The sequence below is a fragment of the Bradyrhizobium sp. genome (genome assembly GCF_035652035.1).
In the GTDB taxonomy this organism is placed as follows: Bacteria; Pseudomonadota; Alphaproteobacteria; order Rhizobiales; family Xanthobacteraceae; genus Bradyrhizobium.
In genome coordinates this window covers 1-52582 of record NZ_DASREO010000023.1, presented here as the reverse complement: position 1 = coordinate 52582, position 52582 = coordinate 1, and the positions used below count along the sequence as shown (strand labels likewise).

Sequence of the window (52582 nt, the reverse complement as noted above, 5' to 3'; positions counted from 1 at the left end):
CCCATATCAATTGATTATCAACCGCCTAGACCTCCAACGAAAGAACGGCACTTAGGCGATCGCATATAAATTCGGTGTAGGGATTTATCTGCTAGTGTAAAAATGCCGTAAGGCGCTGATCGACTCCTTGGCGCAACGGGGCCCTCTCTCGCCTTTTCTGAGCTCTTTATACCGTCCTTACGCGCTGGTGTAAAAACTCAGCACCACTCTGACATGCGACGGACTACATCCATCTCAGCATTCCGAGCTGAAATGGAGCCACTACGCATGCTCGACAATCACCAATCATTTGAATCCAGACCGCTATCGAAGCCGACTGCGGACGGCTCGCGCGCGTCGCTTGACGTTATGCAGTGTCCAATTTTCGCGATATCCAACGGAGGCCAGCCGTGCCCGCCGCCGCAATGATCTGGCTCGCTGGCCTCTGCGCCGCCGGCCTCACGGTCTACCTGTTCTATGCCCTCGTGAAGCCAGAGCGCTTCTGAGGGCAAAAAATCGCGACAACAAACACTCGGTGGCAATTATGGGCGACCTCGTATTCGTGGCGGTGACGCTCGTCTTCTTCGTGATCACAGCAGGGTTCATTGTGGCCCTGGACCGAATTTGAGGACGCTCACATGACACAAGACATCACTCAATTCGTTCTCATCCTTGCGATCATGACCGGGCTGGTCGTGGTGCTCGGGAAATATATGACACATATATTTACCAGCCCCACGCACAGCTTCATTGAGCGCAGCACCTATCGCATTCTTGGCGTCGATCCTTCGGAGGCGATGTCGTGGAAGCGCTACGGTATGGTCTTGTTGCTTAGCAACGCCGCCATGATGCTGGTCGGCTATATTGTCCTACGTCTACAGCAATATCTGCCGGGCGATCCGTTACAGCGGGCATCACAAACTCCCGATCTGGCATTCAATACAGCCGCCTCGTTCATCACGAATACAAACTGGCAGTCCTACTCGGGTGAAACAAGCCTTTCCAACTTCTCCCAGATGGCTGTCATAACCTTCTTGATGATGGTGAGTGCCGCTACGGGGCTAGGCGCGGTTGGAGGATTTATGAGGGGCCTAAGTCGCAAGAACGCGGCGGACATCGGCAATTTCTGGGTCGACTTCACCCGCGCTATTTATCGACTTCTCCTGCCGGTCTGCTTCATCTTGGCGCTTGTCCATGTCTGGCAAGGCGTGCCGCAGACGCTGAGCGCCGATGCCGTCGTGACAACGCTCGAAGGCGCCAAGCAGCAGCTCATCATGGGGCCCGTGGCCAGCCTCGAATCCATCAAGCATATCGGAACCAATGGCGGCGGCTTCTTCGGCATGAATGCTGCTCATCCCTTCGAGAATCCGACGCCGCTCACCAACACGCTGCATATCCTCAGTATGCTTCTGATCTCGTCGGCGCTTACCTACACCTTTGGATCAATCAGCCTTCGCCGGCGCCAAGGTTGGGCATTTTTCGCCGCTTTCCTGGTTATGTTCATTGGCTTCCTCACCTTGGTCTATGGCTCAGAGCATAACGGCAATCCGCTGCTCTCCCCAATGGGCGTCGATCAGACCCAGACTGCCTTTCAGGCCGGTGGCAACATGGAAGGTAAGGAGCTTCGTTTCGGCATCGCTCAGACCAGCATGTTCGTGACGACGACAACAGCGGCAACGACGGGCTCGGTCGATGCGATGCACTCGTCGCTCACGCCGCTGGGTGGTCTCGTTCCGCTCGCGGAAATGATGTTGAACAACGTATTCGGTGGCAAGGGTGTCGGCTTCATCAACATCGTCACCTACGCAATCCTGACGGTCTTCCTCGTCGGCATGATGATCGGGCGTACACCAGAGTTTCTTGGCAAGAAGGTCGAGGCGCGTGAGATGAAATACGTGATGATCGCCGTGCTGACGCATCCGTTCAGTATCTTGGGCTTCACCGCGCTCGCTTGTCTGATGCCAGCGACTCTAAACAGCCTGGCGAACATGGGTCCGCACGGATTCAGCGAAGTGCTCTACGCCTATACGTCGGGCACGGCCAACAACGGCTCGGCGTTTGCCGGCCTCAACGCCAACACGCCGTTCTTCAACACCACGATCGGCCTCGCCATGTTGATCGGCCGGTACTTCACTCTCCTGCCGATGCTCGCCGTCGCTGGCGTGATGGCGGCCAAGAAAGCCGTTCCTGAAGGACCCGGAACGCTGTCGACGGCGACTCCTCTGTTCACCGGATTGCTGGTGTTCGTGGTTCTGGTCGTCGGCGGCCTGACGTTCCTGCCTGCGCTCGCACTCGGCCCGATCGTCGAACATCTGTTGATGCTTGCCGGCGCGACATTCTGAGGAAGCGACTCTCATGCGCAACGAACAAACGATCATGCACGCGCCCGTCCCGGCATCGCAGCCTGCGTTCAAGGGCATCACGCGGCCAGTTCTGGTCTCAGCGGTCTTTTTCATGCTGGTAACCGGCCTTGCCTACCCGTTGGCGACGACAGGTGTCGCCAACCTCCTCTTTCCCGATCAGGCACAGGGAAGTCTGATCATCAAGGACGGAAGGGCTGTCGGTTCGCGCCTGATCGGGCAGTATTTCACCAAACCCGAATATTTCCATGGCCGCCCGAGCGTCACGTCGGGGACGGATCCCAACGATCCGTCAAAGACGGTCGACCAGCCCTATAACGCCGCGCTGAGCGCCGCCAGCAACCAGGGTGCGATCAGCAAGAAGCTGCTCGATGCGGTGGCGGAGCGCGCCAAAGCCTATCGGGAAGAAAACGGTCTGGCGGCCGACGCCCTGGTCCCGGTCGACGCCGTCACGGCGTCGGCTTCCGGACTCGATCCGGACATTTCGATCGCCAACGCCCGGCTGCAGGCGCCGCGTGTGGCCAAGGCGCGCCGCCTGTCGACGGAGGACGTCTTGTCCCTCGTCGATCAACATACGACCGGCCGCCAACTCGGCTTCCTCGGTGATCCGAGGGTCAATGTCCTGGAATTGAATCTCGCGCTTGATGCCGCCTCCCACGGCCGGCGCGCGGCGCAATAAGAAAGCGGTACGATCATGTCACATCTGAATGTAACGACGTCGCAAAGCGCGAGCCTCGCCGGCAGCGTCAAGCCAATTTCGTGGACATCGGTCATCGGCGAATCCTTCGCCAAGCTGTCGCCACGGGTCCAGGCGAAAAACCCAGTGATGTTCGTCGTCTACCTAGGAAGCATCGTGACCACGTTGCTCTGGATCCAGGCGCTGACGGGCAAGGGCGAGGCTCCGGCCCTCTTCATTTTCGCCGTGGCGGCCTGGCTGTGGTTTACGGTCCTCTTCGCCAACGCGGCTGAGGCGTTGGCTGAAGGTCGCGGCAAGGCCCAGGCTGACGCCCTGCGCGCGACCCGCCAGCGGGTCGTAGCCCGCGTGCTCAAGGAACCCAGGCGTGAAGCCGAATCCTGGCCGCAGCCAAGCGACGAATTGAGTGTCGGTATGTACCTCCTCGTTGAGGCAGGCGAAATCATTCCCGCCGATGGCGAAGTGGTCGAAGGCGCGGCTACCGTCGACGAATCCGCCATCACCGGCGAATCCGCCCCGGTGATCCGCGAATCCGGCGGTGACTTCTGCTCTGTAACCGGCGGCACGCGCGTCTTGTCGGACTGGATCATCATGCGTGTGACGGCAAAGCCGGGCGAAGCGTTCCTCGACCGCATGATCGCCATGGTCGAGGGCGCCAAGCGCCGCAAGACACCGAACGAAATCGCGCTGACGATCCTGCTCGTGGCGCTCACGCTGATCTTCCTTCTGGTGTGTGTGACCCTTCTGCCGTTCTCGAGATTCAGCACGCTCGTCGCCGGCGGAGGTTCGGTCGTGACAATCACGGTCCTCATCGCACTCCTTGTCTGCCTGATTCCGACGACCATCGGCGCATTGCTTTCGGCCATCGGCATCGCCGGCATGAGCCGGATGATAAAGGCCAATGTGCTGGCGACTTCGGGGCGCGCCATCGAGGCGGCCGGCGACGTCGACGTGCTGTTGCTCGACAAGACGGGCACGATCACCCTCGGCAATCGCGAGGCCACCAAGTTCCATCCGGCCCCCCGCGTCGAGGAGCGCGCGCTTGCCGACGCGGCCCAGCTCGCTTCGCTCGCCGACGAGACGCCGGAAGGCCGCTCGATCGTCGTGCTGGCAAAGAATCTTTTCAACATTCGAGGCCGCGAGCTGCACGGGGCCGAAGCGATCCCCTTCAGCGCGCATACGCGCATGAGCGGCATCAACATCGATGGGCGACAGATCCGAAAGGGCGCAGCAAGCGCGATCCGCGCCCACATCGAAACGATGGGAGGGGTATTCCCGCAGGAAGTCGTCAAGATTGTCGACGACGTCTCCCGGCGCGGCAGCACGCCGCTGGTCGTCAGTGACGGCGCGAAAGTCCTCGGCGTCGTCGAGCTGAAAGACATCGTCAAGGGCGGAATCAAGGAGCGCTTCGCAGAATTGCGCGGCATGGGGATCAAGACCGTGATGATCACTGGCGACAACAAGCTCACCGCCGCGGCGATCGCGGCCGAGGCGGGTGTCGACGACTATCTCGCGGAGGCAACGCCGGAAGACAAGCTGCGCCTCATCCGGGACTATCAGGCAGAGGGCCGACTCGTCGCCATGACCGGCGACGGCACCAACGACGCCCCTGCCCTGGCCCAGGCCGATGTCGCTCTGGCGATGAACAGCGGCACGCAGGCCGCCAAGGAAGCCGGCAACATGGTCGACCTCGACAGCAATCCCACCAAGCTCCTGCGCGTCGTCGAGGTAGGAAAGCAGATGATCATGACCCGCGGCGCGCTGACCACGTTCAGCGTCGCCAACGATCTTGCGAAGTACTTCGCGATCATCCCTGCCGCCTTCGTGGCGACCTATCCTCCGCTCGCTGCCCTCAACATCATGGGCCTCCACAGCCCGGCATCGGCGATCCTGTCCGCGGTGATCTTCAATGCTCTGATCATCGTGGTGCTGATCCCTCTTGCCCTCCGGGGCGTCCAATATCGGGCCGAGCCGGCGGCACGGCTGCTCAGCCGGAACCTGCTAATCTACGGATTGGGCGGGATCATAGCGCCGTTTGTCGGTATAAAGCTGATCGACGTCCTGCTGACCCCCTTCTTCTAGAAAGGCCTCTCAAGGGCAGCGTTCAGGCTCATGGGTTTACAGTAGGCGATGACAAATGAGCGACCCGATCCCGACGACCTGCTTAAGGTCGTGAAGGATGAAACCCATCGCTCCCAACGCGGGCAGCTGAAGATATTCTTCGGCGCCTGCGCCGGGGTGGGAAAGACCTTCGCCATGCTTCAGGCCGCGCGGCAACTCCACAATGACGGGGTCGCCGTCGGGATCGGAATCGTCGAAACCCACGGCCGCAAAGACACCGAAGAAATGCTGGAGGGCCTTCCTGTTCTGCCGCGCAAGACACTAAGCGGCAACGGAAGGCCGACCACCGAATTCGACCTCGATGGCGCACTGGCGTCGGGGTACAAACTCCTGGTCGTCGACGAGCTGGCGCACACAAACGCAGCCGGCAGCCGGCACGCCAAGCGCTGGCAGGATGTCGAGGAGCTGCTCGACGCCGGAATCGACGTCTTCACGGCGCTGAACGTCCAGCACCTCGAAAGCCTCAACGATATTGTTGGCGGCATCATTGGAATCCGGGTGCGCGAGACCGTTCCCGACCGCATCTTTGACGCCGCAACCGATGTGGTTCTCGTCGACTTGCCGCCCGACGATCTGCTGGCGCGGCTGAGCGCTGGCAAGGTCTATCTGCCGGTCTCGATCGAACGCGCTCGCCAGAATTTCTTCCGCCGCGGCAATCTGATCGCGCTACGCGAACTGGCCCTTCGGCGAGTCGCCGACCGCGTTAACGCGGATGTGCGAACCTATCGCGTCTCGCACGCCATCAAGACAGTCTGGCCCACCCAGGAAGTGCTCATGGTCTGCGTGAGCGCTGACCGATCGCAGGAACGGTTGGTTCGCGAAGGTGCAAGGCTCGCTCAGCGGCTCCAGGCCAAGTGGATCGTGGTCCACGTCGATCAGCCTTACAGGGGTGATGACACCAGATCGCGGGAAATACTGCTAAACATCGCTTCCGCAGCTCAGGCGGCAGGGGCCGAATTTGCGAACGTCCCGGGACAGGATATCGCGGAGACCCTTCTGGATTATGCGCGCAAGCGCAATGTCACCAAGCTCATCGTTGGCAATCCGCTCGGCTGGCGATTCATACCTTTCCGATCCCGCCTTCAGGAGAGACTCGCGCGCGCCGGCCCTGAACTTGGTCTGATTTTGCTCAGCGTGGATGAGGTGCGCCCGCCGGTCAAATCCAAGGTCACGGACGAACCTAAAGGATTCGCGTGGGCACTCACTATTGCCACACTTGCCTGCGGTGCGACGACCGCAGTCGCCGCCTGGCTACTCCGCGTCTTTGATCCAGCCAACGTCGTCATGCTGTTTCTGATGACGGTGGTCTTTGTCTCGATGCATCTCGGTCGTGTCGCTGGCGCCTGGGCAGCCCTGCTGTCGGTCGCGTGTTTCGACTTCTTCTTCATCGAGCCCACATTGTCCTTTACCGTCGCGGATACGCAATATCTCTTCACCTTTGCGTTGATGCTCGGTGCGGCAATGATCATTAGCCAACTTGCAGCTCGCATGCGCTCCGAAGCCAAGGTCGCTCGTGCTGGCGAGCGCAGGGCATCCGCCCTGGCTCGCATCGCCCGTGACTTGTCTAGCGCCATAAAGATCGAGCAGGTTTTCTCAATATGCCGGGACGCAATTACGCCCCTGATCGGCGCCCGGGTCATTCTCCTCATACCGAATGAGAAGGGACAGCTCGTCCCCATGCAGGATGCGGGCTTTGTCGACCTTTCGGTCGCTCAGTGGGCTTTCGACCACGTTCAGGAGGCGGGCCTTGGGACGCAGACGCTGAGCGGTGCCGACGCCCTATACCTTCCTTTGAAGGCATCAATGGCCACGCGAGGCGTGCTCGCCATCCTGCCGAACGACGGCCCAATGTCGAACGACCCCGACGACCGGCGCCTGCTGGACGCCTGCTGCTCGACCATCGGCTTAGCGCTCGAGCGCATCCATTTCGTAGACGTTGCGCAGGATACGCTGGTGCGGATGGAAGGCGAGAAGCTGCGGAACGCCCTCCTGTCGGCGGTGTCTCACGATCTCAAAACCCCCCTCACGGCGATACGGGGACTGGCCGAGACCCTTGAGCGGACGCACGGCCTTCCCGACAGCGATCGAAGCGACCTTGCTCGGTCCATCAGGCTGCAAGCCGATGAGCTGAAACGGCTCGTCAGCAATCTGCTCGACCTGGCACGGATGCAAAGCGAGGGCGTGCGCCTCAATAAGGAATGGCATTCGATAAGCGAAATCGTCGGCAGCGCACTTGCCCAATCGGCCTCGGTTCTGAAGCCAAGAACGGTCCGAACCAACTTGCCGCCCGACCTGCCTCTCGTGGAGGTTGATGCGACCCTGATCGAACGCGTCCTGATCAATCTGTTCGACAACGCCGCGAAATACACACCTTCGACAAGCACGATCAATATTCGTGGCGGGGCTTCGGGAGAGTCGATGTATCTGGTCATAGAGGACAATGGCCCAGGGCTACCGACGCCGAACCCCGAAGCACTCTTTGAGCCCTTCACGCGGGGTCAGAAAGAGTCTGCAGTCGCCGGAGTTGGTCTCGGCTTGGCTCTGTGTCGCAGTATCGTGGTTGCGCACGGGGGAAGCATTAGGGCGGAAGCACGCAAGCCGCATGGCGCAGCCTTTGAGATCCGATTGCCCCTCGGTACACCTCCCGAGATCGAAAGTGAGACGTTGAATGATCAAGCCACGCATCCTGATCGTTGAAGATGAAGCTGACATTCGCCGCTTCGTCCGCATGGCGCTGGAAAAGGAGGGCATGAGCGTCTTCGAGACATCCACAGCCGAGGACGCGCGTATCAATGCCGGCAGCCGGAAACCAGATCTGATGATCGTCGACCTTGGCTTGCCGGACGGGGACGGCAAGGCCCTCATTCGCGAGGTTCGGAATTGGGTATCGGCTCCCATTCTCGTGCTCTCGGCCCGAGAGCAGGAAACGGAGAAGGTCGACGCGCTGGACGCTGGGGCTGACGACTACCTGACAAAGCCGTTCGGTGTTCCCGAACTGCTTGCGCGCGTGCGCGCGCAACTGCGCCGCGCAAGTACGGTCTCACAGGGCGCCACGGCCTCCCCGGTGGTGAAGTTCGGACAGGTGACGGTCAACCTCGCGACTCATGAGGTCACGCGGGCGGACGAGCCCGTGCATCTGACACCGAATGAATTTCGCCTGCTGACCGCGCTGATCCGCGGACATGGCAAGGTTCTCACCCATCGGCAACTGCTCATGGAGGTGTGGGGGCCGGGCTATTCCGAGCGTTCGCACTACATCCGCATTTACATGGCCCAGCTTCGGCAAAAGCTTGAGAGTGACCCCTCGCAGCCGGTCCATCTCATTACCGAATTGCAGGTTGGCTACCGCCTCTCAGGACTGGAAATTCCTGAGGGTAACCAGATCCTATCCACATAAAGTACGTTGTGTGCTAGTCGGCTGCTCAATCTCGGCGAAGTGCTCATTGCACGAATCAACAAACTGACCGTCAGTCAAAAATCTAGTCGTCGCCCACAAATGTCATCACGACGGCAGGACCTTCATCCGTATCCACCATCGTGTCGCCGCGGAAGCCCGCTCGACGGTAGGCCCGTCGTGCCCGAAGATTGTCGACGTCAGGATCAATGACGACCGCGGGCGCGCCTTCCGCCCGCAAGCGCTCGGCCAAAATCTTGAGGAAGCGGGAGCCATGGCCGCGGCCCAGCATGTCCGGCTCACAAATGAACGGGTCGATGGCGATGGTCCCTTCAGGCAGATGCGCGAAATGCGGTTGCGGCCAATAGCTGACTCGATATGCCTGAGCGTAGGCGAACGCCCTTCCTTCGTGTGACACAATCCATTGCGCCATCTCCGGCACGGTTAGATCTCCGGCAATCAGGCCGTACTGCTCGTCTGGATCACCCCACCAGCGTACGACCTCGGGTGTGTGCAACCACCGCCCAACCAGCGGAAGATCGTCTGACGTCATTGCTCGAAAAGCGTACGGCGATTCAGGCGCCACCATTGTAGGCCTCAGGGGTCTCTAACGGCGCCGGGGAGCGCAGCGCGCGGATGTCGATCGGCTCATGAGGAGACTTTGCGGCCTCGAACCTCGAAACTACGCCGACTTGTAAAAAGCCCGAGCCCCCCGTTGGCCCAAGGCTTGGACCGGGCGTTGCCGTAAACTGCTGCCCGCGTGACAGGCTTCGAGCGAGACTGAGAAGCCGTCTCAGCGCCGGATTGTCGTTTCGCGGCGACCAAACGGCCGAATAAGGCCAGACCTGCCCGTTCAACGGCCGAAAGACGACGCCTGGGAAACGCGCTGCGGTGATTGCTTCGCTCGTCAGGGTGAGCCCCTGGCCCATTGCGACCAGTTGCATCAGGTTGTCGCGACCGACAGCCTGCCGCTCCACACGCGGGCGGTGCCCGATATCGGCAAGATGCTTGACGAGATAGTCGTGGATCGCGGGGCCAGGATCGGTTTCGGTCACGATGAAGCGCTGTCCGCGCAAATCCGTCCAACAGATTTCCGATCGCGCCGCGAGCGCATGCTCGCTCGGCAGGACAACGAAAACCTGTTCGCACCACAGACGTTTCACGTCGCAGCCTTCGACAACCAGTTCTCCCGGCAAGAACGCAACGTCGAGATGATGTCGCTGGACTGCGCCGACATGCGAGACGAAAGCGGGAGCCCCTTCAACGAAGTCAGGACGTATTTTTGGATTTGCGACCACGTAGCTGCGCAAGAGATCAGCCAGGAACCCGGATGCCAGTGAAGACAAAATTCCGATGCGAACAGTCCCAGCCTCGCCACGGCCAAACGTCGCCGCATCGGCCGCCGCGTGCTGAATTTGGCTCACAGCTTTGCGCGCCCTGGCCAGGAAGTGCTCGCCCGCCCCGGTGAGAAGCACACCACCGTGATGGCGAATGAATAGCGCTGCTCCGATCTCGTCTTCGAGATCGCGGATGCGCCGGCTGACGGCAGATTGCTCGACATTGAGCACCTCCGCGGCACGTCGAAAGCTGCCGTGCTCAGCGGCGGCAATCACATACCGGAGATGGCGCATTTCAATGGTCAACGCGACTGTCCTTGATGTGTCGTGCCGGGCAAGTCCTCCGATCAACGCTTGCGGCCCGCTGGCACGTTCAACACCGCCTTTGCGAAGCCCGGCTCGGAATAGACGAGGGTGCCGTCGGGCAATCCGAGGATGCGGTCGATCGCAAGTCCATGCTGACGTAGCCGCTCGTCGAGCGCGGCCGCGGCCTCGTCTGCCTGCGGCGTGCCGATCGCCTCGATGGCGCGTGCGACCGCGTTGTAAGTGGAGGCACCTAGCTGAACGATGATTTCCGCGGTCGTTGTCGGATCGTCGATGCGGAAGCGACCTTCCATCTTCCCTCGCGTAATAATGTCGACGAACAGAGGCATCATGACCCTGTTCACCGCGCGATTGAGCCGGTGATAGAGCGCGACGTTTTCGGGTCTGAAAACGATGTCGAACGTGGCGCGGATCACAGGGGCATCCTCGGCCTTCAACTGGCGAGACCGCGAAAGGACCGCATTCATGCAGGCCACTGCATCCAGCCCCTTCTCCTCGAGAATCGGTTGTAGACGGGCCAGAGCGCGGGCCGCCATCCGCTCAACCAAGGCCTCCAGCAAATCATCCTTGCTCGTGAAGTGGTGATAGAAGCCGCCCTTTGAGACGCCCGCTTGCTCCATGATGTCGGCGACGGTGGTCGCCTCGTAGCCCTTGCTGAAAAACAGGTCCTGCGCGCTGTCGAGCAATTCATTGCGCCGGACGTCAGGCGGCTTCTTGACCCAACCGGCCATGGCAAACCTCGCCCCCGTTGAAACCGACCGTCGGTTTGAATTATAGTTGCTCTCGGCGGATCGCGCAATCGCCAGTGCCGCCGTCGCGCCAAGAAGAGAAAGCCCTCGTCCAATGGCTCCGGAGCAAATCAACAAAGTCTCAACCGGCACCAAGGAGAATCCGGCCGCCATCCTGGTCGAGGATCTGACCTTTCGGTATCCCGGACAGGCGGCCCCTGCGCTCGACAGGGTGAGCTTCTCGGTCGCGCGCGGCGAGATCTTTGGCCTGCTAGGCCCCTCCGGGGCAGGCAAGAGCACCCTGCAGAGAGTGCTGACTCGCCAGCAGCGGCGCTTCGATGGCCTCGTGCGGGTCCTCGGCAAGCCGCTCGCGGACTGGCGGCAGGACTACTTCGAGGTCATCGGCGTCGGGTTCGAACTGCCCAATCACTACGTCAAGTTCACCGCAGTCGAGAACCTCAGGTTCTTCGCCTCGCTGTACAGGCGCAAGAGCCGCGATCCGTTGGAGCTCCTGGCGCTCGTTGGGCTGGAGCACGCAGCCCACAAGAAAGTGGAGACTTTCTCGAAGGGGATGCGCATGCGCCTGAATTTCGTACGCGCGATCCAGCACGACCCCGAGATCCTGTTCCTCGACGAGCCCACCGCCGGCCTCGATCCTGTCAACGCCCGTATCGTCAAGCGCATCGTCGCCGACCTCCGCCGGGCGGGTAAGACCATCGTTCTCACGACACACAATATGAACGACGTCGACCAGCTGTGCGACCGAGTCTCCTTCATCGTCGCGGGCCGCTTCGCCGCTCTCGACGCACCCGAAGCGCTGAAGGCGAGATATGGCCGCCGCACCGTGCGGGTAACGCATGGCCGCGACATCGTCCAAGTCGACGAATTCCCGCTCGACGGCCTAGCCGACAACCGCCGCTTCCAAGCGATCCTCAGAGACGGCACGGTGCGCACGCTGCATAGCCAGGAAGCAAGCCTCGACCAGGTATTCAGCGACGTCACCGGCACTTCGCTCGATCCCGCCGAGGAAGTCGCATGAATGCCGTGCCCATTCTGCGGCTGGTGCTCTGGGACGTGCGCGTGCAGGCACGCGAGCGCATCTATCTCTTCACCGTCTTCACCACCGCGTTCTTCGTGGCAGCCGTGGCGCTCCTGCCCTCGGACGCACCGGTCACGGTGGTCACTGCCATCCTTTTCCTCGACCCGGCCGTGGTTGGCATGGGATTCGTCGCCGCCCTGGTACTGCTCGAGCGTTCGCAGTGCACGCCGCCCGCCCTGGCCGTCACGCCTGCGTCACCGACCGACTACGTCCTTGCAAAGCTCGTCACCTTCGCAGCCCTGACCGTCGCCGGAGGCATCATTGTCGCCGCGGCAGCCTACTGGCCGCCCCCGCCGGCCGTGCTGCTGCGCATGGCACTCGCACTCTCTTTCACCGGCGTCCTGGCCGTCCTCGGTGGCCTCGTGATGGTGGCAACAGCCAATTCGGTGAATCATCTCATCGCCCGCGCCTTCCCGGTCTCGATCGTGCTCTATCTGCCGTTGCTCGCTCATTTCGGAGCGGTCGACGGCTGGCTCGCCTGGGCGCTGTTCGGGATCAATCCCGGACACGCCATGCTGCGCGCGCTTCTATGGGCCGCCAATCCGTCCGCCGTAACCCCAGCCGAGGTGCTCTACGCCTTCGGCTACATGACGCTCGTGAGCGCCGTCCTCTTGCGAGTGGCCATCGCCTTGCATACGCGCACCATCGGACACACGGGTAGCTAAGAGGATCGCCGTGTCTCCGCTCTTGAGTCTTGCCGCACACGATCTCGCCAGCATCCGGCGTGACAAAGTCCTGATCAACATCGTCGGGTTGATGCTGGCAATTGTGGCCGTCGCCGCCATCGTGCGCGACCTCGGCTATTTCTCCGACTGGTGGGTGACGATTCAGCTCGTGCTCCTGCTCGGCTACATGCCGGGCGTGGGCTATCTCTCCGCCATGCTGGTCATCGACGAGAAGGACAGCGGCGTCGACCAGGCGCTCCGCGTCTCGCCGCTGCGGCAGCGCCATGCGATCGCCCTGCGCATCGCCATGTGCATCCTGTTCGTCCTGTCCTACGGGATCACAATGGTCCTGGTCACGCGGATGATCGCGTTGCCTTTAGTCAAATGGCTGTTGCCTCTCCTCGCGCTCGCGCTGGCCAGCGTCTGGACCACCCTTACCGTGCTGGCACTGTCACGCGCCAAGGTGCAGGCGATTGGCCTGTTCAGGGCGCTCAACCTTTATGTGCAGATTGCCGCGCTCTATCTCTTTATTCCGCAGGATGCTTGGTACGCCCAGCTTCTTCTCGCGTCCCCGGCCACATGGTCCGTGAAATCGGTATTGGCCTTCATCAACGGGGCGACAGCGGTCGGAGCTCTCTGGACACTTGGAGCAATCGCCTTCTGGGCTGCACTCATCGCCGTATCGATCGTTGCCTATCGACGCGGGCACGACCGCCCAAGAGCGTGAAGGAGCGCGACGTGCGCGACCTCGTCGGAGCCGCATCGAGCCGATGGTGCCCCAGGTTGTCGCGTCCCATATTGTCACTGTTTGCTCAAATGCGACCATGTGAACCGGACACAATTGGCGGGCCCTCGGGGCAACGGCGGGTTGAGCCGGATTTGGCAGGCCGGTGCGCGCGATCATTCGTCATCGACCCGCGCGAACGGATATCGAGCGACGCTTGCTGCTGATCCGGACAAGCGAGGACCATTTATGAAGCGCGTCTTGATTACGGGCATGTCCGGGACTGGGAAATCTTCGGTGATGGAAGAGTTGGCCGCGCGCGGTTATCAGGCTTACGACCTCGATACACCCGAATGGTCCCAGTGGGTCGATGCTGATCACGCCGACTTTCTGACTCCGACCCGAGGAAAAGACTGGGTGTGGCGAGACAACCGCGTCCGCGCACTCCTGTCTAAGCCGGGAGAGGGAATCTTGTTCATCGGCGGCTGTGCCGAAAACATGGGCCGATTTTTCTCCATGATCGATGCCACGATTCTTCTCTCCGCTCCCGTCGCAACAATCATGCAGCGGCTCGCGACGCGATGCGGCGGTTACGGACGTTCCGCGGAGGAGCGGTGGAAGATCCACCACCTGATCTCGACTATCGAGCCCCTGCTCAGGAAATCCGCCGACTACGAGATCGACACGACAAGAGCAATCCCTGCAATCGTCGATGAAATCCTCCGCATAGTGTAGCTCGCGGAAGGATCGAAGTTGCGTCGCGGCCCACTCAGCATGTCGGCCCTTCGAACACCATGGGCTCGTATGCCCGACCGCACCGCATCGGTTCAATAGAGGCCCGGCCGCGCGGTGCGGTGAAGGATGCCCGAAGGCATACTCAATCTGCCATGGAGGCTACGCGGCGGTTCGCAGGCCGCGCGCTGCAGCGATCAAGCCAACGCCCAACATTCGGAAAAGAAGCAAGGTCAATCGGGGCGATCCCCGAGACCCCGTCCTCTCCGGGCTCGCGAAGAGTCGAGGCAAGATTGAGATCGGCGACCGTAAAATCGTCGCCCAGAAGATATCGGTCGTTCAGGCTGTTTTCCAATATGCGAAGTGCGGACGAGAGCTGCTCCAGCTCGGCCGCGACGGCTGCCGGACCAGACGACTTCTCGTGGAGGCCTTTGGCAATTCTGACAATCCGAGGTTCGATCTCATTGGCGCTCCAGAGGCTCCATTGATAGACACGCGCATGATGCTTCGCCCCGGTGGGCCACAAAGGGGAGCGCGCGTAGCTCTCGGCCAGGTACATGTTGATTGCCAGGGACTCCCACAGGACAAACCCATCATCCTCCAAGCTTGGAATATGTCCGTTGGGATTGATGCGCAGGTACTCCGCCGACCGGCTCTCCGTGTAGGGTCGGATCGGCACATGCTCGTATGCAAGACCGATCTCCTCGAGCATCCACAGCGAACGGCTGGCACGCGATCTGGCCTGGCCATAAAGCTTGAGCATTGAGACAGCCTCCTCGTAAGTACGCCCGGTCCCTCCCGCACCCGACGCGGTTCGAACTCATAATCTTTGCCTTCTTGGGCCCGAAAAAATTACGCCATGATTTCTATTTGCGCGCCACCGTATCCGACTATCCGACTTCCGAACTTTTGCCCTTTCCTTTTGGGATCTATCGCGCTCATTTCTCAAGGAACAAGAGCCGAGGAGATGGCGAATGACTCGCGGAAACGGCGCTCCAATCAAACGGACCATCCGCCGGCACCAGCTGCGCGAGATGGTGCCGCTCGCCGACAGCACGATCTACGAGATGGAACAACGGGGCGAGTTTCCCCGCCGCTTTGCACTGTCCCCAAGATGCGTCGTGTGGGATCTGGCGGAAGTCGAGGCCTGGCTCGCCGCGCGGCGAGCGTCGCCGGTGCGACGCGCCCAGCATCCCGATGTCCGCCAGCGCCGCGCCCGCCCGGTCAGAGAGCGGGATCAGGCGCGAGGAGAGGCATCGAAGGCGGGATGAGCACCGGCACGTATTTCTCGCCCGCCACCCACGCATCGACGATGTTCGACCACTCTTGCAGCATGTGCCGGCGCTGCACCTCGTACTCGGCCTTGTTGTAGACGCCGCGCGAAGAACGGCCATCCTCGTGAGCCAGGCACTTTTCGATCCAGTCGCTGTTGAAGCCCAGCTCGTTCAGCAGCGTCGATCCCGTCCGGCGCAGGTCATGGACCGTGAACGGCTCGAGCGGCAGCCCGTCCTTCTTCGCCTGCTCCACGACGAGATAGGTGACGCGGTTGAAAGTGGCCCGCGACATGGGCGCATCGGCATCGTAGCGCGATGGCAGGACGTACCGTGAATTGCCGGCGCAGGTCTTGAGGGCGATGAAGATGTCGAGCGCCTGGCGCGAAAGATAGACGTTGTGCGCCTTGGAGCGCTTCATCCGCTCCTTGGGGATCGTCCAGACGGCGTTCTCGAAATCGATCTCGTCCCACACCGCGTCCTGCAACTCGCTCTTTCGGACCATCGTCAGCAGGATCAGCTTTAGCCCGAGACGGATCGTCGGCAGCGTTGCGACATTCTCGAGCTGCTTGAGCATGATCCTGATTTCGGTCGGCGACAGCGAGCGATCCCTCGGCGTGAAATGGGCGATCGCCGAGGGGCCGACCTCATCAGCCGGATTGGCGACTTTTTCGCCGTGGAGGATGGCGAAGCCGTAGATCTGCTTGACGATGTCGCGGACGTGGAGCGCCGTCGCAGGCGCGCCGCGGTCGACGATGGCACCGCAATGTGCCCGCAGGTCATCCGGCGTGATCTCCGTGAGAAGCCGCTTGCGCCAGGCCGGCAGGAGCTCGCGCTCGAAGATCGCCCGGCGCATGGACCGCGTGCTGTCAGCCATCGGCGCCATGGTCAGCCACTTCTCACCGAACTCGCCGAAGCTCCTCGCCTCGAGAAGCCGCCGCTTGGCGCGCTGCTTTTCAAAGGCGGGCGAGCGCCCCTCCCGGATCATGCGCTTGGCGTCGATGCAGAGCTCGCGCGCCCGCGCCAGCGAGATGCCGGCCTTGTCGTACCGACCCAGCACGACGGTCTCGCGCCGCCCGTTCAGACGGTAGTCCAGGCGGAACGACACCGTTCCCGTCGTGCTCACCAGCACATACATACCGTCACGGTCGGTGACCTTGTACGGTTTCTCCTTTGGTTTCAGGTTCTTAAGCGCCACGTCCGTCAGCATCTCCGCACGCCTCTCGACCCGCAATACCGTCAGCCATGTTTGGACCGCCGATCCGGTGATAATCCGATATATCTCAATGACTTATGTCGAGAAAAATACCGTCAGCGGCCATCTTGATGGTGACGGTAGCGGCGAGAGTCGGACTTGGCAACGGTATTGTGCACCGTCAGACAGTCCGTCAGCGCCCATTTTTGCAGGCCGATAGACGCCGAACGTCAATCGACGTTTTTTAATCTAGATCAATATGTTAGGAAGAAATCGTGGGATACTGCGGGATACCCTGGGCGGCCCCTGAATCATTCCCACTCAATTGTCCCCGGCGGCTTTGAGGTCACGTCGTAGATCACGCGGTTGACGCCTTTGACCTCGTTGATGATGCGCGTGGCCACGTGGCCGATGAAGTTCATATCGAACGGGTAGAAATCCGCGGTCATGCCGTCGGTCGAGGTGACCGCGCGCAAGCCGACGACATATTCGTAGGTGCGGAAGTCGCCCATCACGCCGACGGTCTTCACCGGCAGCAGCACGGCAAAAGCCTGCCAGATGTCGTCGTAAAGGCCGGCGCGGCGGATTTCCTCGATATAGATCTCGTCGGCAAGGCGCAGGATGGCGAGCTTATCACGGGTAATCTCGCCGGGGCAGCGGATGGCGAGGCCGGGACCGGGGAACGGATGGCGGCCGACAAAGGCGTCGGGCAGGCCTAGCTCGCGACCGAGCGCCCTCACCTCGTCCTTGAACAATTCGCGCAGCGGTTCGACGAGGTTCATGTTCATGCGTTCGGGCAACCCGCCGACATTGTGATGCGACTTGATGGTAACGGACGGCCCGCCGGTGAAGGAGACACTCTCGATAACGTCCGGATAGAGCGTGCCTTGCGCCAAAAATTCGGCGCCGCCGATCTTCTTCGCCTCGGCTTCGAACACGTCGATGAACAGCTTGCCGATGGTTTTGCGCTTGACTTCCGGGTCATCGACGCCTTGCAGCGCATCGAGGAAAAGTTTTTCCGCCTGCACGTGGATGAGCGGGATGTTATAATGCTCGCGGAACAGGGCAACGACCTTTTCCGCTTCTGCCAGCCGCAAGAGGCCGTGGTCGACAAATACGCAGGTGAGCTGATCGCCAATAGCCTCATGGATGAGCACGGCGGCAACAGCGCTATCGACTCCGCCGGACAATCCGCAAATGACGCGGCCCTTGCCGACCTGGGCGCGAATCTTCTCCATCGCCTCTTCCTTGAAGGCGCGCATGGTCCAGTCGCCCTTGCAGCCAGCGATCTTGCGCACGAAATTGCGCAGCAACGCCGCGCCATGCGGCGTATGCACCACCTCGAGATGAAACTGCGCGGCGTAGAATTTGCGCTTGTCGTCGGCGATCATGGCGATCGGCGCGTTGGGCGAAGTGCCGACAACGCGAAAGCCGTCCGGCAACTTGGTCACCCGATCGCCGTGGCTCATCCAGACCGGATATTTTTCGCCTTTGCGCCACACGCCCTCGAATAGCGGCGTATCCTCGGTGACCGTCACCTCGGCGCGGCCGAATTCGCGGTGATGCCCGCCCTCCACCTTGCCGCCGAGTTGCTGCGCCATGGCCTGCTCGCCGTAGCAGATGCCGAGCACCGGCACGCCGGCCTTGTAGATCGCCTCCGGCGCGAGCGGCGCGTCCTTGTCGAGAACCGACGCCGGACCACCGGACAGGATCACCGCCTTTGGCTTCATCGCCGCGAAAGCCTCGGCCGCCTTCTGAAAGGGCGCGATCTCACAATAGACCTTCTCCTCTCGGACGCGCCGCGCGATGAGCTGCGTCACCTGCGAGCCGAAGTCGACGATGAGGACTTTATCGTGGGAAATCATGCGCTCCCTTTACACGTCACGGCGGGCCTTGTCGCGGCCTGGCGTGACCCGAAAGGGGCTTCAGCGCGGTTGGGCGCTTTCCGGCGACAATACCGGCCCGAGCCAAGGGATCTGAGCCACAAGGTCGCCGATTCGCGGCTGGGCCTGATTCTGGTTGGACGCCGAGGCGGCCAGCGGAATCGGCGCGGGCGGTATCGGGTGCTCGGCGGCGGGAAGCTGCGCAGGGAAGGCGGCCCCGGCCGAAGCTGTGCCGGCGATCGGCGTTGCCCCCGTTGGCGGCGGGGTTTCCATGGCCGCAACCCCGGCATTCGGCGGCGGGCTCAAGGACGCAGGATTTGCCGCTTCCGGCGGCTCGTCCGCAGCCGGGCGATCCGCGGAATGCGCTTGCAGCGCCCGGCGGACGTCGTCCAGCCATTTGGCATCGGAGCCGGTGTCCGGCGCCGCGGCTGCGGTCTTCTTCGGTGGCGGCACCTTCGGCTTAGGGAAAGCCTCCGGCGCCGGCGCACGGGCCGCCACAGCCGCGGGTCTCGCCACGGAAGAGTCTTCTGCGGTCAAGAGGCGCTGGAAAGCCGCCTTTGCATCGGGATCGAGCGTGCCGCAGGATTTTTCGAACTCTTCCACATCGTGGCGGACGAGCATTCGCCGCGTCGTGGCATCGAGTTTTTTGTCGATCACCGCGACGATATTGGCGCGTAGCGTCTGGCATGCCGTCTCCGCCGAGAAATTGGCGCGATAAATCGAATAGCCGCTGGCAAGCCCGACGGGGATGCCCAAGAGCGACCCGAGCATCTGCAAGGCCGTGATGAAGCGGATACCCCTCGGCGCGCGTGGCGGCATGAACCCGCGGCCCGGCAGCGGGTACGACGGATCGACAGCCCCGGTGCGATGCAGGGGATCGGGTGGCGTAGCCAGCATGGACAGTCAGACCTCGACTGACGAAAGTGGAGGATTCGGAGCAGACCATTACGCCGAATTTGGCCGGGATTGCGGCGCAACAGCGGAAATCGCGTTGCTTCTCTGCAGCGGGTTTATAATGGGCTCTCAAGCTTTGCGGCGAAGCAGCGAAACGAAGAAGCCATCGGTATCGGTGGTCCGCGGCGTCAGCAGGACGCCCTCCGCGGCAAGACGTGCCGCTTTGCCGAACATGAAGGCACGTTCGCCCAACGCTTTGATGACCTCGGCTCCTGCCGCCGCCGAAAACTCCGGATACCGCGCCAGAAAGCCGCGAATTTGTGCGCCGTTCTCCTCATCCAGAACCGAGCAGGTGACATACGCAATGCGGCCGCCGGGCTTCACCAAGCGGGTGGCGTCCTCGAGAATGGCGGCCTGCTCCTTTGAGCGTTGCGCCAGCGCGCCGGGCCGGATGCGCCATTTGGCGTCCGGATTGCGCCGCCAGGCGCCGGTGCCGGTGCAGGGAGCGTCGATCAATACCAGGTCCATCCTGCCGACGAGATCGCCAACGACGTCGCCCGACACCTTCGGCGTGCGCACCTGCACATTGCGGACCCCGGCCCGCTCAAGCCGCGCGTGGATCGGGGCGAGACGGCGCTTGTCGGTATCGGTGGCGTAAATCTGGCCGCGATTTTCCATCATCGCCGCCAGCGCCAGCGTCTTGCCACCGCCGCCGGCGCAGATATCGAGAACTTGCTCGTCCGGTCGGGCGCCGGTCAGAAGAACCGTAAGCTGCGAGCCTTCGTCCTGGATTTCAATGAGCCCCTTCAGAAACGCGGGCTCGGCATGGATCCCCGGACTTTTGGCATCTGCGGCGACGCGAATGCGCAGTCCCCATGGCGACCAGCGGGTCGGCTCGGGATGCAGCTCAGCGAGTGCGGCGGCAGCCTTCTCGCGTTCGCCCTTGAGCGTGTTGACACGCAGATCGAGCGGGGCGCGCGATGCCAGCGCCGCCCCCTCCTCGCCCCGGGCCTCGCCGAAGGCGCGCGCGAAATGCGGATCGAGCCATTCCGGATAGTCGCCAGCGACATGCGGCGGTGCGCCGGCCAGCGATGCACCGGCCAGCGCGGCGCTTTCGCGTTCACTCAATGGCTGTGGCGCAAACCGCGAGCCATCGAACAATTGCTCGATCGCATTTCGCTCGAGCCCGCGTTCGAGCTTGAGCATGCCTAAAACGAGCGCGCGCGGACTCGCTTCGCCCATCACATAGGCGCTGGAGGCGCGGCGGCGCAGCGTGTCGTAGACAAGGCCGGCGATCGCCGCGCGATCGCTGGACCCGGCAAAGCGGTGGGCAATCCCCCACTCCTTCAGGGCATCGGCAGCCGGCCGCCGGCGGATCTCAATTTCGCTCAGAACCTCGATTGCGGCGGCGAGGCGCGCGGACGGCGTCATGACAATCCGAGCAGGATGCGGACGATGAAAATCACCCACATTACGATCAACACCAGCGCACCGATGCCGAAGATCATGCCGCGCCGCGTGACCACGTTATTGGTCGTGTGCACATAGGCATGAACGAGGCGCGAAAGCACGAATATCCAGGCGAGGACGACGAAAGGCAGGTCGGCATGGCGCGTGATGATTTCGAGAATGGTCAGCACATAGAAGAGAACGGGAAGCTCGAACTGATTGCTGAACGAGTAGGCAACCTGCTGCGTCGGGGCCGGCCAATTCGGCTCTCGCAGGGCGATACGCGACACTTCGACCATGCCGCTGTTGAAGTCGCGCCCGCGCTTGGTGGCGAGCCACAGCAACAGCCCAAGTGTTAGCAGGACTTCCACGAACAAAGGGGAAAGAACGGATTGGATAGACATGACGATTCTAACCTGTGTCGAAGCAAAGCCGATCACCAACGCGGATGTCTATGACGTTTCGTCAAGTGGGATTATTCAAGTGGGATTATTGTGGTATCGCTTTGATCCTGCAGGCTCAATGCAGCGGGGCGGATTGCGCTTGCCGCTGCGCTGAAATATCGTTGCATTTCGGCCTCGTTGAAGGGGAGCAGATGATCATGCGCCCAATGCCTGCCGCACCGGCACTGACGGCATTTGCCTTTGTCCTTTTGGCCGCCAGCGTCGGGGTCCGTTTGTTCGAGATGGACCGGCCAATGCCGCAGTCGTCGTTCGTGATCTTGGCGGCGGGAAAACACGCCTGCCCGACGCCGCCCTGCACCGGCGAGAAAAACAACAAGCAGCCGGACAAAACAAAGCACAAGAAAAACCAACAGCAGCCCCAACCGAACGCCACGTCAACCAACGGCGGCAATTAGGACTTAACCGCGTCCCGGGTAATTCGGCGTCTCGCGCGTGATGGTGACGTCGTGCACGTGGCTTTCGCGCAGGCCTGCGCTTGAAATGCGCAAGAATTCGGCCTTCTCGTGCAATTCCGGAAGATTCTTCGCACCGACATAACCCATGGCGGCGCGCAGCCCGCCGGCGAGTTGATGCAGGACGGTGGAGGCCGCGCCCTTGTAAGGCACCTGCCCTTCAACCCCTTCCGGCACAAGCTTCAGCGTATCCTTGATGTCCTGCTGGAAATAGCGGTCGGCCGATCCGCGCGCCATGGCGCCGACCGAACCCATGCCGCGATAGGTCTTGTAGGAACGGCCCTGGTAGAGAAAAACTTCGCCGGGGGTTTCGTCGGTGCCGGCAAGCAGAGAACCGATCATCGCGCAATCGGCGCCGGCGGCCAGCGCCTTCGCTAAATCGCCCGAGTATTTGATGCCGCCGTCGGCGATCACCGGCGTCCCGGTGGCACGCGCAACCTTGACGACATCCATGACCGCGGTGAGTTGCGGCACGCCCACGCCGGCGACGATCCGCGTGGTGCAGATGGAGCCGGGGCCGATGCCGACCTTGACCGCGTCGGCCCCGCAATCGATCAGCGCCTGAGCTGCCTCGCCCGTCGCAATATTGCCCGCCACGACCTGGACCGCGTTCGACTGCCGCTTAATGCGCTGGACCGCGGCCAGCACATGCTTGGAATGACCATGCGCGGTGTCCACCACGACGAGGTCGACCCCTGCATCGACCAAAGCCTCGGTGCGCCGGAAGCCGGAATCGCCAACGGTCGTCGCTGCCGCGACGCGCAGCCGGCCTTGATCATCCTTGCAGGCGTTGGGATTGGCCACGGCCTTTTCAATATCTTTGACCGTGATCAGTCCCACGCAGCGATAGGCGCTGTCGACAACCAGCAGTTTTTCGATGCGGTGCTGATGCAGCAGCCGTTTCGCCTCCTCCTGGCTCACGCCTTCGCGCACGGTGATCAAGTTGCCCTTGGTCATCAGCTCGGCGATCTTCTGCCGCGGGTCGGTGGCGAAGCGCACGTCGCGGTTGGTCAGGATGCCGACCAGTTTGCCCGGTCCACCATTGGCGCCCTCGACCACCGGAATGCCGGAGATCCGGTGCTCCTTCATCAAATCGAGCGCTTCGGCCAGCGTCGCTTGCGGCCGGATGGTGACCGGATTCACTACCATGCCGGACTCGAATTTCTTCACCTGGCGGACCTGCGCCGCCTGTTGCTCGGGATCGAGATTGCGGTGAATCACGCCGATGCCGCCGGCTTGCGCCATCGCGATCGCCATCTGCGCTTCGGTGACGGTATCCATCGCCGAAGCGACGATCGGCAGGTTCAATGAGATGGAGCGGGTAATGCGGGAGCGAATATCGACTTCCGAAGGAAGGATTTCCGAAAGGCCGGGCTTCAGCAGGACATCGTCAAAGGTCAGCGCTTCGCGCAGGCTTTCCCTGGATTTCGCTGCCATGGCCAACTCCGTTCCGCCTGCCGGCGCCTGCGCGGGCCACTGAGAGCCGGAAAATAAAGGGCATTTGCGGCGGGACCGTATCCCGCGCCCGACTCCGCGGCCCACTTTTGGGTTGGCGGCGGTCGATAGCATGGCTTTCGCCCGATTCCTAGGGGGAATCCGGCCGCATCAGCCTCAATTCAACTGATTTGCCGCCGGAACCGGCTGGCATGACCTCCGTTGCGTAGGTAAGGAGAACAGGAATCTCTTTCCCCCTGGGCGTCCGCGGGTCCTCGCCAATTCCGGCGAAAGACTGTGCTCGCGCCGGAGCAATGGAAGGGCGGATTGTTTTCACCCGCCGGGCATCGCGCGCCATGAATCGTCAGCGGCTTGTTTACCTCATCGTGGCGGTCGCCCTGTTCATGGAAAATATGGACTCGACCGTGATCGCCACGGCACTGCCAGCAATTGCCGCGGATATCGGGGCCAATCCGCTGGCACTGAAACTCGCCGTCACTTCGTATCTTCTCTCTCTTGCGATATTCACGCCAGCCAGCGGCTGGATTGCCGACCGATTCGGCGCGCGGACCGTGTTTCGGGCCGCTATCGGCGTTTTTGTGATCGGCTCGATTGCTTGCGCGCTAGCGGGTTCGCTCACCGGTTTCGTCGTCGCCCGCATCGTGCAAGGCGTCGGCGGTGCGATGATGTCGCCGGTTGGTCGTCTCGTCTTGCTGCGAACGGTGGAGCGGCGCGCGCTTCTCGGCGCCATGGCCTGGGTGACCATGCCGGCGCTGATCGGCCCCATGACGGGGCCGCCGCTCGGGGGCTTTATCACCACCTACGCCACGTGGCACTGGATCTTCTTCATCAATGTGCCGATCGGCATTCTCGGCATGATTCTGGCCACTCGCTACATCGACGATATTCGCGTCGAGCACCGCGACCGTTTCGATTTGACCGGCATGGCCCTGGCCGGACTGGGGATCGCCGGCGTCGCCTTTGGGCTCTCTATCGCCGGGCTTGATTTCCTGCCGGCATCCGCTGTCGCGGCGTCGATCGGTGGGGGCGCAATCTTCTTGATGCTTTATATGATACACGCCCGCAGGGCGAAGGCGCCCGTTCTCGACCTCACCCTATTATCCATTCCGACGTTTCGGGCCAGCATCGCGGGCGGCTTTCTGTTCCGCCTCGGTATTGGCGCCTGGCCTTTTCTCATGCCGCTGATGCTGCAAATCGGGTTGAACTTCAGCCCTTTCCAATCGGGCCTCGTCACTTTTGCCGGTCCATTCGGATCCATGTTGATGAAGCCGGCTATCACGCCGTTGCTCAGGCTCTTCGGATTTAAGCGCATCTTGATCACCAACGCCGTGATCAGCGGGGCGGTGATCGCCGCCTGCGCCACTTTCAACGAGGCCACGCCTTTCCTGATTATGTTCCTTATCGTCCTGACCGGCGGCTTCTTTCGGTCGATCGAGTTCACAAGCATCAACACGCTGGCCTATGCCGATATCCCGGCGCCGCGCATGAGCAAGGCAACCTCGCTGGTCAGCGTGTTGCAGCAGGTATCGATATCGTCTGGCGTCGCGGTCGGCGCGCTCGCAGTCGAAGCCACGTTGCGGCTACGCGCGCATGCGGAGCTGACGACGGCCGATTTCCGCCCCGCGTTCCTCTTTGTCGGCGCGATCGCCGCCGCCGCGGCGCTGGTATTCGTCGGCCTGCATCGCGACGCGGCCGCGGAACTGGCGAACCGGGCGCGGTCTTCGTCGGTTGCCCCCGACGACCGCGGCTGACGCCGCAGGGCATCCCTATTGCCGCCCGCGTTTGCACGATGCAGCATGGCGGCGGCAATAGAGATTCATCCGATGATGACCTTTTCCATTCTCGACCTAGTGGCCTTGGGCATGTACCTCATCGCCTGGACTGCTTACGCCATTATCCTCGATCACACCGCCTACGGGGCGAACAGTTTGAACCGGCTGATGCATCGCTATCGCGAGGACTGGATGCGGCAAATGATCCGCCGCGAGATGCGCATGCTCGACGGCCAGGTCTCCGCTTCACTCCAGAACGGCACGGCATTTTTCGCGTCGAGCTCGCTCATCGCATTGGGCGGCGCGCTGGCACTTTTTCATTCCAGCGGCGACATCCTGTCGCTTGTCAATGCGCTGCCGTTCGGCGTCGTGCCGACGCGCGTGCAATGGGAGGCAAAGACCGCCGGACTGGCGGTGATCTTAGTCTACGCCTTTTTCAAATTTGCCTGGTCTTATCGACTCTACAACTATGTGGCGATGATGCTGGGCGCGGCGCCGCCGGCGTCGGAAAGGGACTCGGCGACAGCGCAGGAATTCGTTGTCCGCGCCTCGCTACTCTGCGCCGATGCCGGCCGTCAATTCAATCGCGGCCAGCGCGCATTCTTTTTTGCCCTGGCGTATCTGGGCTGGTTCGTCGGTCCCCTGCCCTTCCTGGTGACCACCGCCGGGGTGATGGTGGTGATGTGGCGGCGCCAATTCAATTCCAGCGCGCGTCAGTCGATTTCCGCTCCGCCGCAGGCATCGTAGCTCGCGCGCGCTACGGCGCTGGAAGCAGCGCCGACGTCCGGCCGGTCAGCCAATAGGCGAACAGACCGAACCATTCGCGCACGGCGACATCGGTGCGCGCCAAGCCACCGGCGAACTGCGCAAAAGGAGAAAACCTTCCGGAGTTGGGCGCGGTCCGCCAATCGACCGGATACGCTTCGACGGCAAATCCGATACGGCGGAATACCCCGATCGCGCGGGGCATATGATAAGCCGAAGTCACGAGCAGCCAGCGTTGTCCGGCACGCGGATGCACCAATTCTTCGGTGAATACCGCATTTTCCACGGTGTTGCGTGCGCGGCTTTCGATCGCGATGCGCTCCCGCGCAATCCCGAAGCTCTGCCAAAGGGGCGCCACGAAATCGGCTTCCACGAATTTACCGGGAAAGAGACTGCTGGCGCCCCCGCTGAAAACGATCCGGGCATTCGGATAGGCCCGCGCCAACGCAGCCAAGACCGTAAGCCGTTCGGCCGATTCGTTGAGCTGCACAGCGCCGCGTTCGCCGGAAAGCTTCGGCGATATGGCGCCGCCGAGCACGATGATGCCGTCTGGCGCCGCCGCCGCATGCCACGGCGGAAAGCGCTCTTCCAGAGGAGTGATTAGGGTATTGCCGAGAGGCGACCATCCGGCGATAGCGAGCGCCAGAATCCCTGTGACCAAGCAAACGCGTCCGGCTCGCATGCGGCCGCGCATGAGAAGCACCAGACCGAGCAAGCAAAGCAGCATCAGAAGATTTGAGGGCATGCTGAAAAAGCCGAGGATCTTCGAAAGAATGAAAAACATCGGCGGCGCTCAGGCTTCGCGGCCGGCGATGAATCGGGCAAATCCTTCAGCCCGCAGCCGGCAGGCGGGACATTCGCCGCAGCCGTAGCCCCAAGGATGCCGCTGGCTGCGGTCGCCGCTATAGCAGGTATGCGTTTCCTCAAGAACGAGATCGAAGAGCGGCTTGCCGCCGATTTCCTCCGCCATGGCGAAAGTCGCGGCCTTGTCGATCCACATCAGCGGCGTGTGGATGATGAAGCGTCGGTTCATGCCGAGGCCGAGCGCGACCTGCACGGCCTTGATCGTATCGTCGCGGCAATCGGGATAGCCGGAGAAATCGGTTTCGCACATGCCGCCGACGAGATGCCGCGCGCCCCGGCGATAGGCCAAGGCCCCGGCAAAGGCGAGGAAGATCAGATTGCGCCCGGGCACGAAGGTCGTTGGCAGCCCGCTTTCGCCGATCTCGATGGCCACGTCGCGGGTCAAGGCGGAGTCGGAAACTGCGCCGAGCGCGTCGAGCGTCAGAATATGATCGGCACCTAGCCGGCCCGCCCATTCGGCGCTGAGCGCCGCCAGCTTTTCCCGCACGCGGGGGCGCACTGCCAATTCCACGGCATGCCGTTGGCCGTAATCGAAGCCCACCGTTTCCACCCGCGCGAAGCGTTGCAGCGCCCAGGCGAGGCAGACCGTCGAGTCCTGGCCGCCAGAAAAAAGCACAACTGCGCTCTCGGAACGGATTTCCGGCGGCATCTTTCACTGGCTCCCTGCGATGGCGCACACGGTGCCTCGATTATCAGCCGCGCCACGGCCATTATCGAAAAGATTGGAAGCATTCTGGTTTGCGACACGATAGCTGGCGCCGCAAGCCATTAGCCGTCCTTCTTACATTAGAATAATTCAAATCTGAGAAAATTGTGTTGCCTCAAGGATTTTCTCCGGCTTTTTGTGCTTTGGACAACGCAAAAAGGCAAACCCATGAAACGATTTTTCGTAGCGCTGGCTTACGCGGCCTTCATCGGCCTTGTTTCCAGCTTTCCGGCTCATGCGCAAGAAGCGCTCACCACCACGATCAAGAACCATCGCTTCGATCCCGCGGAAATTCGCGTACCGGCGGGCAAGCGCGTTACGCTCACTGTGGTTAACGATGACGCCAGCGCCGAGGAATTCGACAGCCGCAGTCTGAAGGTCGAAAAGATTATCGCGGGAAGGTCCAAGGCGATGGTAAGTTTCGGGCCGCTCAAGCCCGGCCGGTACGAATTCGAAGGCGAATTCAACTCCAAAACCGCCAAGGGCGTGGTGATCGCGGAGTAACAACGGCCGGATGTTTGGCGCACTGATCATTGTCTTTCGCGAAGTCGTCGAGGCGGGGCTTATCGTCGGCATCGTTCTGGTGGCGACCCGTGGCGTATCCGGCAGAGGGAAATGGGTTTCGCTCGGCCTGCTCGCCGGGATTTTCGGCGCGACCCTCGTCGCGGCCGGCGCCGACGTGATTTCCGATGCCGTCGCCGGTACCGGCCAGGAACTGCTCAATGCCATCGTGCTGATGGCGGCGGTCGCCATGCTGATGTGGCACAATGCTTGGATGGCGGGCCACGGACGGGAAATGGCCGCCGACATGATCAAGGTCGGCGAGGAAGTGACCCGAGGAAGGCGTCCGCTGGCCGCGCTCGCGGTAGTCGTAGGACTTGCGGTGCTGCGTGAGGGCTTGGAGGTCGTGCTGTTTCTCTACGGCATCATCGTCGGCGGTGCCACTGGCTGGCAATTGCTGGCCGGCGGCTTGCTCGGTGTGATGGCCGGTGTGGCTCTCACCGCGGTCACCTATCTCGGTCTGGTCTCGATCCCCGCCCGCTATATCTTCACGGTGACAACTCTATTGATCACGCTTCTCGCGGCGGGCATGGCGGCACAGGCGGTGCAATTCCTTGACGCGGCCGGCGTGCTGACCGTGCTCACAGGCAGTGTATGGGATACGTCGGCGTGGCTGCCGCAGAACGGAATCGTCGGTACGGCCTTGCATGCGCTGATGGGCTACAACGAACGGCCGAGCCTCATGCAGCTGATTGTCTACATCGCGGTTCTTGTCGCCATGCTGCTGCTGATGCGCATCGCCGGTTCGTCGCGTCGCCGGCTGCCGGCGACCTGACGGCCGTCAGGCGGCGTCCAACGCCGCAAATACCGATTCAGGGGCCATTTCGATGAGCTTCAGCAATGTCCGCGCGGGCCCGCGCGGCGAACGCTTGCCCTGCTCCCAATTGCGCACCGTTTCGAGCGGAACTTTGATCCGCGCGGCAAACGCCGCTTGCGTGAGCCCGGTGGCCATCCGCACCTTTCGCGCATAGTCGGCCTGCGTGGCCGGGGCCGCCGAGACGCCGGCAGCGATCGGCCGCTCGCTACCGTCGTGCAGGATTTCCACAAGCCTTCCGTCCGCTTTCAGCCGAACGCGCATCGCGCCTCGCAGGCAGTTTGAACCGCGGCAAATCTTGATCGGGAGACGTTAACGGGGCGTTAACCCTGCCGGCTCAGGAGGCGCGCACCTGACGCGCGGACTGCAATTTGCTGTCCAGGAGCATTTGATCGATCCGGCTGCGCGGCGCCGGTTTGGCGAATAGATAGCCCTGCATTTCATCGCAACCGGCGAGTCGCAGCAGCACGCGCTGTTCCTCGGTTTCGACGCCTTCGACCAATACGCTAAGGTTCAATGCACGGCCGAGGGCGACGATCGCCTGAATGATGACCGCGCTATTGGCCAACTTGCCCAGGGGGGCGACAAAGCCGCTGTCGATTTTCAATTTGTCAAACGGGAAATTCTGCAAATAGCGAAGGCTTGAATAACCGGATCCGAAATCATCGAGCGCGATGCGCACTCCGAGATTGCGCAGCTCCTCAAGGCGGCCGCGAGTCTGATCGGGATCGTCGATAAGGACACCCTCGGTGATCTCCAGCACCACGCGAGAAGGATCGACGCCGGTCTCCGCCAGCATGGAAGAGACCAGAACGAAAAGCGAGCGATCCTTGACCTGAATCGGCGAGAGGTTCACCGCCACGAAAAGATCGGGCCAACGCTTGGCGTCGTTGAGCGCGCGATAGAGGACGAACTCGCCAAGTCGCGTCATCAAGCCGCATTCCTCGGCGATGGGGACAAACGACATCGGCGGAATGTTGCCCCTAATCGGATGATTCCAGCGCAGTAGCGCCTCGAGCCCAAGAATGCGGCTGTCGCTGGCCGCAACGATCGGTTGATAGTGCAGTTCAAGCGCGTCCTCATCGAGAGCGCGCTTAAGTTCGCGTTCGATGAAGCGCCGCTCATGCAGATTGGCCTCCATCGACTGATGGAATGAAACGATCTTGCCGCGCCCCGCGCGTTTAGCCGCGCGCCAGGCAAGAGTGGCATGGCGGAAAAGTTCGTCACATGTAAGGCCGTCACGGGGCGCGAAGGCAAGACCGATGATCACGTCGATCTGTACGTTTTGGCCTTGAATCAAAAATGGAACACTGATGCGCCTTGCCATCTCTTCTGCCATGAGGACGCCAGCTTCGGAATCTTTCGAGCGCAGCACGATGACGAAACGATGCCGTCCGAGTTTCCCGGCAATAGCCCCCGGCCACGGCGGATCGACGATCCTGTCGGCAGCATTACGCACCAGCTCGTTGCTCCAGATACGGCCGAAGGTGTCGCTGAGCTGGCGAAAACCGGTCAGATCCAAATAGCAGCAAGTCACGATCTCGTCGGGCTCACGGGACGCCAAGGTATCCTCAAGAATTTGCAGAATGGCGCTGGCATCCGGCAGCCCGGTCATCGCGTCTTCCTGGCTTAACCTCTGCGCAAGGATTTGTGCGGTTTCCAGTTCATGCGAGAAGCGGCGCACGTACCAAGCGGACAGCCCACCGAGCGCCAGCAGGCCGGCAGCAATCACAAGCCACAGCGGCATGAAGCGGAGCGCTGTTTCAGTCATCGGCTGTTCGGCCTGCCAAGATAGCCAGCCAAGTATGCGCCCGTCTGAATCGAGCACGGCTTGCACCGCCCGCGTTCCGGATTCCGGATCCGGCTCGGTTTCCCACTTCAGCTTCCGGACGTCGGCGAAGGTCTCAAGCTGACGAAGTCCGGCGGCGTCAATCCTATCTTCGCCGCTTTTGGGCAGGCCTAGTTTTTCAACGCCAACGTGGACGGCATGATAGTGCTCGGCTTCGATCCGTTTATCGGTGAGACGCGCATAGCCGAAGAATGCGATGGCACCGACGATCAGCGCCATCAGCAGGGCCAAGGCAAGCGGCGGAATAAGCCGCGATGCGATCTGCAGCCCGGCGGGCAACGCCAGTGATGGCGGAGGCGGGGACGGAAGATAGCCGGCCTTCTCTAAAAATTTGATTTCTGGCCGAAAATCCATGCAGCATCCGACGCGCGGGGTCTCCGCGCCCGATCTGCAGACTAGGAGGGAATGGTTAACTCACGGTCGGAAAACACGGTTAACGATCGGTGAAACGCGCGGGCCCAAACTCACATTCATGTCATTTCAAACCAAACCACAGCGTCGCGATGCCGAGAAATGAGAAGAAGCCGACCACATCGGTCACCGTGGTGACGAAGGGGCTGGACGCTACTGCCGGATCAAAACGCAACCGGTGCAACAGCAGCGGGATCAGCACGCCGCCGAGCGCCGCGGCGGTCAAGTTGCAGATCATGGCCAGGCCGATGACCAGCCCCAGCGCGGGCACCTTGAACCAGGCATAAGCAACGATCCCGGTGATGAGCGCAAAAGCCAGACCGTTGACGAGGCCAACCAATATTTCGCGCAGAATCACCCGCCGGGCATTGAGATCGGTGAGATCGCGTGTGGCCAGCGCGCGAACGGCGACCGTCATTGTTTGCGTGCTGGCGTTGCCGCCTTGGCTCGCTACGATTGGCGCCAGCACGGCGAGCGCCACCATCTTCTGCAATTCACCCTCAAATAGGCCAAGCACCGCGGACGCCAGAAAGGCGGTGCCGAGATTCACGAGCAGCCACTTAAATCGCCCGCGCGCGATCGCCCACACGCTGTCGGAAAGTTCCTCCTCGACGCTGACGCCGCCCAGCGCCCTTATGTCCTCTTCCGCCTCCTCTTCGATCACGTCGACGATGTCGTCGTGCATGATGACGCCGACCAGACGGTCGCCGGCATCGACGACGGGAACGGCGATAAGATTGTAGTGCTCGAAGAGCCTCGCGACGTTTTCCTGATCGTCAGTCGCCTGGACGCGATGGCGATCGTCTTCCATCAGCGCCGTCAAAGGGACCGGCCGTTGGCTGCGCAGCAGCAGGTCAAGCGGCACCGCGCCAAGGAAACGATGACCGGCATCGACGACGTAGATCTCGAAAAAGCGCTCCGGTAGTTCGGCGGTCTCGCGCATATAGTCGATGGTACGGCCGACGGTCCATAACGGAGGGACGGCGATGAACTCGGTCTGCATCCGCCGGCCGGCCGAATCCTCGGGATAATCGAGGCTGCGGGCGAGCGCGACCCGCTCCGGCGGCGGCAGCCGGTCGAGGATCTCGGTCTGCTCTTCCTTCGGCAGGTCCTTGAGAATTTCGACAGCGTCGTCCGATTCGATTTCACGCAGTCCTTGGGCGACGGTCTCGCTGGGCAGCTCCTCGAGAATGTCGTCACGGACGGCCTCATCGACCTCGGTAAGGGCGGTAAAATCGAATTCTCGACCCATCAGCTCGATGAGCCGCGGGCGCAGCTCCGGATCGAGCGCTTCCAGGACGTCGCCCATGTCTGCTTCGTGGAGGTTGCCCACGAGCTCATGCAAGGCCGCGGCATCGGCGGCTGCTATTGCCTGCTCGACCCGCTCGACGAATTCGCGCCGAATTTGCTCATTATCATCCCGCAACGACAGAAACGGGGCGAGGCTAGTCTCCGGATTGTCCGTCATAGGCCGTCTCGCGCTGCATCTGGATGAGGTTGGTGCCAGCTTGTACGCTGCACCTCGCTGCGAGGCAATTGTCTGGGTGGCGCCGAGCGAACGGATCGCGGTGCGTTGCGCGCAAAGCGGGATGACGTCATGCGCCGATTGATCGTCGGACTTGCGGCCTTGGTCTGGAGCGGCGCGGCGCTGGCGGACAATTGTCCCGGCAACACAACGGCACTTGGCGTCGCCCGTGTTCTGACGGTGGATGCACGGACCACGCCCAAGGTTGGCCGCAAGCAATTTCCCCATACGCTGCCGCTACAGCCGAAGGAGATCGTGCTCACTTTCGACGACGGTCCCCTGCCCGGCACCACCGAGCGCGTGCTCGAGGCGCTGCGGCGTGAATGCGTGAAGGCGACCTTTTTCATGGTCGGTCAACAGGCGGCGGCGAATCCGGCTCTCGCGCGCCACGTTCTGGCCGATGGCCATAGCATCGGGTATCATACCTATTCGCACCGTCTGCTTGACCGCATTCCGCGGGCCGCGGCCGAAAGCGAAATTGTTCGAGGTTTTACCGCGGTCGATCAGGCACTTTACGGCCGGACCAGCCTCGACCCGGCAGGCGCTTTTTTCCGCTTTCCCGGCTTCGCCTCGTCGCCAGCGCTGCTCGACGAGCTGACGCGGCGGAGGATTGTGGTATTCGGCGCCGATCTTTGGGCGAGTGATTGGAACATCATGAGCCCCATCGAGGAATTGCGCCTTTTGATGAACCGGCTTCGCACCTCAGGCGGGGGCATTCTCCTCCTTCACGACACCAAAGCCCGGACCGCGGCCATGCTTCCGGCATTTCTTCGCGAGCTCAAGCGCGGGGGGTACCGCATCGTCCAGGTCATGCCAGCCCAAGGCACCACGCTTGGCGGCACGCCGATGCTGACTAAATTGCCACACTGACGGAAAAAGCGCTTCCTGCCGCCTTTGCGGCGGAAAGTCCCCGCGCCTAACCGCCGATTAACGTGCTAGTCTTTAGACTTGGGCGGTAGGGAGGTCTATCCGGACTCGTCGGCCGGGTGGACGTAAACATGCGTATTTCGGCTTTTTTGTGCGTGGTCGCGTTGACGACTGCGGGAAGTATTCCTGCGCTCGCGGATTCTTCATGTCCCAATCCCAATGCATTGGGCACCAGTCGCACGCTGGTGATCGATACCTCGCATCCGCGCCTCGGCGCCTTGCAGTATCGCGAGACGCTGCCGCTGGGGCCGCACGAAGTGGTGCTGACCTTCGACGATGGTCCGCTTCCGCCGTCTTCCACGAAAATTCTGGACATCCTCAAGTCCGAATGCGTGAAGGCGACCTATTTCCTGGTCGGGGAAATGGCGCAAAATTTCCCCGACGTGGTGCGCCGCATCCGTGACGAAGGACATACCATCGGCACGCACAGCTACGATCATCCGCTGACCTTCCATACGATGCCGCTGGCGAAGGCGGAGAAGGAAATCAATGGCGGCATCGACGCCGTCAGCAAAGCCCTGGGCAATCCCGCAGAGGTGGCGCCTTTCTTCCGAATCCCCGGCCTGCTGCGCTCCGAAGCCGTCGAAAATTATCTGGCTTCGCGCTCGCTGGTAACCTGGAGCGTCGATTTTGATGCCGACGACTGGTTCAGGCACATCACCGCCAATGAAATCGCGCGGCGCGCTATCTCCCGCATCGAGTCGAAGGGGCGCGGCATGTTGCTGCTGCACGATATCCACCCGGCCACGGTGACGGCATTGCCTATCATTCTGAAGGAACTGAAGGCGCGAGGCTATCACATCGTGCATGTGGTGCCTGCGCAACCCGGGCGGCCGGTGACGGTGACGGAGGCGCAGCAATGGCAGGTGGCAGCCTCGAGCTCGGCCCGCCGCACCGCTGCCGCCGCTCCGCGTCCCACTGCCCCGCGTAGCGCCGCCGGATCGCCACGTCCGGCTTCCGCCAAGCTCACGCCCGCCGGGACGAAAACTCGCCGCGTGACAACCGGAGAAAACTTCGCGCCGGTCGGTCACGAGCTGAGCCTCTCGGGCAGGCCGCCGAGCTGATTTGCCGGCTCTCTCCGCTCGCACTCTCGCACTAGTGCGCGAGCGGATCGGGGCGCATTTGGAAATGCACCAACAACGGCTTGTTGCCTTTGCCGCCCTCGTGATGCCAGGGCGTGCGGTCGCCGCTCGTCGCCCAAAGCCCTCTGCCCTTCCAGCCAGCACCGGGATCGTCGATCCGGCCTTCCAACCCCTTGGCGTAAAATCCGAGCGGATAAGGCACCCGCAGCGTGACGAATTTGTCGCCGACCCAGGCGAGCAGGCCATCGGAAAGATTGCCGGTGGCGACGGGCACATTGTTGCCGAGCCCCGACGTGTTCCATTGGTCGACCCAGGTGTAGTAGCTCGACTCCGCGCTGTTCTCGCCGATGCCTTTGAATCCCGGCCCGGGAAATTGATGGAAGCTCCAGCCTTCCGGGCATTGTGACCCGGTCGCGGCGGGGCCGTTCAGCGGGCCCTTGCATTTACGCCTGTCGAAGCTCGCGAGATGACCGCTGGCGAGGGACACCCAGACCACGCCGTTGCGGTCGATATCGGCACCGCGAACGCCGAAGCCCGGTGCCGGGACGTTGTAGACTTCGGTGAGCGCGGTTTGCGGCGGATTGGCGCCGAGGTTCACCCGCACGACCGAACCGGGATAGCCCCGATGCGAACCCCAGACTACCGAAGGCTCGACGGGGCTCGGCATGACCGCATAGAAGCCGACACTGACGCGCCTATCTTTGGTGGGATCCGGCGGTGCGCCGGGCTCGACATAGTCGTCGCGCCTGCCGTTACCGTTGGTGTCGAGGATGAAGGCGGTCCAGCCCTGAGATTTGGCGGCGTCGCCGGTCTTCTCGAACATTTTGGTATTCAGCCAACCGACGACTTCACGGTCACCGCTGGTGAACAGCGTATTGTTGCCGTCGTTGTAGGCGAATTGCAGATGATGGGTGGAAAAGCAGGTGTCGACGAAGGTGTACTTCTTCGTCTTGGGATCGAACATCGCCAATTGCCGGCCGGACTTCTCCAAGGGAAACAATTTGGCCGAGGCATGGTCGGACCCTTCCTTGCAAAATGCCGGGTCGTCCGCCCCGCGCACCCGCGCGGTGAGCCAGAGGCGGCCCTTGTCATCGAGCATCGGGTTATGGACGTTGGCCTTGCTGTCCCAAATATGTTCGTCGCCCCAATACGGCGAGGGCTGCGCCGGCGGCGTTTTAGCAGCGCTCGGAGTATCTGCATCGCGCACCGGAAGCGTGAATGTTGTGGCTTCATTCTTCACTGGATCGAGGATCGGCATCTTGTCGGTGCTTAACTCAGTCGCTCCGTAAAGCGGACCATTGGCGTTCACCGTCGGTGTGCGGCGGTCGGTGCCGCTGAGATCGTGCAGATAATGTTTGTCGTCGAGCCAATCGCGCACCGTCACCACGACATTGCGTTCAATGCCCTGCGGACGCGGCGGCTTAGTATCCGGGACTTCTCCGGCGGCGATGCGATCGGTCCAGTCGGCAAGGTAGCGAATTGGAACGCTCTGAAGCCGGCCGGTGAGCGCGTTCACCATGTCCGCGCCGGCTTGCCCGGACGATACGCGGCGGATCCAGGCTTCCTCCGATGATTTGACGGCGCCGATCTCCTTCGGGATCGTGCGGGTGGCCAGATTTCCGATCTGGTGGCATCCGATGCAACCATTGCTCTTAATGTCGTTGAGATAGGAACCGATCGTCATTTTCGGCGGCAATTCATCTTTGGCCGGCAATTTCAACATCGCATACCAGTAAATGGCGGGATAAATCTTCGCCGCGGTCGCCGCATCCGGCGCAATTATCGCATTCAAATTCACCGTTTTGCCCGGCACAGCCGCGACCTTCGCGGAATCGACAAGCCCATAGCCGCGCACCCAAACATTGTAATTTGCTTGAGGCAGATCGGGGACGAGATAGCGGCCGCTATCGTCGGTTACGACGATACGCGCGAAGCGCGTTCCCAGGTCGTATGTTTCCGCGATGACCCAAACGCCTGCTTCCGGACCGCGTGGACCGGTGACGATGCCGCCGATATCTTTAGCGCCGACCGAAACGCTTTGGGCTTTCGCTGCGCCGATGCTCAAGGCTGCGAGCATGGTCAAGATTGATAGGCAAGACACAGTCCCACGCATGGCATCTCCTCCCCGAAACCGCGGCCACATTGCCGCTATCGCCGGCGGCGCAAAGAGTTTTCCGCCCGCCTCGCGATCCAGTCAACCGATGCGCGGAGGCTTTAAGCGTGCGTGATCGCCAGACTCGACAGGTCGTCGACCTTGAGGTCGAGACGCAGGGAGTGCCAGGAATCGCCCGCGTCGTCGCTTGCGTAGAACGAACCGTTGCGGGAGGCGGCATAGACGATGCCGGGTGCCGCGTCGTCGACGACGATCGCTTCGGGGAATTCCTTGCCATCGACGCCTTCGCCGACGCGATGCCAATTCATCCCGCCATCACCGGAACGAATGACGATGGCCTCGGCGCCGCTCGCCCGTTTGCGCCAGCGGCCGGCCGTGCCTTGCGCCAACGCGCAGAAAAGCCTCGCCGGATCGTGCGGGTCGCGCACCAGGGGAACGGCATAGTCCTGGGCGAAATTCATCGCTGTCGCGGTCCAATTCATCCCGCCGTCTTCGCTGGCATAGAGGGCGCGCCCGGGCGCCTCGCCCTGGCGCGACCCGTGGCCGCCCGTAGCGATGACCAAACGACGCGGCGAACGCGGATCGACCAAGATGGTATGCACGTCGCAATCCAGATTGCGGTCGAGCAGCTTCCAGCTACGGCCGCAATCGGTGCTTTTGATGATGTGGCCCAGTTGCAGGGCGGCATAGAGGATATCGGCATCGACCGGATCGACGGTGACGTCGCGGACATGCGGCTCGACGCTGGCCAGCGGGTAAGGCATGGCCGCCACCGACGGCACGTCCCAAACGCTGTCGAAGCGTAGCCAGTTCTTCCCTTCGTCTTCGCTCACGAAGATGTCGACGGGCTCGCAGCCGGCATAAAGCCGCTTCGGGTCGTGCGGATCGATGGTCACGCTGCGTACCTTGCCCGGCCCTCTGCGGCCGTAGCTCGGCTTGATCCAGGATTGCCCGAAGTCCTCGGTGACCCAGACGCCGTCGCCACGCGTGGCGGCAAACGCTTTGTTGGGGCCGGCCGGTGAAACGGCGATCTCGGTAATCTCCCATTTGCGTAGGCCATGGTCGGCGATCTTCCATGACCGCAGGTCGCCGCTACGCGCGGTAAAGACGCCGGCATCGGTACCGATATAAAGCACGCTCTGCATCATCACTGACCCAGCAGCGTCTTGATCCGCAGACGCGCTTCCTGCTTTTTCGTCACGGTGAATTCCCAATCGGACAGATCAAAATATTTGGCTCCGGTCTCGGGAATGAACGCCACCGGAACGAAGCTCTTCTCGTCGATGTCGTTCCGCGTCGTCGGCCATTTCGCGGCGCGTGCATAGACTTCCAAGCCCTCCTTCGAGGCGAGCCAGTTGATGAAGAGCTTGGCCGCATTCGGATGCGGGGCATTGCTGAAAAGGCCGACGAGCCCATTGCCGACCTGCACCGTGCCCGGCAGATCGGGCAGACTGTTGATGGCCAGAACCGGCTCGCCCTCCTTGTGCATCTGGTCGACTCGAGCGTCGTCGACCCCGAAGACGATCGGATAGGTGCCGTGCAGCAGCCAGTCGGTCAGTTGCCGCTCGTCGCGGCTGAAGGCCGGCTTCTGATCGACGAAAAGCCGCTTGGTGAAATCTTCCCCGAGCTGGATATAGAAGCGCGCGGCTTGATTGCTGCCGGTGCCCGGCACGGTCGGATCGCGGGTGGCGATCTTCCCTTGCCATTTCGGATTGAGCAGGTCCTGGGCCGATCGGATTTCGTCCGGCTTCACCGTGCGCGTATTGATGGAGAATTGTTCGCCGACGGCATTGAAAAGCCGAAGGACATATTGCTGATCCGGGTCGCTGAACCAAAGCGATCCTCTTTTCCATTTCGAACCGTCGACTGCTTCTGGAATCACCAGCAGCGGCTTGATCGGCGCGAGCATGTGCTCCGGATAGTAGATCGTCGCCATGGTCTGAATGCCGGCCAAGGTCACATCGACGCTGTAGATGCCGGCGGCCCGCTCGGAGCGCAGCCGCGCGGCGCCGGCGCTGGCCGAGCCGCCGAGATATTCGAGATCGATGCCGAAGCGCTTTTTGAAGGCGGCGGGTAGCGCCTCGCGCACCTCCGGATGGGCGGGGCCGCTGACCACCAACTTGCCTTCGCTGCGCGCCGCCGCGGCCAATTCGTCCCACGATGGCGCCTTCTGCTGCGCCAATGCGCCGCTTACGCAGGAAATCCAGTATACGAAGGCCAGTGCGACGATCCGTGCCATCCGCAAACCCCTCCCCCACTCGCTTTTTTTGCGCGCGTTCGAACGATCCGCGCGGAAGCAAAGTGTCAGACGGCGGAACCGATCGTCAAGAAGCGCAGGATAACGAATGGCGCTGGCCGGCCCCGACGAGAGTTCAAAGCTGGTGCGGTCAAGAGGACTCGAACCTCCACGGGTTGCCCCACTAGCACCTCAAGCTAGCGCGTCTACCAATTCCGCCATGACCGCATGCTGGGATGAACGCTGCCCCGGAGAGCGCGTTGGCGCGAGGTGACGATGTAACAAATCACCTCCGGGGGGACAAGGGCGCGCGCGGACGGGTCTCTGCGGCGATTCCGACGGTGCTAGCGGGCATCCGGCAGGCGCGGCAGCAGTTCCTTCACCTCGACCGCGATCCGATTGCCATTGACGACGACGGTGCCCTTCGCCACTGGAAAATTATTGGCGAGGATGCTCACCTCGTCGTCCTCGGCGGCGTCGAGCTCGATGATGGCGCCGCGGCCCAGTCGCAGCACCTGATGGATGGGCATCGCAGTGGTGCCTAGCACGACCGCAATATCGACCGAAACCTTGTCGAGAGTGCTCATTAAATACCGATGCCCCTGGACCGCCGGAGAGGATGTCCGCAGGTCATCATGCTATGGTTAGCGGATGATTAACGCCCGCAATGATGCAGTTTTTGGCCTGAAACGCGAGCGTCCTGGCGCGCCGGTGGAATGGCGCGTGAGCAGCGGCCTGATTCCCTATGAACAGGCCGTGGCGGCCATGGAGGCGCGGGTCGAGGCCATCCTCGCCGGCAAGGCAGCGGAATTGGTTTGGCTCGTCGAGCACCCGCCGCTTTATACGGCTGGGACGAGCGCCAAGCCCGAGGAATTGCTGGACCCCCGTTTCCCCGTCTACGCGACGGGCCGAGGCGGCCAGTTCACCTATCACGGGCCCGGCCAACGCGTGGCCTACCTCATGCTCGACCTCAATTGCCGGCGCCCTGACGTGCGACGCTACGTGTCGACGCTGGAAGACTGGCTGATCCGCACCCTTGCTTCTTTCAATATTCGCGGTGAACGGCGGGAGGATCGCGTCGGCGTCTGGATTCCGCGTCCGGAGAAAGCGCTCGGACGCGAAGACAAAATCGCCGCCATCGGAATCCGGCTGCGCCGCTGGGTGAGCTACCACGGCATTGCCCTTAATGTGGATTGCGACCTCAGCCACTTTTCCGGCATCCGTCCTTGCGGCGTTGCCGATCCGCGCTACGGCGTGACCAGCCTCACCGATCTCGGTTTTCCGGTGACCATGGAGGACATCGACCTGGCGTTACGGCAGCAATTCGAACCGCTATTCGGGCCCAGCGCGACGGCAGACGTCGTCGCCGATGAGGCGGTCACCTAGACCGTCGGCAAGACCGAGAATTCTTCGCCCGTCCGTATGGTCGAAAGCTCGCTGTCAGCCGTTTCCCTCACGTCGACCGATTCCACCCGGGCTCCCGGCGGGCCGCGCCGGCAGGCCTCGATCATCGCCGTGACCGCGGCGGCCGGACCGGTGAAAACCGCTTCCACGGTGCCGTCGTGGCGGTTGCGCACCCAGCCGCGCAAACGGCGCCGTTGCGCCATATGCTCGACCCAAGCGCGGTAGCCCACGCCCTGCACCCGGCCGTGAATAATGACGTGGCGAACGGCGGAGACGGTCATAGTTTGGGCTGTGACGCGGAATGCTGCTTCGACAATCGACGCGGGCTCATGCGGCGCCCAAGTTCGCGTTGATAGGGAATCGGCAGTTCCCAGTCGCGGGCCGCCTCGATCACCAGGCGGCAATATTCCGACGTGGCGCGGCCCCCGCTTTGGCCGCGGCCCACATACACCATGGCCGGCACCAGCCGCCCGCGATGGCGCACCGGCACGACGCGGCGGCGATAAAGCCCGCTCTCGACGTCTTCATAAGTGTCGAGCACCGCACGGTCGCGCGGCGACAGCCGCCACAGCACGCCATGCACTGCGCCGCCCGGCGCCGGTTTTATCGACGCGAAGCCGCTCGCCACGATGGCGAAGCGCCAACCGCTTAGTGACGCCGGGCCGAGCGCCCGCGCGGCCGGACACAATCGCCGCATGAATTTCCGGCTCATGTTGCTGCCATACGCGAAATACAAGCCCATGCGCGCGCCCCCGCTGCACCATAAGCATGGGGCAAGTGACGGAAACTGTCGACAGGTCACCCCGGGCATTGTCAGGCGTGAACGATCGTGCCGCCATTCACATGCAGCACCTGCCCGGTCATGTAAGAGGCGTCTTCGCTCGCGAGGAAGACGTAGCAAGGCGCGACTTCGTTCGGCTGGCCTGGCCGCTTCATCGGCGTCGCCGCGCCGTGCTCGGCGACGTGCTCCGGGTCGAAGGATGCCGGGATCAGCGGAGTCCAGATCGGCCCGGGCGCGACGGCGTTGACCCGAATGCCTTTGCGGACGAGAACCTTCGCCAACGAATAGGTCATCGTCGATATGGCCCCCTTGGTCGCCGAATAATCGAGCAGAGTCTGATGACCCTGGTAGGCTGTGATCGACGTGGTGTTGATAATGCTCGATCCTTGCCTCATGTGCGGCACAGCCGCCTTCGTCATGAAGAAGAAACTGAAGACGTTGGTACGGAAGGTGCGCTCGATCTGCTCCGCCGACAATTCCGACAGATCATGAACTTCATGCTGCTCGCCGGCGTCGTTGACGAGGATGTCCACGCGACCGAATTCTTTCACAACTTTGTTCACCGCTTCCCGGCAAAAGGCTTCATCGCCCACGTCGCCTGCGAATTTAATGCCGCGTGATTTTTCTTTTTCCACCGAGCGCAGCGTTTCATCGGCGTCGTGATGTTCTTCCAGATAGACGATGGCGATCTTGGCTCCTTCCCGCGCCATGGCGACGGCAACCGCGCGGCCGATGCCGCTGTCGCCACCGGTGATAATCGCCACTTTGTCCTTTAGCCTCCCCACGCCGGGATATTTAGGCTCATAATCGGGCTGCGGCTGCATCTCGCTTTCGCGGCCCGGCTGATGCTCCTGCTTCTGCGCAGGCATGATGCGGGCGGGCATGGAACGCTCCCGTGGATTGATAGGGAGCGAACGCTTGGCCAGGTTCCTGGTTCCTCAACGCGCCGCGGAGGTGAGCCGGACCGGACTCAGAACGTCAGCGCCGCGGTGAGGTCACCCATCGGCGGTTGCCCGTTCGCCGAAAGCGCCGCGTCGCGCGCCGACAGCCCCGGCAGCACCGGAAGACCGTAACGCTTGGTAATGAAGCGCAGGATTGACGTCGTGTCGTACTGGCTGTGATCCACAAAGCCTTTCTTGGCGAATGGCGAAACCACGATCGCGGGAACGCGGCTCCCGGGCCCCCAGCGGTCTGCCTTGGGCGGCGCGACGTGATCCCAGAAACCGCCGTTCTCGTCATAGGCAATGACGACCAGCATGCGCGGCCATTGCGGGCTTTTTTCCAGGTGAGAAACGACATCGGCAATGTGTTCGTCGCCGGCGGCAACATCAGCATAGCCGGCATGTTCGTTCAGGTTGCCCTGCGGCTTGTAGAAGGTGACCTGCGGCAGCTGGCCGGCGTCGATGGCCTTGATGAATTCGACGCCGTTCATGCCACCGTCTTTGAGATGCTGCGCGCGCGCCGCGGTGCCGGGGGCATAATTGGCGAAATAGTTGAACGGTTGATGGTGGAATTGGAAATTTGGAACTGGCTTGCTGCGATCGCCATCAAGCGCCCTTTGCCAGGCGCCGGAATACCATGCCCATGAAATTCCCTTCTCGCTCAAGAGATCGCCGATGGTTTTGTCGTGCTGCGGCGGCAATGTGTTGGGCGCATTCGGATCGGCTAAGCGCGGATCGCCCTCCTTCGCCGGCTTGTTGGCGCTCGGCTGATACGGCGGCTGCATCGTATTCACGGCGAAAAAGTCTGGTGTGATGTTGCTGTTCTTGTTGGCGAATTTCGGAACGCCCTGCATCGCGGACTTGGGCGAATCCGGCGCAAGCTTGAGCGTCACGTTGTCGGGCTCGACGACCGCGATCAGATCCTTGGCCGGGCTCTTGTCTGCGTTTGGATAAACCGGCGTGCACGCGCAGACGAGCCAGAAATGGTTGAGAAAGGAGCCCCCGAAGGCGCCCATGAAGAAGTTGTCGGCGAGCGTGTATTTCCTCGCAACATTCCACATCGGCAGCTTCGACCCGTCGTAATGCCCCATAACCAGCCCGCCAGAGTCGGCATAGGCGACGAAGCGATCGTTTTTACCGCCATCGATCTGCATCTGGTTCTGATAAAAAAGGTGCCAGAGATCGCGGGTCGTCACGCCGAGCGGCGTGTTCAAGCCCTTGGGATCGTCGATGGCGAAGGGCCTATTCGGCAGATGCTCGGTCTGGTCCTGGGTCACCGCCGGGGTGACACCTTTGGCCGTCAGCCCGCCCCAGACCGGCGGCAATTCCTGAAGCACGGACCCGTCGCGGTCGCGCTGCGCGGAATTGGCCGCGGTTACATTCTGCAATCCATTGGCACCGGGAAAGGTGCCATACAGATTATCGAAGCTGCGGTTCTCGGCGTAGATCACCACCACGGTATCGATGTTGCCGATGCCACTGCGCGTCGCCTGCGCGCAGACGAGTCCAGGCGTCAGAACAACCGCCGCCGCAGAGACCCCGAACCATTTCATAGAGATTTGGAATTTCATGATCGCCCTCACCCAAGCGCCAATCCGCAATGCCAGCGGCAAACGAACGGCGCAGGTGACCATTGCGCAGTTCTGTGGCAGTTGCATGAAGCCCATGAAGCCAACGCGGGTGCCAGTCGCCGTCGGCTAAGCGAGCATCGAAGGCTGGAATATCCTTTCCTTCCAGTGACCGGCCGTCGAACCTTCTTCTCCTGATGATAGACAGAACTCAAGTATCACGCACGCCGCCTTATTGGCCCTGTTCCCGCTTGATGTGGAAGGCTATATTAGCCCCCGGGACGCACTGTTCGTGCCAAAAATTGGAGGTTTGTCATGGCGTTAGCGATCGGCGACACCGCCCCGGATTTCGAGGCCGAGACCACCGAAGGGAAAATCCGTTTTCATGAATGGCTAGGCAATTCCTGGGGCATTTTGTTTTCGCATCCGAAGGATTTCACGCCGGTATGCACAACCGAACTCGGCACCATGGCGAAGCTCAAGCCGGAGTTCGACAAGCGCAATGCCAAGATCATCGGGCTTTCTGTCGACCCTGTCGACAATCACAAGAAATGGTCGCAGGACATCAAGGATGTGGTCGGATTTGCCCCGAACTATCCGATGATCGGCGATACCGATCTGAAGATTTCCAAGCTGTACGGAATGCTGCCCGCGGCCACCCCCGGCTCGTCCGAAGGCCGCACGCCGGCGGACAATCAAACGGTGCGCAACGTCTTCATCGTCGGACCGGACAAGAAAATCAAGCTCATCTTGGTTTATCCGATGACCTGCGGACGCAACTTCGACGAGATTCTGCGCGTGCTCGATTCGATGCAGATGAACGTCAAGCACCGCGTGGCAACACCGGCGAACTGGAAGCAAGGCGAGGACGTGATCCTCACCAGCGCGGTGACCGACGACGAGGCGAAGAAACTCTATCCGCAAGGCTGGAAAGCGCCGAAGCCCTATCTTCGCATCGTGCCGCAGCCGCGCGGCTGATCCACAAACGATGTCGCAGAAAAGCGCGGGCCGGGTGGACCGCGCTTTTTTTGTTTGTCGCCTGGCCGGCGCGATTTTGCCATCATCTGCGCGCCGACCGCTGCGCCCTGAATCGTAATCAAAAGCCCTAAGCTAACGTCCGTCCCGGGAACCCGGCTCTTTACCGGCGGTTGACTCGTTGTCACTTCACGGGAGGCGATTATGACATACCAAGATCCCGATCCCTGGCGTGAGCCCGATATGAATTCCGGCCACCGTGTCGGCCCGCGTGGCGGTTCCGGCGCCGGCTCAGCCTGGGCCTGGATCGCTGGCGCCGTGATGTTGGTCGTGGTGCTGCTCTTCATCGTCGGCCAGAACGGCACATCGCGCGATGTGAATAATTCGCCGGCGGCACCGCAGGTCACCGCGCCCGCGGACAATGCCGCGCGAGCTCCCATTGCGCCGAGGCAGACGCGCGGCCAGGGCGGCTAAAGCCCCGACTGAATTCCGTCTATTCTACGTCACGCTGCAGCGGGCGCGGAACGCCGGTTGAAGGCCCAGAGCGCCAAGGCAAGGCCCAGCATCAGGAGACCACCGAGCAGGACGGACAGCGGCGTTGCGCCGAGCCTCTCGAACCATTGCGTATAAAAATGGATGGCGCCAAACGCGGCCGCCGTGTTCACCAGCCACCGGCGGTTCGCTTTCACCGCGAATAATGCGGCGGCGAGCAGCACTACGGCCCAGCCAAGGCTAAATACCCATGCCGGAACGACAATTTCGTCGAGCAACGCCGGACTGTCGGCGCGGCCCATGCCGCGTAGCAGCACCAGGGGATCGCCCCACAATGAGCCGATCCAAAAGCCAAAATTGACGAGCAGGATTGAAGTGCGCGCGGCTGTCAGCGCGATACGTTCAAAATCCGCGGGAAAATTCTTCGACGCTTGATAGGTCAGCAGCGCGAGCGCCGAAAACAGAACGACGGTCAATGTCGGCTCGAATATCGCGAGTGAATACAGGGCGTGGCTATAGCCAGCACGCGCGCCGAGACACGCCGATGCGGCAAGAACGGCGAGCGCCGTCAGCAGGCTCGAGCGCGCCGCCAGTGCAGCAAGCGCGAGTACGGCGGTCACAATCAGCATTGAAGCCAGTGAACCCTCGCCGTATGCAACCACGCCGCCCGAAAACATAAGCGCGCCGACGACCGAACATATCTGGCCAAGCACCGTCCATTGCTGGACCCTATTGAGCGCGACTGTGCCGCCAACGATGAACAACAAGACACCCAGTCCGATCGCGGTGAGCGGTGTCGGCACGAGCGCCACGGCGCCGGCCGCAACAGCTAGGACCCCAAAACCGATCAGGATATTGACGGCGAGCGAGCCCGTTTCGTGCGAGGCCAAGGCCTTAAGCCGATCCGCCTCGGTCGGCGTGAGCTTGCCATCCTCGACAAGCTTTGAAATGTCGAGCGTGATCTTCATCGCCGTCGCCCCCCATGACGGCAGGAGGTTATCGCGTCTTCAGCGTGGATAATAGCTTGGCGGCTGCCTCGAACTCCGCAAAGCGCGCCGTGCGGCGCGCCATGGCCTCGTCGTCGCGGCCCCAGGACTGCATGTTCCAATCCTCATCGACATGCGCCGCCGCCCAAGCATCATCCAGCGACAATTGTCCGCGCGCTAGCATCAGCGCCAGCAAGGCCGATCCGGTCAAGGTGGTGATGGAATAGACGGCGCCGAGTTGCCATGGCTGATCGGGAATCGCGGCGCATGCCATTGCCAGCGCCGCTGCCGACTGTTCGATGAACATCACGCCACGCGCCAAAGTGAAATGGGCGCCGAGCGCCTCGCGCGCCCAGCGAATAACCGGATCCCAATGCCATTCCTGCCTCTCTACTAGGCCGCGCGGGGCTTCGGCGCGGTAAAAGACGAGATCGGAGCGGAGATACTGGGCCACCCCTTCGGCCACGGGGCGCGGGTTGGACACGGCGCCGTCGATGATGGCGTTCGCCAGCCGGGTCAGCGGCATGGTGGCAGGGTCGATCACATCTTGTTGCGCATTCCATTCGGCCGTGATCAGCGCCGCCAAGGCTGAACCGGGAACGAGCAGCAGATTTCGCGCGGGCGTTCGGACCGGTTTACCATCGAGCAGAATCTGCACACCTTCCGCCGCGGGCTTGGCCTCGGCCGCCCGATAAAAGCGATGGCGCCGGACGGGACGCATTGCCCGGCGGGCCGCCTCGATCCCGTCAACAGGCGTTTGAGCGAAAATATCTTCGAAAATATTGATCATGGCTCTTTCGGCTGAATTCTAAGGTCTTTTTGCGCCGCAACAAGCGTCGGCTGGCAGACGCGGCATAGGCGGAATATGCGCCCGATGCGTTTCGGTTAACGGCAGAACGGCGCAGAGAACCCCGCTTTATGTAGCTTTCGGGAGGTTAGTCCAGTAAAATTGCGCCAGATTCGACGCGTAAATCTCAATATCGGCGGGATGCGCTGTTCTCGCTCTCAAGTGGCGTTTGGGGCGCGCGAGGAGTGAATGAAGGATACTGACATCGCCGCCCCGGACTACTTCCACAAAGTCGTGGATTGCCAATGGGCCTGCCCGGCGCACACGCCGGTGCCGGAATATATCCGTTTGATTGCTCAAGGCCGCTACGGCGACGCCTATATGATCAACTGGAAGTCCAACGTCTTTCCCGGAATTCTTGGGCGCACGTGCGATCGGCCCTGCGAGCCGGCCTGCCGGCGCGTGCGGGTCGAGAAGGAGCCGGTGGCGATCTGCCGCCTGAAAAGAGTGGCAGCCGATTACAAGGACGATATCCGCAATCGCCTGCCCAAACCTTCCCCGACAAAAAACGGAAAGCGCATCGCCCTCGTCGGCGGCGGTCCTGCGTCGCTGACGGTGGCGCGCGACCTTGCGCCTCTTGGCTACACCTGCGTCGTCTTCGATCAGGATCCCAAGGCCGGCGGGATGATGCGCACACAAATCCCGAAATTCCGCTTGCCGGACTCGGTGATCGACGAGGAATGCGATTACGTCCTTAACCTCGGCATCGAATTCCGTGGCGGGCAGCGCATCGACAGTATGAAAGCGTTGCTGGCGGAAGGCTGGGACGCGATTTTCGTCGGCTCCGGCGCGCCGCGCGGGCGCGACCTCGATATTCCCGGCCGCAAGGAAGCGGCCAAGAATATCCATATCGGCATCGACTGGCTTTCCAGCGTCTCCTTCGGCCACGTCACCAAGATTGGCAAGCGCGTGATCGTGCTCGGCGGCGGCAACACGGCGATGGATTGCTGCCGCTCATCGCGCCGGCTCGGCGGCGACGACGTGAAAGTGGTCGTGCGCTCCGGTTTCGAGGAAATGAAGGCGTCGCCCTGGGAAAAGGAAGACGCCATGCACGAGGACATTCCGATCTACAATTATCTCGTGCCGAAGGAATTCACGCATGAGAATGGCAAGCTCACCGGCGTGCTGTTCGAAAAGGTGAAGGCCATCCGCGATGAGAAGGGCCGGCGCGAGCTTGTGCCGACCGGCGAGCCGGATCAGCACTTTCCTTGCGATGACGTGTTGGTGGCCGTCGGCCAGGAGAACGCGTTTCCCTGGATCGAACGCGACATCGGTATCGAATTCGACAAATGGGGCATGCCCAAGGTCGATCCCAAGACCATGCGCTCAACCAATCCGAAGGTCTTCTTTGGCGGCGACAGCGCCTTCGGCCCCAAGAACATCATCTGGGCCGTGGCGCATGGCCATGAGGCGGCGGTGTCGATCGACAAGATGCTGCACGGCGAGGACATCGACAATCGACCCATGCCCGCAGTCGAAGTCGTCAGCCAGAAGATGGGCATCCACGAATGGAGCTATAACAACGAGATCGCGCTCGATAAGCGCTACAAGGTGCCCCACCGCGACAAGGTGATCGCACTGACGGATATCAAGACGGAGGTCGAGCTTGGCTTCGATCCCAGCCTCGCCCTTGCCGAGGCGGGGCGCTGCCTCAACTGCGACGTTCAGACCGTGTTTACATCCTCGCTGTGCATCGAATGCGATGCCTGCGTGGACATCTGCCCGATGGACTGCATCACCTTCACGGAAAACGGCGAAGAGGCTGACCTGCGGCAGCGCCTGAAAGTGCCAGCGAAGAACCTGAGCCAGGATCTCTATGTCGCCAACGGCCTCAAAACCGGCCGCGTCATGGTGAAGGATGAGGACGTTTGCCTGCATTGCGGGCTCTGCGCCGAGCGCTGTCCCACCGGGGCCTGGGACATGCAGAAATTCTTCCTCGAAATGAGCCAAGCAGGTCAGCAATGCCGCTCGAGAGCGTAAACGATTTCGTCGTCCGCTTTGCCAACGTCAACGGCTCCGGCTCGGCCAGCGCCAACGAGATGTTCGCCCGCGCGGTGATGCGGATGGGCGTTCCGGTGGCGCCGCGCAACATCTTTCCATCGAATATCCAGGGCCTACCGACCTGGTATGAGGTGCGAATCAGCGAGGCGGGGCACCTTGGCGCTCGCGGCGGCACCGATCTCATGGTGGCGATGAATCCGCAGACCTGGGACAAGGATGTCGCTTCCATCGAACCGGGCGGCTACCTGTTCTACGACTCCACCAAGGCGATGCCGGCCACGAAATTCCGCGAAGACATCACGGTTATTGGCGCGCCGCTCACCGCCATTTGCAACAGCCAATATACCGATCCGCGCCAGCGGCAGTTGTTCAAGAATATTATCTATATCGGCGTGCTGACGGCGCTGCTCGACATGGACGTGTCGGTGGTGGAAAAGCTGATCGGCGAGCAATTCAAGGGCAAGGAAAAGCTGATCCAGCCCAATATCCATGCGCTGCATCTCGGCCGCGATTACGCGCTGGCCAACCTTTCCTGCCCTATCGGTCTGCGCTTACGCCGCGCCGACGCCGTCGGCGACCGGATTTTCATCGAGGGCAATTCCGCCGCGGCGCTTGGCGCGGTCTATGGCGGCGCCACCGTCTGCGCGTGGTATCCGATTACGCCATCGTCCTCGCTGGCGGACGCCTTTACCGGCCATTGCAAGCGCCTGCGCGTCGACCCGGAAAGCAAGGAGAACCGCTTTGCTATCGTACAGGCCGAGGATGAGCTGGCTTCGATCGGCATGGTGATCGGCGCCGCCTGGAACGGGGCACGGGCCTTCACCTCGACGTCGGGCCCCGGCATCTCGCTGATGCAGGAATTTCTCGGCCTTGCCTATTTCGCCGAGGTGCCTGCGGTGATCTTCGATGTGCAGCGCGCCGGCCCTTCCACCGGCATGCCGACGCGCACGCAGCAATGCGACCTGATCAATTGCGCGTACGCTTCGCATGGCGATACTAAGCATGTGCTGCTGCTTCCGGAAGATCCGGCGGAAGCCTTTGAATTCGGCGCGCAGGCCTTCGATCTCGCCGACCGCCTGCAAACACCTATCTTCGTCATGCTCGACCTCGACATCGGCATGAATCATCGGCTGTGCCGTCCGTTGAAATGGGATGACAGCCGCACTTACGACCGCGGCAAGGTGATGACCGCCGAGGAACTCGAAGCTGGCAAGGATTTTGGCCGTTATCTCGACGTGGACGGCGACGGCATCCCCTATCGCACTTATCCGGGCACGCATCCGACCAAAGGCTCGTTCTTCACCCGCGGCACTTCTCGCGACCGCTACGCCCGCTACACCGAAGAAGGCGGGCCTTATGCCGACAATATGCAAAGGTTGTTGCGCAAGTTCGAAACCGCCAAGGACCTGGTGCCAAGGCCGCTTCGCGCGAATGCCGAAAAGCCGACGCGTTACGGCGTGATCTATTTCGGTTCCACCAGCCCGGCGATGGATGAGGCCATTTCGACGCTCACCGCCCAGGGCCAGCACCTCGATCGGCTGCGCGTGCGGGCTTTCCCATTCCATCACACGGTGGACGATTTCATCGCCGACCACGATTTCGTTTTCGTCGTGGAGCAGAACCGTGACGCCCAGATGCGCTCGCTGATCGTCAACGAATGCGGTATCGACCCGGCGCGGCTGATCCCGGTGTTGCACTATGACGGCACGCCTATCACCGCGCGGTTTATCGCCGGCGCGATCAACGAGCGCATGGATGCGTTGAAGGTAACGCCGCTGCGGAGGGTGGGTGCATGACCTATTTGACCAAACCGAAGTTCCATCATCCGGCGCTACCGAAGAATGCGCTCGGTTATACCCACCGCGACTATGAAGGTTCGATCTCGACGTTGTGCGCCGGCTGCGGCCACGACTCGATTACGGGCGCCATCGTTGAGGCTTGTTTCGAGCTTTCCATCGAACCGCATCGGGTCGCGAAGATTTCCGGTATCGGCTGCTCGTCGAAAACGCCCACCTATTTCCTCGGCAATTCGCACGGCTTCAATTCGGTGCACGGCCGCATGCCCTCGGTGCTGACCGGCGCCAATCTCGCGAATCGCGACTTGATCTATCTCGGCGTCTCCGGCGACGGCGACAGCGCCTCCATCGGGCTTGGCCAATTCGCCCATTGCATCCGCCGCGGCGTCAACATGGTCTACATCGTCGAGAACAATGGCGTATACGGCCTGACCAAAGGGCAATTCTCGGCCACTGCGGACCGCGGCTCCAAGAGCAAGCGCGGGCTGACCAATTCCGACAACGCCATCGATCTCGTGGCCTTGGCGTTGCAGCTGGGCGCGAGTTTCGTGGCGCGGAGTTTCTCCGGCGACAAGACCCAGCTCGTGCCGCTGATCAAGGCGGCCATCGAGCACAAGGGTGCCGCCTTCATCGACTGCATCTCGCCTTGCGTCGCGTTCAACAACCATGCCGGCTCGACCAAGAGCTTCGACTACGTGCGCGAACACAACGAGGCGGTGAACCGGCTTGATTTCATCACCGGCCGCGAGGAAATCAAGGTCGAATACGAGCCCGGCACCGTCGAAGTGGTGACGCAGCATGACGGTTCGATGCTGGCGCTACGCAAGCTTGCAAAAGAATACGACCTGCACGACCGGCGGGCGGCGATGAATTACCTCCTGCAGCGCGGCGCTGCCGGCGAGATCGTCACCGGCCTGCTCTACGTCGAGACGGAACCCGAAGACCTGCATGCGCATCTCAACACGGCTCGCCGGCCCCTCAACGTGCTCGGCGAAAAGGAACTCTGCCCCGGCTCGGCGGCGTTAGACAAGATCAACGCCAGCCTGCGCTGATCGTGCCTATTGGAAGGCGCAGGCGTGCACGTAGGCGCCTCTCTGATCCGGCGGCAAACCGCCGAGCGCGCCTTGATGAATGCAGCGCGCGGCACGATCCTGTGACGTTTCAACCCCTGCGCCGCCAGTGGCGCCTTGAGGGACGATCAGCACAGTCGGAACTTTGGGATATCCCGGCACCGGCGGTGCCGCAGTAACCGTGCCGGTCACTTCCGGAGTTTTCGGCGGCGTGATCGGCTGCATGGGATAAAGCCCGGGCGCCGTGCTTTGCAGCACCGGCGGCGAGCCGTGGCGGACCGGTTTCTTCCGCTTCACCGGTTTGGTTTTTTCCACCGTTTCCGCGGAGGCCGGCGTCGCGCCGACCTCGACCGCGCCACGGTCGGGGAGGCGCAAAGTCGGGCTCGCCACGAGCCAGACCAAGGTGCACATGCCTAGGCGAACGATCTTGCGCATATTGAATCAAATAAAGCGTCAACCGGCCTTTGCCAGCCTTAGCTGCCTAACAGGCAAAGGTGAACGGTTTATTCCTCTTCGGGCGCCTGCTCGATCGGGTCGTAGTGTTTAATGTCAAAACCCAGCAGATTCCACGACTGCGCCATGTGCGGAGGCAACGGCGCGGTTACGTCAATGGTTCCGCCCCGGGGGTGCGGAATCGCCAGCCGCCGGGCGAGCAGATGCAGGCGGCTCTGCATGCCACCGGGCAATTCCCAGTTTTCTTTCGCGAAATATTTCGGGTCGCCGACGATGGGATGGCCGATGTGATCCATATGCGCGCGAAGCTGATGGGTGCGACCGGTGACCGGCTTTAGCGACAGCCAAGCCAGACGCGGGCCTGCCGTTTCCACGACCGCGTAATAGGTGACGGCGTGGCTCGCACCCTCCTCGCCGTGACGG

The 52582-nt window shown here is 62.0% G+C and carries 51 protein-coding genes and 1 tRNA gene; 24 read left to right on the top strand and 28 right to left on the bottom strand.

From position 1 onward, the window contains the following. Positions 1-389: 389 nt before the first annotated feature. The 6 genes from kdpF to VFB05_RS09260 all read left to right on the top strand — a co-directional run bounded on the left by kdpF (position 390) and on the right by VFB05_RS09260 (position 8551). The gene (kdpF, locus tag VFB05_RS09285; protein WP_325011320.1) at positions 390-485 is read left to right on the top strand and encodes a K(+)-transporting ATPase subunit F; all 96 of its coding nucleotides are present in this window, start codon (positions 390-392) and stop codon (positions 483-485) included. Positions 486-617: 132 nt separating this feature from the next. Further along, positions 618-2321, top strand: coding sequence for a potassium-transporting ATPase subunit KdpA (gene kdpA / locus VFB05_RS09280; RefSeq protein ID WP_325011318.1), 1704 nt, complete (start codon positions 618-620; stop codon positions 2319-2321). 34 nt (positions 2322-2355) lie between these two features. Continuing rightward, positions 2356-3018 (top strand): potassium-transporting ATPase subunit KdpC, encoded by a 663-nt coding sequence (gene kdpC / locus VFB05_RS09275; RefSeq protein WP_414643173.1) that lies wholly within the window; start codon positions 2356-2358, stop codon positions 3016-3018. A 15-nt stretch (positions 3019-3033) separates the two neighbouring features. Continuing rightward, positions 3034-5115, top strand: a complete 2082-nt coding sequence (gene kdpB / locus VFB05_RS09270) for a potassium-transporting ATPase subunit KdpB (RefSeq protein ID WP_325011314.1) — start codon at positions 3034-3036, stop codon at positions 5113-5115. A 48-nt stretch (positions 5116-5163) separates the two neighbouring features. Beyond that, positions 5164-7851, top strand: a complete 2688-nt coding sequence (locus tag VFB05_RS09265) for a sensor histidine kinase KdpD (protein WP_325011312.1) — start codon at positions 5164-5166, stop codon at positions 7849-7851. Continuing rightward, complete coding sequence (locus VFB05_RS09260) at positions 7823-8551, top strand: response regulator (protein WP_325011310.1); 729 nt, start codon at positions 7823-7825, stop codon at positions 8549-8551. The genes VFB05_RS09265 and VFB05_RS09260 overlap by 29 nt, the downstream gene beginning before the upstream one ends. 82 nt (positions 8552-8633) lie before the next feature. On the opposite strand, the gene VFB05_RS09255 is transcribed toward VFB05_RS09260, so the two are convergent. From VFB05_RS09255 to VFB05_RS09245, 3 genes are read right to left on the bottom strand one after another with little or no spacing between them, the layout of a single operon-like run. Continuing rightward, a complete protein-coding gene (locus VFB05_RS09255) occupies positions 8634-9137 on the bottom strand; it encodes a GNAT family N-acetyltransferase (RefSeq protein ID WP_325011308.1) in 504 nt (167 codons plus the stop codon). Then, positions 9124-10179: a LysR family transcriptional regulator gene (locus VFB05_RS09250; RefSeq protein WP_325011306.1), complete on the bottom strand. Its 1056-nt coding sequence runs from the start codon at positions 10177-10179 to the stop codon at positions 9124-9126. The genes VFB05_RS09255 and VFB05_RS09250 overlap by 14 nt, the downstream gene beginning before the upstream one ends. A gap of 53 nt (positions 10180-10232) precedes the next feature. Continuing rightward, positions 10233-10895 (bottom strand): TetR/AcrR family transcriptional regulator, encoded by a 663-nt coding sequence (locus VFB05_RS09245; RefSeq protein ID WP_325011304.1) that lies wholly within the window; start codon positions 10893-10895, stop codon positions 10233-10235. Positions 10896-11052: 157 nt separating this feature from the next. On the opposite strand from VFB05_RS09245, the gene VFB05_RS09240 reads away from it, so the two are divergent. The 4 genes from VFB05_RS09240 to VFB05_RS09225 all read left to right on the top strand — a co-directional run bounded on the left by VFB05_RS09240 (position 11053) and on the right by VFB05_RS09225 (position 14160). Next, positions 11053-11976 carry an ABC transporter ATP-binding protein gene (locus tag VFB05_RS09240; RefSeq protein ID WP_325011302.1) on the top strand — a complete coding sequence of 308 codons (924 nt, stop codon included), beginning with the start codon at positions 11053-11055 and terminating at the stop codon, positions 11974-11976. Continuing rightward, positions 11973-12701 carry a hypothetical protein gene (locus tag VFB05_RS09235; RefSeq protein ID WP_325011300.1) on the top strand — a complete coding sequence of 243 codons (729 nt, stop codon included), beginning with the start codon at positions 11973-11975 and terminating at the stop codon, positions 12699-12701. Before VFB05_RS09240 ends, VFB05_RS09235 begins: the two co-directional genes overlap by 4 nt. Positions 12702-12711: 10 nt before the next feature. Next, positions 12712-13428 (top strand): hypothetical protein, encoded by a 717-nt coding sequence (locus tag VFB05_RS09230; RefSeq protein ID WP_325011298.1) that lies wholly within the window; start codon positions 12712-12714, stop codon positions 13426-13428. Between the two features lie 246 nt (positions 13429-13674). Further along, positions 13675-14160, top strand: a complete 486-nt coding sequence (locus tag VFB05_RS09225) for an AAA family ATPase (RefSeq protein WP_325011296.1) — start codon at positions 13675-13677, stop codon at positions 14158-14160. Positions 14161-14302: 142 nt separating this feature from the next. Here the strand turns inward: VFB05_RS09225 and VFB05_RS09220 are convergent, their stop codons facing one another. Next, positions 14303-14920: a glutathione S-transferase family protein gene (locus VFB05_RS09220; protein ID WP_325011294.1), complete on the bottom strand. Its 618-nt coding sequence runs from the start codon at positions 14918-14920 to the stop codon at positions 14303-14305. A gap of 211 nt (positions 14921-15131) precedes the next feature. On the opposite strand from VFB05_RS09220, the gene VFB05_RS09215 reads away from it, so the two are divergent. After that, entirely contained in the window at positions 15132-15428 is a 297-nt protein-coding gene (locus VFB05_RS09215; RefSeq protein WP_325011292.1) for a helix-turn-helix transcriptional regulator, read from the top strand. Here VFB05_RS09215 and VFB05_RS09210 read toward each other — a convergent pair. From VFB05_RS09210 to VFB05_RS09190, 5 genes are all read right to left on the bottom strand, one after another. Further along, a complete protein-coding gene (locus tag VFB05_RS09210; protein WP_325011290.1) occupies positions 15382-16638 on the bottom strand; it encodes a tyrosine-type recombinase/integrase in 1257 nt (418 codons plus the stop codon). The two genes, VFB05_RS09215 and VFB05_RS09210, sit on opposite strands and share 47 nt — an antisense overlap. A gap of 296 nt (positions 16639-16934) precedes the next feature. Further along, entirely contained in the window at positions 16935-18488 is a 1554-nt protein-coding gene (gene guaA / locus VFB05_RS09205) for a glutamine-hydrolyzing GMP synthase (RefSeq protein WP_325011288.1), read from the bottom strand. Positions 18489-18548: 60 nt separating this feature from the next. After that, entirely contained in the window at positions 18549-19403 is an 855-nt protein-coding gene (locus VFB05_RS09200; RefSeq protein WP_325011286.1) for a hypothetical protein, read from the bottom strand. A gap of 126 nt (positions 19404-19529) precedes the next feature. Continuing rightward, positions 19530-20831 (bottom strand): RsmB/NOP family class I SAM-dependent RNA methyltransferase, encoded by a 1302-nt coding sequence (locus VFB05_RS09195; RefSeq protein WP_325011284.1) that lies wholly within the window; start codon positions 20829-20831, stop codon positions 19530-19532. Further along, positions 20828-21253, bottom strand: a complete 426-nt coding sequence (locus tag VFB05_RS09190; protein WP_325011282.1) for an MAPEG family protein — start codon at positions 21251-21253, stop codon at positions 20828-20830. The genes VFB05_RS09195 and VFB05_RS09190 overlap by 4 nt, the downstream gene beginning before the upstream one ends. A 50-nt stretch (positions 21254-21303) precedes the next feature. Here VFB05_RS09190 and VFB05_RS09185 point away from each other — a divergent pair, with 50 nt between their 5' ends. Beyond that, entirely contained in the window at positions 21304-21708 is a 405-nt protein-coding gene (locus VFB05_RS09185) for a hypothetical protein (protein ID WP_325011280.1), read from the top strand. A gap of 3 nt (positions 21709-21711) precedes the next feature. Here VFB05_RS09185 and guaB read toward each other — a convergent pair whose 3' ends face one another. Continuing rightward, the gene (guaB, locus tag VFB05_RS09180; protein ID WP_325011278.1) at positions 21712-23202 is read right to left on the bottom strand and encodes an IMP dehydrogenase; all 1491 of its coding nucleotides are present in this window, start codon (positions 23200-23202) and stop codon (positions 21712-21714) included. Between the two features lie 353 nt (positions 23203-23555). Here guaB and VFB05_RS09175 point away from each other — a divergent pair, with 353 nt between their 5' ends. After that, positions 23556-24971, top strand: a complete 1416-nt coding sequence (locus VFB05_RS09175) for an MFS transporter (RefSeq protein ID WP_325011276.1) — start codon at positions 23556-23558, stop codon at positions 24969-24971. 45 nt (positions 24972-25016) lie between these two features. Next, positions 25017-25739 (top strand): DUF599 domain-containing protein, encoded by a 723-nt coding sequence (locus VFB05_RS09170; RefSeq protein ID WP_414643172.1) that lies wholly within the window; start codon positions 25017-25019, stop codon positions 25737-25739. Positions 25740-25749: 10 nt separating this feature from the next. Here the strand turns inward: VFB05_RS09170 and VFB05_RS09165 are convergent, their stop codons facing one another. Next, entirely contained in the window at positions 25750-26541 is a 792-nt protein-coding gene (locus tag VFB05_RS09165; RefSeq protein ID WP_325011274.1) for a YdcF family protein, read from the bottom strand. Between the two features lie 9 nt (positions 26542-26550). Then, on the bottom strand, positions 26551-27270 hold the full coding sequence (queC, locus tag VFB05_RS09160) for a 7-cyano-7-deazaguanine synthase QueC (RefSeq protein ID WP_325011272.1): 720 nt from the start codon (positions 27268-27270) through the stop codon (positions 26551-26553). 225 nt (positions 27271-27495) lie between these two features. On the opposite strand from queC, the gene VFB05_RS09155 reads away from it, so the two are divergent. Continuing rightward, entirely contained in the window at positions 27496-27831 is a 336-nt protein-coding gene (locus VFB05_RS09155) for a cupredoxin domain-containing protein (RefSeq protein ID WP_325011270.1), read from the top strand. 10 nt (positions 27832-27841) lie between these two features. Further along, positions 27842-28663, top strand: coding sequence for an FTR1 family iron permease (locus VFB05_RS09150; RefSeq protein WP_325011268.1), 822 nt, complete (start codon positions 27842-27844; stop codon positions 28661-28663). A gap of 6 nt (positions 28664-28669) precedes the next feature. Here the strand turns inward: VFB05_RS09150 and VFB05_RS09145 are convergent, their stop codons facing one another. The 3 genes from VFB05_RS09145 to mgtE form a co-directional block, all read right to left on the bottom strand. Continuing rightward, positions 28670-28966, bottom strand: coding sequence for a helix-turn-helix domain-containing protein (locus VFB05_RS09145; protein WP_325011266.1), 297 nt, complete (start codon positions 28964-28966; stop codon positions 28670-28672). Positions 28967-29039: 73 nt separating this feature from the next. Beyond that, positions 29040-30905: a bifunctional diguanylate cyclase/phosphodiesterase gene (locus tag VFB05_RS09140; protein ID WP_325011264.1), complete on the bottom strand. Its 1866-nt coding sequence runs from the start codon at positions 30903-30905 to the stop codon at positions 29040-29042. A gap of 121 nt (positions 30906-31026) precedes the next feature. After that, complete coding sequence (mgtE, locus tag VFB05_RS09135) at positions 31027-32430, bottom strand: magnesium transporter (protein ID WP_325011262.1); 1404 nt, start codon at positions 32428-32430, stop codon at positions 31027-31029. Between the two features lie 129 nt (positions 32431-32559). Between mgtE and VFB05_RS09130 the strand changes: the two genes are divergently transcribed. Continuing rightward, positions 32560-33357, top strand: coding sequence for a polysaccharide deacetylase family protein (locus VFB05_RS09130; protein WP_325011260.1), 798 nt, complete (start codon positions 32560-32562; stop codon positions 33355-33357). Positions 33358-33632: 275 nt separating this feature from the next. Then, positions 33633-34478, top strand: coding sequence for a polysaccharide deacetylase family protein (locus tag VFB05_RS09125; RefSeq protein WP_325011258.1), 846 nt, complete (start codon positions 33633-33635; stop codon positions 34476-34478). Positions 34479-34509: 31 nt separating this feature from the next. Here the strand turns inward: VFB05_RS09125 and VFB05_RS09120 are convergent, their stop codons facing one another. The 5 genes from VFB05_RS09120 to VFB05_RS09100 form a co-directional block, all read right to left on the bottom strand. After that, a complete protein-coding gene (locus VFB05_RS09120) occupies positions 34510-36573 on the bottom strand; it encodes a carboxypeptidase-like regulatory domain-containing protein (RefSeq protein ID WP_325011256.1) in 2064 nt (687 codons plus the stop codon). A 137-nt stretch (positions 36574-36710) separates the two neighbouring features. After that, positions 36711-37757, bottom strand: coding sequence for a hypothetical protein (locus VFB05_RS09115; protein ID WP_325011254.1), 1047 nt, complete (start codon positions 37755-37757; stop codon positions 36711-36713). Continuing rightward, the gene (locus tag VFB05_RS09110) at positions 37757-38848 is read right to left on the bottom strand and encodes an ABC transporter substrate-binding protein (protein ID WP_325011252.1); all 1092 of its coding nucleotides are present in this window, start codon (positions 38846-38848) and stop codon (positions 37757-37759) included. The genes VFB05_RS09115 and VFB05_RS09110 overlap by 1 nt, the downstream gene beginning before the upstream one ends. 140 nt (positions 38849-38988) lie before the next feature. Continuing rightward, positions 38989-39073, bottom strand: a tRNA-Leu gene (locus VFB05_RS09105). Positions 39074-39189: 116 nt separating this feature from the next. After that, positions 39190-39432, bottom strand: a complete 243-nt coding sequence (locus VFB05_RS09100) for a FliM/FliN family flagellar motor switch protein (protein WP_325011250.1) — start codon at positions 39430-39432, stop codon at positions 39190-39192. Between the two features lie 64 nt (positions 39433-39496). Between VFB05_RS09100 and lipB the strand changes: the two genes are divergently transcribed. Further along, positions 39497-40231, top strand: coding sequence for a lipoyl(octanoyl) transferase LipB (gene lipB / locus VFB05_RS09095; RefSeq protein WP_325011248.1), 735 nt, complete (start codon positions 39497-39499; stop codon positions 40229-40231). Here lipB and VFB05_RS09090 read toward each other — a convergent pair. From VFB05_RS09090 to VFB05_RS09075, 4 genes are all read right to left on the bottom strand, one after another. Beyond that, positions 40228-40530 carry an acylphosphatase gene (locus VFB05_RS09090; protein ID WP_325011245.1) on the bottom strand — a complete coding sequence of 101 codons (303 nt, stop codon included), beginning with the start codon at positions 40528-40530 and terminating at the stop codon, positions 40228-40230. The two genes, lipB and VFB05_RS09090, sit on opposite strands and share 4 nt — an antisense overlap. After that, on the bottom strand, positions 40527-40991 hold the full coding sequence (locus tag VFB05_RS09085) for a gamma-glutamylcyclotransferase family protein (protein WP_325011243.1): 465 nt from the start codon (positions 40989-40991) through the stop codon (positions 40527-40529). Before VFB05_RS09085 ends, VFB05_RS09090 begins: the two co-directional genes overlap by 4 nt. A gap of 71 nt (positions 40992-41062) precedes the next feature. Next, positions 41063-41914, bottom strand: coding sequence for an SDR family oxidoreductase (locus VFB05_RS09080; RefSeq protein ID WP_325011241.1), 852 nt, complete (start codon positions 41912-41914; stop codon positions 41063-41065). Between the two features lie 86 nt (positions 41915-42000). After that, positions 42001-43542 (bottom strand): acid phosphatase, encoded by a 1542-nt coding sequence (locus VFB05_RS09075; RefSeq protein ID WP_325011239.1) that lies wholly within the window; start codon positions 43540-43542, stop codon positions 42001-42003. A gap of 312 nt (positions 43543-43854) precedes the next feature. Between VFB05_RS09075 and VFB05_RS09070 the strand changes: the two genes are divergently transcribed. Together VFB05_RS09070 and VFB05_RS09065 are read left to right on the top strand one after the other, a co-directional pair. After that, the gene (locus VFB05_RS09070; protein WP_325011237.1) at positions 43855-44517 is read left to right on the top strand and encodes a peroxiredoxin; all 663 of its coding nucleotides are present in this window, start codon (positions 43855-43857) and stop codon (positions 44515-44517) included. Between the two features lie 201 nt (positions 44518-44718). Further along, positions 44719-44988 (top strand): hypothetical protein, encoded by a 270-nt coding sequence (locus VFB05_RS09065; protein WP_325011235.1) that lies wholly within the window; start codon positions 44719-44721, stop codon positions 44986-44988. Between the two features lie 29 nt (positions 44989-45017). Here VFB05_RS09065 and VFB05_RS09060 read toward each other — a convergent pair whose 3' ends face one another. Beyond that, complete coding sequence (locus tag VFB05_RS09060; protein WP_325011233.1) at positions 45018-45974, bottom strand: hypothetical protein; 957 nt, start codon at positions 45972-45974, stop codon at positions 45018-45020. Positions 45975-46002: 28 nt separating this feature from the next. Next, positions 46003-46713, bottom strand: a complete 711-nt coding sequence (locus VFB05_RS09055) for an ATP12 family chaperone protein (RefSeq protein ID WP_325011322.1) — start codon at positions 46711-46713, stop codon at positions 46003-46005. A 315-nt stretch (positions 46714-47028) separates the two neighbouring features. Between VFB05_RS09055 and VFB05_RS09050 the strand changes: the two genes are divergently transcribed. From VFB05_RS09050 to VFB05_RS09040, 3 genes are read left to right on the top strand one after another with little or no spacing between them, the layout of a single operon-like run. Next, the gene (locus VFB05_RS09050; protein ID WP_325011231.1) at positions 47029-48819 is read left to right on the top strand and encodes an FAD-dependent oxidoreductase; all 1791 of its coding nucleotides are present in this window, start codon (positions 47029-47031) and stop codon (positions 48817-48819) included. Next, positions 48801-50636, top strand: a complete 1836-nt coding sequence (locus VFB05_RS09045; protein WP_325011229.1) for a 2-oxoacid:acceptor oxidoreductase subunit alpha — start codon at positions 48801-48803, stop codon at positions 50634-50636. Before VFB05_RS09050 ends, VFB05_RS09045 begins: the two co-directional genes overlap by 19 nt. After that, positions 50633-51688: a 2-oxoacid:ferredoxin oxidoreductase subunit beta gene (locus tag VFB05_RS09040; RefSeq protein ID WP_325011226.1), complete on the top strand. Its 1056-nt coding sequence runs from the start codon at positions 50633-50635 to the stop codon at positions 51686-51688. The genes VFB05_RS09045 and VFB05_RS09040 overlap by 4 nt, the downstream gene beginning before the upstream one ends. A 6-nt stretch (positions 51689-51694) precedes the next feature. On the opposite strand, the gene VFB05_RS09035 is transcribed toward VFB05_RS09040, so the two are convergent. Together VFB05_RS09035 and VFB05_RS09030 are read right to left on the bottom strand one after the other, a co-directional pair. Continuing rightward, on the bottom strand, positions 51695-52141 hold the full coding sequence (locus VFB05_RS09035; protein ID WP_325011225.1) for a hypothetical protein: 447 nt from the start codon (positions 52139-52141) through the stop codon (positions 51695-51697). Between the two features lie 68 nt (positions 52142-52209). Further along, positions 52210-52582 (bottom strand): pseudouridine synthase (locus tag VFB05_RS09030; protein ID WP_325011223.1); only part of this gene is annotated, 373 nt, incomplete at its 5' end.

Excerpts from the sequence above, each read along its gene's own strand:
- VFB05_RS09145 (WP_325011266.1), bottom strand. The coding sequence starts at position 28,966 with ATGCGCGTTCGGCTGAAAGCGGACGGAAGGCTTGTGGAAATCCTGCAC.
- queC (WP_325011272.1), bottom strand. The coding sequence starts at position 27,270 with ATGCCGCCGGAAATCCGTTCCGAGAGCGCAGTTGTGCTTTTTTCTGGC.
- guaA (WP_325011288.1), bottom strand. The coding sequence starts at position 18,488 with ATGATTTCCCACGATAAAGTCCTCATCGTCGACTTCGGCTCGCAGGTG.
- kdpA (WP_325011318.1), top strand. The coding sequence starts at position 618 with ATGACACAAGACATCACTCAATTCGTTCTCATCCTTGCGATCATGACC.
- VFB05_RS09075 (WP_325011239.1), bottom strand. The coding sequence starts at position 43,542 with ATGAAATTCCAAATCTCTATGAAATGGTTCGGGGTCTCTGCGGCGGCG.
- VFB05_RS09110 (WP_325011252.1), bottom strand. The coding sequence starts at position 38,848 with ATGGCACGGATCGTCGCACTGGCCTTCGTATACTGGATTTCCTGCGTA.
- VFB05_RS09175 (WP_325011276.1), top strand. The coding sequence starts at position 23,556 with ATGAATCGTCAGCGGCTTGTTTACCTCATCGTGGCGGTCGCCCTGTTC.
- VFB05_RS09250 (WP_325011306.1), bottom strand. The coding sequence starts at position 10,179 with ATGCGCCATCTCCGGTATGTGATTGCCGCCGCTGAGCACGGCAGCTTT.
- VFB05_RS09165 (WP_325011274.1), bottom strand. The coding sequence starts at position 26,541 with ATGTTTTTCATTCTTTCGAAGATCCTCGGCTTTTTCAGCATGCCCTCA.
- VFB05_RS09130 (WP_325011260.1), top strand. The coding sequence starts at position 32,560 with ATGCGCCGATTGATCGTCGGACTTGCGGCCTTGGTCTGGAGCGGCGCG.
- VFB05_RS09260 (WP_325011310.1), top strand. The coding sequence starts at position 7,823 with ATGATCAAGCCACGCATCCTGATCGTTGAAGATGAAGCTGACATTCGC.
- VFB05_RS09140 (WP_325011264.1), bottom strand. The coding sequence starts at position 30,905 with ATGGATTTTCGGCCAGAAATCAAATTTTTAGAGAAGGCCGGCTATCTT.
- VFB05_RS09150 (WP_325011268.1), top strand. The coding sequence starts at position 27,842 with ATGTTTGGCGCACTGATCATTGTCTTTCGCGAAGTCGTCGAGGCGGGG.
- VFB05_RS09120 (WP_325011256.1), bottom strand. The coding sequence starts at position 36,573 with ATGCTCGCAGCCTTGAGCATCGGCGCAGCGAAAGCCCAAAGCGTTTCG.
- VFB05_RS09240 (WP_325011302.1), top strand. The coding sequence starts at position 11,053 with ATGGCTCCGGAGCAAATCAACAAAGTCTCAACCGGCACCAAGGAGAAT.
- VFB05_RS09115 (WP_325011254.1), bottom strand. The coding sequence starts at position 37,757 with ATGATGCAGAGCGTGCTTTATATCGGTACCGATGCCGGCGTCTTTACC.
- kdpB (WP_325011314.1), top strand. The coding sequence starts at position 3,034 with ATGTCACATCTGAATGTAACGACGTCGCAAAGCGCGAGCCTCGCCGGC.
- VFB05_RS09265 (WP_325011312.1), top strand. The coding sequence starts at position 5,164 with ATGACAAATGAGCGACCCGATCCCGACGACCTGCTTAAGGTCGTGAAG.
- VFB05_RS09210 (WP_325011290.1), bottom strand. The coding sequence starts at position 16,638 with ATGCTGACGGACGTGGCGCTTAAGAACCTGAAACCAAAGGAGAAACCG.
- mgtE (WP_325011262.1), bottom strand. The coding sequence starts at position 32,430 with ATGACGGACAATCCGGAGACTAGCCTCGCCCCGTTTCTGTCGTTGCGG.
- VFB05_RS09055 (WP_325011322.1), bottom strand. The coding sequence starts at position 46,713 with ATGCGTCCCGTCCGGCGCCATCGCTTTTATCGGGCGGCCGAGGCCAAG.
- VFB05_RS09045 (WP_325011229.1), top strand. The coding sequence starts at position 48,801 with ATGCCGCTCGAGAGCGTAAACGATTTCGTCGTCCGCTTTGCCAACGTC.
- VFB05_RS09255 (WP_325011308.1), bottom strand. The coding sequence starts at position 9,137 with ATGGTGGCGCCTGAATCGCCGTACGCTTTTCGAGCAATGACGTCAGAC.
- VFB05_RS09085 (WP_325011243.1), bottom strand. The coding sequence starts at position 40,991 with ATGGGCTTGTATTTCGCGTATGGCAGCAACATGAGCCGGAAATTCATG.
- VFB05_RS09220 (WP_325011294.1), bottom strand. The coding sequence starts at position 14,920 with ATGCTCAAGCTTTATGGCCAGGCCAGATCGCGTGCCAGCCGTTCGCTG.
- guaB (WP_325011278.1), bottom strand. The coding sequence starts at position 23,202 with ATGGCAGCGAAATCCAGGGAAAGCCTGCGCGAAGCGCTGACCTTTGAC.
- VFB05_RS09170 (WP_414643172.1), top strand. The coding sequence starts at position 25,017 with ATGGCGGCGGCAATAGAGATTCATCCGATGATGACCTTTTCCATTCTC.
- VFB05_RS09090 (WP_325011245.1), bottom strand. The coding sequence starts at position 40,530 with ATGACCGTCTCCGCCGTTCGCCACGTCATTATTCACGGCCGGGTGCAG.
- VFB05_RS09035 (WP_325011225.1), bottom strand. The coding sequence starts at position 52,141 with ATGCGCAAGATCGTTCGCCTAGGCATGTGCACCTTGGTCTGGCTCGTG.
- VFB05_RS09065 (WP_325011235.1), top strand. The coding sequence starts at position 44,719 with ATGACATACCAAGATCCCGATCCCTGGCGTGAGCCCGATATGAATTCC.
- lipB (WP_325011248.1), top strand. The coding sequence starts at position 39,497 with ATGATTAACGCCCGCAATGATGCAGTTTTTGGCCTGAAACGCGAGCGT.
- VFB05_RS09040 (WP_325011226.1), top strand. The coding sequence starts at position 50,633 with ATGACCTATTTGACCAAACCGAAGTTCCATCATCCGGCGCTACCGAAG.
- VFB05_RS09215 (WP_325011292.1), top strand. The coding sequence starts at position 15,132 with ATGACTCGCGGAAACGGCGCTCCAATCAAACGGACCATCCGCCGGCAC.
- VFB05_RS09080 (WP_325011241.1), bottom strand. The coding sequence starts at position 41,914 with ATGCCCGCCCGCATCATGCCTGCGCAGAAGCAGGAGCATCAGCCGGGC.
- VFB05_RS09050 (WP_325011231.1), top strand. The coding sequence starts at position 47,029 with ATGAAGGATACTGACATCGCCGCCCCGGACTACTTCCACAAAGTCGTG.
- VFB05_RS09185 (WP_325011280.1), top strand. The coding sequence starts at position 21,304 with ATGACGTTTCGTCAAGTGGGATTATTCAAGTGGGATTATTGTGGTATC.
- VFB05_RS09155 (WP_325011270.1), top strand. The coding sequence starts at position 27,496 with ATGAAACGATTTTTCGTAGCGCTGGCTTACGCGGCCTTCATCGGCCTT.
- VFB05_RS09190 (WP_325011282.1), bottom strand. The coding sequence starts at position 21,253 with ATGTCTATCCAATCCGTTCTTTCCCCTTTGTTCGTGGAAGTCCTGCTA.
- VFB05_RS09195 (WP_325011284.1), bottom strand. The coding sequence starts at position 20,831 with ATGACGCCGTCCGCGCGCCTCGCCGCCGCAATCGAGGTTCTGAGCGAA.
- VFB05_RS09100 (WP_325011250.1), bottom strand. The coding sequence starts at position 39,432 with ATGAGCACTCTCGACAAGGTTTCGGTCGATATTGCGGTCGTGCTAGGC.
- VFB05_RS09200 (WP_325011286.1), bottom strand. The coding sequence starts at position 19,403 with ATGCTGGCTACGCCACCCGATCCCCTGCATCGCACCGGGGCTGTCGAT.
- VFB05_RS09070 (WP_325011237.1), top strand. The coding sequence starts at position 43,855 with ATGGCGTTAGCGATCGGCGACACCGCCCCGGATTTCGAGGCCGAGACC.
- VFB05_RS09060 (WP_325011233.1), bottom strand. The coding sequence starts at position 45,974 with ATGAAGATCACGCTCGACATTTCAAAGCTTGTCGAGGATGGCAAGCTC.
- kdpC (WP_414643173.1), top strand. The coding sequence starts at position 2,356 with ATGCACGCGCCCGTCCCGGCATCGCAGCCTGCGTTCAAGGGCATCACG.
- VFB05_RS09225 (WP_325011296.1), top strand. The coding sequence starts at position 13,675 with ATGAAGCGCGTCTTGATTACGGGCATGTCCGGGACTGGGAAATCTTCG.
- VFB05_RS09235 (WP_325011300.1), top strand. The coding sequence starts at position 11,973 with ATGAATGCCGTGCCCATTCTGCGGCTGGTGCTCTGGGACGTGCGCGTG.